This is a genomic window from Vibrio sp. RW (assembly GCF_027587105.1).
GTDB lineage: Bacteria > Pseudomonadota > Gammaproteobacteria > Enterobacterales > Vibrionaceae > Vibrio > Vibrio toranzoniae.
Genome location: NZ_JAPPTM010000022.1, coordinates 1 through 57,671, shown reverse-complemented (window position 1 = coordinate 57,671; position 57,671 = coordinate 1). Strand labels below are relative to the sequence as shown.

Sequence of the window (57,671 nt, the reverse complement as noted above, 5' to 3'; positions counted from 1 at the left end):
ATTATAATAGCGACGAATTTTCAACATCCCTTATAGGAAAAAATAATGATTACTAAGCTATACGTGAAAACAAGCATGTTTTTATCAAAATTCAAGAACGATGAGCGTGGTGTAACTGCGATTGAATATGGTCTTATCGGTGTTGCGATGGCTGTATTAGTCAGTGTGGCTGTGGGTAGTGGTGGCTTCATCACGGAATTAGGAAAAGCGTTTGATACGATTGCTAAAACGATAACGACCGCTGGTACAGCTAAGCCATAGTCTTCTATGTGAAAATATCGAAAGATATTTGTGCCAGACCTATGTTTTCCATTGGTCTGGCTCAGTTAATTAGGAACATCAATTAAGACATACTTTACGCTAATCCATATAAATCTAGGTGATATTTCTAATTGTGAGTTTTGACGTGTATTTACTGATTTTGGTATTCGTGTGTGTCTATGTATCGGCTACCGATTTTCTCTATCGAAAGATACAAAATCACACCTTGTTGATATTGCTCTTTTTACAATGTTTTTTGTCACCGTTAGACATTCAAATTATGAGCTTTCTGCTGGTGTTAGGGGGAGGGTTGATTGTTTACGCCCTGATTTGGATTGGAGCCGGTGATATTAAATATGCCGCAGTTCTATCACTTACTATACCTCTCAACGATTTGCTTTGGGCGTTTGTTATGACAGCTTTTGCTGGCGGTTTTTTAGCCGTTATTTATCTTGTAAAGAACAAGCTGATAAGTAAAAAGCTAACAAGAAAAACGTCGAACGACCAACAAGGTATTCCATATGGGATAGCAATTAGCGTTGGATTCTACTTGGTAATTTTAACTCAAAACACGCCACATATTTAACCCTCCAAGAATGAGAACATTATGAGATCTCGACTGGTATTACTTGTTGCCATTGCTGCCTTAATAGTGGGCGCGCTAGGCGTTGTCGATTTGTTGAAGAGTGAACCTCAACCGACAACGACCGCTGAAGTGGTGGAAGAAAAAAACGAAGAACATGTTGCCGTTTGGATGACCACGGAACCTTATGAAAAAGGACGTGCGATCGATGCGCAAGGTGTCGTAAAACAACAACTCCCTCTTAGTGAAGCATTAACGCTTGGTATCAGAGAAGACGCACAAATCAGCTTTTCACCCTCCACTTTACTCAATCGAAGCCTCAACGCTGGCGAGGTTGTACTGCCTGAATATCAAGTGACGCCCGGTCAGCCCGGATACATAGATCTTTTGGTCACAGAAGGCATGACGTTGTACCCACTTAAAGTCAGTGACAAAAACCTAATCAACGATTACATCCGTCCTGGAACGTCCATCGATATCCTCACTGTGAGTTCTCCAAACGATAACTTAGCCGGAATTATCGATAAGCCGAAGCGCTTTAGAGGGGTGAAGGCGTCAATGTTTCTTAAAAACGTCAAAGTACTCAACATTGGAAATGATGCAACTGGCGATAGTTCTATTACCGCTCGCGCTCCGAGTAAAGAGGACGGACTGACTACGGTGGTCATCGAAGTCAGCCCCGACGAGTTACCAAAACTTGCATTAGCGCAACGAACAATGCACATCGAAATTTACCGAAGCCAAACCTACACGCAACCTGAGTATGCAGAGGTGCGCAATATTATCGATAACTATACCGGGATTGCTGAGTTACGTGGTAACGAGAACAACCCGAGAGAGGCTTTGTGATGATGATTCACCATCGAATCAAACAAGTACTGTTTGCTTCCATTCTAGCGCCGCTGATTGGCTTACTTTCTATAACAAACGCTTTTGCCGCCGATCGCTCCATCACGCTCAACGATGGTCAGCACATCCAGTTAAAAAGTCCAATTGGCCAAGTGTTTATTAATAACCCTGACATCGTCGACTACAAAATAATCAACGATAACACGATAGTTGTGTTCGCCAATGCTATTGGGCAATCGCGACTGATCGTCTATGGCATAGATGGTGATGTTCTGCTTTCAGACCGCATTATTGTTGATTTGGATTTAACGGATATTAGAAGACAACTCAAATTTCATTTCCCTGATGCCAAAGTCAAGATTCAGTCTGTGGGAGAGCAAGTCGCCGTGAGTGGTCTTGTTGATTCCGAAGCGACTCGTGACGATATCTATCGTTTGGTTGCCACTCTGCTTGGACGAGAAAAAACAGAGAAATGGGACAAAACGGTGAAACTTGAGTTTAAGTCCGACAACTCAAATTATGAAGAGCCCGAAAGCATGGTGTTTGCTCGCAATATGACGTGGGAAGGGATCATCGAACGCATTGAAGTTGCAACGACCCAGCAAGTGAACGTCAAAATATCAGTGGCTCAAGTCACCGAATCGTTTGGACAAACTGTTGGTGTTGATTGGAGCTCAGTCGGTTCAAGCGTTGGTGAATTTGTATTCGATCAGTTCGATGCGGCAAACCTAAGTACGTTAATCACTGCATTAGGCAATGACCAGATTGCTGAAGTTCTGGCTGAGCCTAACTTAACCGTGCTGTCCGGTGAATCAGCAAGCTTCCTTGTCGGCGGCGAAGTGCCCGTTATCGTGTCGACGAACAGCAATGTAAACATCTCTTTCAAAGAGTTCGGTATCAAACTCGATCTCACCGCGAAAGTGCTTAGCCAAGACAGAATCCGTATGCAACTCGCGCCAGAAGTAAGCGAAGTCGAAGGTTATGTCGAAGCGGCAGGAATCAAAGTTCCGCAACTGGCTTCACGACGTGCGATGACAACCGTTGAACTAGCCGATGGCGACAGCTTCGTCCTTGGTGGCTTGATGAGCAGCGCTGATTTGGAAAAAATGCAAAAAATCCCTTTTGTTGGCGACATACCAGTCTTGGGTGCTGCCTTCCGTAAAGCAACCACAGAAAGAAAACGAACTGAATTAATCATCGTTGCCACTGTGAATCTTGTTGAACCGATGAAACCGAAAGACATTCAACTGCCTTACATCAAGAAGACTTCCACATTGGCGCGTTGGCTAAACATTAAGTGGGATGGCAAATCGGTGACATCTTCCGATGCAACGATCCGTCTGTTGTCGCAAGGAGGGTTTATCCAATGAAGAAATTACTATTAATGGTGTTATTTACCTCGACAATTTTAGGCTGTGCCTCGGAGCAATATTTTGTCGGACATGGCGCTGAAGCCTTGGTGTACAAAGAGCATCACAGCTTTGACTTTACGATGAAAAATCGCGCTGAAACGGGCAAGCAACTTAACGAGTTGATTCAAGATATTGAGTCAATGGATAAAGAAGCCACCTATATCGTGGATTACAAATCAAACCGCAGCAAACAGATGTTGCAGGCGATCTTCGATCAATATCCGTCACATGTCATCGCGCCACAAAGAGTCTTGTATCGAAGCGCTCAGCTGTTGCCGAGCGACTTAAAGATTCAGGTGACCTTAACGCGTTTGAAGACTCAAGAATGCACGCCAGCACAGATTCACGTTAGGTTGAGGCAGCCAGACTGCTTTGCTGAGTCGATGCGCTTGAAGCAAGTGGCTTACAAGTCTCGATTGGTAGGAGAACAATAATGTTTGACTTGACTAAAGCATTAACAACGAAGGCTAAGCCAGTTCAGACAGGAACGCCAGGTGTCGCCGGATGTACTTTGTTCTATCAATCTCAAGAGTGTTTAGACCTTGTTCAAGAAGTCTTTCGATTTGAAGGATGGAATGATCCGGCGTGCGTTAAAGCCAATGCCAGTTTGACTAGGCTGACAGAGCAACAAAGTAGCCACATTGTGATTCTAGAACTAAATGAATCGACCAATGTTGTTGAAGACGCTAAATCTTTTGTCAGCAAACTACCCACACACAAAGGGGTGGTCGTGATTGGTAAAGAGGATGCTATTTCTACGCTTCGAGCTCTGAAAGACATGGGGTTTTATTACGTTTTTTGGCCGGTAAATAAGCAGGAGTTTGCTGACTTTTTTACTCACGTTAGCAAAAATCTTAAGACTTTCTCCGGTGTGAGCCAGAAACGCAAGGCGAAGCGAGTCGCGATTGTGGGCTCAAAAGGTGGAGTAGGCGCATCATTTATCGCAACTGAGGTCAGCTCACTATTATCGACACAAGGTTCAGACACGATTCTTGTCGACCATCAATATGCTGATACTAATATTGATGTTTTGCTAGGGCTAAAGGACTTTAAGCCGCGAACCATTGATGAGTTCACCGCGCCATTGCATGAAATGGATGAGGAAGGGGCGCTGAGTTACCTATTCAAAGCTCGTAAAAATTTACGTCTGTTGGCGATTGATGGCGATATGAGCCAAAACGATGTTCTTAACTACAATCAAACTCTGTGTGAGTTACTCGCGAGAAACACCAATTTCATTATTGAAGATTTTTCCGGTGGTGTGGATTTCAAAGTTGAACCTCAACTCTTGGTAGAAAATTTCGATGTGGTTGTGTTGGTGTTAGATGCGTCGATATCGTCCGTAAGAAGCGCTAAACGACTGATTGAAAAAATCTCCAGCTTACAGATCTCGTTGTCGTCGCGGACTCGTGTTATTACGATGCTGAACTATCACCGTCCGGAAAATGCTTACGTGTTACAAAAGTCCGATCTCACCAAATATTTAGGATCAAATGTTGATCTCGAAGTCGACTATTGCAAATCGTTAGCACACATCCTTATCGATGGTAAGCGAGGGCATAAGCATGATCGTCATATTAGCCGTTCTATGGAACAACTAGTGAAACTGATCAACGGCCAACCTGTGGATCAAAAGGGCATGAGCTCTTGGTTGAACAAGGTGCGTGTTAAATGAGTTCTAACAAAGACTTATACCTCGCATTTCGTGGCCAGATCTTTGAAGCGCTAGATGCAGAAGCGGTTCAGAAAATGAGCCGTCGAGACCTTGAATCGCAGATACAAGCAGCGGTTGATCTGTTGGCTAATAGTTACCAAAGACCGATCACATCAATGATGAAGTCAGGGCTAGTGAAAAGCTTAATCGATGAACTGTTTGGCTTGGGTCCTTTGCAACCCTTAGTAGAAGACCAGTCTATCTCCGATATTATGGTTAATGGGCCAAACAATATCTTCTTCGAACGACACGGTAAGGTACAAAAATCCGAAGTCTCGTTTGTGAATGAAGAGCAGTTGTTAGCCATTGCCAAACGTATTGCGTCACGTGTGGGAAGACGGGTTGATGAACTTTCTCCGACGGTCGACGCCAGGTTGGAAGATGGTAGCCGTGTAAATATCGTTATTCCTCCGATTTCTTTAGATGGCACATCGATCTCCATTCGTAAGTTCAGAGAGCAGAACATCGGTTTTGAAGATTTGATTGGCTTCGGTTCGATGTCTCCAGACATGGCAAGAGTGCTGATGATCGCTTCTCGCTGTCGTATCAATGTACTGATCTCTGGCGGTACCGGATCAGGTAAAACCACGTTGCTCAACGCGCTGTCTCAATACATCGCCGAAGATGAACGTATCGTTACGATTGAAGATGCGGCCGAGTTGCGTCTCCAGCAACCCAATTTAGTTCGACTGGAAACACGTACTTCAAGTGTTGAACAGACAGGAGCAGTAACTCAGCGAGAGTTAGTGATCAATGCGCTACGTATGCGTCCAGACCGCATTATTCTTGGTGAATGTCGTGGCTCTGAAGCGTTTGAAATGCTGCAGGCCATGAATACTGGGCACGATGGGTCGATGTCTACGTTGCACGCTAACACCCCACGTGATGCGATTGCTCGTGTTGAGTCGATGGTGATGATGGCGAACTTAAACCAGCCTCTTGATGCGATTCGAAGAACGATCGTGAGTGCCGTTCAAATGATTGTTCAGGTCAACAGGCTACGCGATGGGTCTCGTAAAATCACAAGCATCTCAGAAATCGTCGGTCTAGAAGGCGATAGCGTAGTGATGGAGGAGATCTATCGCTTTCGTTATGACGATGCGCATTACGGAGAAATCGTCAAAGGCGAATTTGTCACCGACGGCATCATGCAGCGATCTGAGCTTGTGAAAAAAGCGCAATTCTTCGGGCTCTATGACGAGCTGAAAGCATCGTTTAAGGGGGCATAGTATGCTTTGGATTTCGTTAATCCTGTTTGCGTTTGTTCTGCTTTTGATCCGAGATTCAAAGGTAAAAAAGGTCCACCAGTTTTTCAATATTGAAGAAATAGAAGCTGAAAACTTCAATGCCATTAACATCAAGTCATTGGTACGTAAACAAAACTGGCAAAAGATCAAAGAGTCAATTTCACCCACGTTGATGGTGTTAGGCCCGCGATCTTCTCTGTACATCGCGCTCTATATTACGGGTAGTATAATCGCATCTTGGTACATCGTTGTTGAGTTGTTATCTACCACCAATACGTGGTTGGTGCTTGGTTCATCTGTGGTGTTTACCCTATGCGGTTATCGATTCCTGATCACAAGAAGACGTCGAGAATTTGAGAATACGTTCCCTGATGCGTTGAATATTCTAATGAGTGCGGTAACTGCGGGTGACAGCTTAATGCAAGCCATCAGTTATGTAGGCGATGTTATGCACAACCCGATTGGTCGTGAATTTAAGCTGATGGGAGAGCGATTGAAGTTGGGGGAGTCTCCAGAAGTGGTGCTTCAACGATCGTGCAAAAACTACCCTTACCCTGAGTTTCTGTTTTTTACAGTAACACTCAGAGCGAATATTGCGCGCGGTGGACAACTCAAGGGTGTGTTGGCGCGGCTGATTAGAGTGCTGGTGGACTCCCGAACGCTAGAGAAAAAGAAGATGGCAATGACCTCGGAGGCTCGAATTTCTGCCAAAATAGTTGCAGCCATTCCTTTGATTTTTATGATTATCCTCAACTACGTTAATCCCGCTAATGTGGATTTTGTTCTCTACGATCCAGAGGGAAGACTTGTCTTGTTTTACGTGTTGGGTAGTGAGCTTTTTGGTTTGTTCATTGTTTGGTTGTTAGTAAGAGGAGTACGCGCATGATGTTATTAGCTTCCCTTATTATTCTGTTCTTTTCGCTACTATTTCTAATAGTCGACTCGATTCGTAGAGACCAACGACACAAGAAGGTTGCGCTTTATATCGGAGATAATTCGGTCCGTCCGCCTTCACGCGTAAATCGCTTTTTTGTTCGTTTTGGTAAGGAGCATCGGCATGAACTCGAGCAAAAAATGATTGAGGCCGGCTATTACAACACCGAATGGGCGAAATTCTATTTCCCTGCCAAGTTATTGGTATTGGCGTTGGTTTCTGGGTTGGTGTTATTAGGGGATATGTCATCAACCAACAAAATGATAGTGGTTATTTTTTCGCTGATTGCTGTCATCGTCGTGCCAGATACCTTACTGCAAATGCGACGCAAGATGTTGATTAGCAGAACTTCAGCTCAACTTCCGTACTTGCTCGACATGATGTCGGTATGTGTGCAAACCGGTATGACGATTGAAGCGGCATTGGTCTATTTGGGCAAAGAGTTAGCTGAGTTTGATTCAGACCTTTGTTACCAGATTAAGCGCACATCCGACTCTGCGAAAATTCACGGCTTAGAAAAGGCGCTCAACGACCTGAGTGAGCGTATCCCGACGCCACCTGTTCGAAGCTTTGTACTGACCATCATTCAAAACTTGCAATACGGCACATCCGTGGCGCATGTGTTAAGTGATCTCGCAGAAGATATGCGAAAAGTCCAGATTCTTACGGTCGAGGAAAAGGTGGGTAAGCTCTCTGCGAAGATGAGTGTGCCATTGATCCTCTTCATCATGTTCCCAATCGTTATCCTGATTCTCGCGCCGAGCATCATGCAAATGACATTGAGCATCTAGGGAGAATTGCGAATGATTGGAAAACGTATCGGCTTCATTTTGCTCACGTTGAGTGTGTTGGCGGGCTGTCAATCGGCACCGTCACAACAAGGCTTACAGCTTGCCGACGTCGCTAGCATGGAAAAAGTGAAGAACTATGATGGCTTGATTAGTTATTACAAATCCCTGTTAGAGCAAGGCTCCGAAGATCCAGAGGTGAAAGAGAATCTAGCATGGGCATATTTCCATAAAGGGGATATCGAGTCGGCTGATTTTTATGTCCAACACTTGCAAAAAGCGGGGTTCGAAAATCCCAACTTGTACCAATTAGAAGGCCAAGTGTCTGATGCAAAAAATGACATCGAAAGTGCTATTTCTGCTTACTTAGCCTCTATCGATGCTGGAAACAGAACAGGTCAAATTCACGTTTTGCTCGGTGTGTCTTACACCAAAGTTGGGCAATACGATGAAGCACAGCAACAGCTCAACCAAGCACGTTTACGCGGTTATGACGACGTCGTTGTTAAGAACAACATCGCAATGATTCAAATGGCCAATGGTGAGTATCAACAAGCGATTCAAACATTGGCTCCGGTTTTAAAAGAAGACCCAGCGAATAAAACCGTTAAAGCGAATCTGGCTATTGCACTGATGAAAACCCAGCAAATCAACTCGGCAAAAAAATTGCTCAAAGGCGACTTCTCAACAGAAGAGATCCAGGACATCGCTGCTGAATTGACTCAATTGGGAGTTAATGATGAAGCATCTTAACAAACAGAAGGGCGTGACGGCGATTGAGTTTGTGCTCGGTGCGCTTGTTCTGTTTTTTGCCACCTTTGCGATCTTCGAATCGAGTTATCAAATCTACGTTGTGAACATGACCGAGTATTCGCTGAGAGAAACCATCAGGAATACCAAAATCTATGAAGGTAAAGGGATCAACGAACAGTACGAGAATAAGTTTCGGTCGTTAATTGAAGACGATGACAACCTATGGAGTTTCTTAATTGATAGCTCAAGGTTCTCTATCTCAGGTCAGTACTTCAAAACCTATGATGATTTTATCGCGAACAGGGGGCACTCAGATCAAGGCTTGAACTTCAATTACAACTTAGCCGAGGTCACCGTTACTTATCGTTATACGCCAGTCATTAAGTTGGCTGGAGCCGCGGATAGAGATATTTCACGCACTATGGTTTTGAACTTAGAACACGAGGGGTGGGAAGATGATGCTCCCTAATCAAGATGTGTTTTCAAAAAGTCGTCAACAAGGCTCTTACACCATTGAGTTAGTTTTTATCCTTGTGGCTTTGTGGGGCGTTTACCTGTTTGCTGCAGACCTGAGTTATCAGCTGCTCGTGCGCGCCAAGCTCGATCGATCCAGCTTTGCTTTGGTGAATGTCATTAAAGAGCGTACTCGTTACTTTGATGCCGACGTGCTGGCAGGAGAAAATCTACCCGTAACCAATGCAGAGTTAGAAGACATGGCGAAAGTGGCAAGTCGAATGCTCAATACACCAGTAGACAATGTGGCGATCAAGATAGAGTCATTGACCAATAAAACGACTATCGCTGAATTCTCAACCAGCAAGTATCGAAGCTTAAATTGCCAAGCCGATTCGATTCTAGATCATGCAGATTTGGCGCCCGTAGAGAAGGGAGTCGTGTATCCATTGTACCGAATCAGTCTTTGTGAAGAGGAAAGCTCTTGGTTCAAACCTTTCTTCAACGGTGGAACCAGTACCACGGTTAAGATTGGCTCATCTTCAATAATGCCTGGGAGATAATGAAATGAAAATGCAGCATGGGCGTCATATCAATCGCCAGCATCTCAGTCTCCAAAGACAACAAGGCGTTGCCGCGGTTTGGATGGGCTTATTGCTTGTTCCAATCATGGGCATGACCTTTTGGGCGGTTGAAGGCACACGTTATGTTCAAGAGACCAGTCGATTACGAGATTCAGCAGAGGCCGCAGCCATAGCGGTGACTATTGAAGACCAACCGGATCAGGCTCGTGGGCTCGCGACCAAATATGTCGAAAACTATGTGCGTGATATCAAATCTATCCACCTTTCTGCAGACCGATTTCATCAAGCGGAAGATGAGGGGGCTGGGGCTCTTGAGTACATCGAATATACAGTGAATGCCAAGACCACACACGATTCTTGGTTTGCGAGCAGTTTTATTCCTTCATTTAATAAGCAGCAAGATCTAGCGGGGCGTTCGTTAGCGAGAAAGTACCCTGTCTATCTGGGTGATAACAACATCGACATTGTGTTTGTGTCGGATTTTTCAGGTTCAATGAACGAAAGTTGGGGTTCAAATCGACACATAAAAATCGACGATCTGAAAACGGCCATCGATGAAATATCCAGCAAAATTCTTTGCACATCGATTAAGCAGGACTATGTCGATGGAGAGTGGAAAGACGTGTGTGACGAACCGGGAGAAGATACCACCGGAGATAAGTTACTTAACCGAGTGGGCTTTGTGCCGTTTAACGTTCGAACGAGGGAAATCGTCTCGGGAAATCAAGCTCGTGCGACAAGTCAGTTGAGCTACAAAGATAACTATAAAACGAACGTATCTCCTTACTCCTACAACGATGTCAACTGGGATTACTGGCGCCGATATTCGCAAAATGACGTGCTTAATTGTGCTAACTGGAAATCATATTGCCCCAATCCAAAATCGGACAATCGAAAGTACGCCAAACGTATTAAAGATGTGATTGATCAAGATTATTACCGAGTTGCCGACGTCTACAGCTATGTTGACTTTCAGAGTTCGGTCTCGGCGATGTTTACTGACAAGTCGGGATTAAAGCCCAATTTCTATAGTGTGAGTGGAACAAATCTATTCAACGCGCATGGTTCTTCAAGCTCATCGCAGTTTTCCAACATTCGACTATCGAACAAGCTCTCAGACTTGAATCCGATTAATTCGATGTGGGCAGACGGTGGTACTGCGGCCTTTCAAGGTATTTTAAGAGGCTCTCAGGTTCTGCATGACGGTGACCCGAACAGTTCCGATCAAGAAGAACAGCAAGTCTACAACAAGAAAATCAAGATGCTGCTGATTTTAAGTGATGGGCAGGAGAGTCCAAATAACGGCATCCTCAAAGGGTTAGTCGACAGAGGTATGTGTGACAAGGCAAGGAATGAAATACCAGGCTTATACATAGGTGTTATTGGTATTGATTTTCGAGCGTCCCAACAGAGTGGTTTTCAAGACTGTGTGGAAGAACCAAATGAAGACATCATCGATGTATCTAACCTAGATGAATTGATTGAAAAGATAGAAGAACTCATCCGTAAAGGCTCAAAAACAAGCGGAATCACTAAGTTATACTAGAGGAAAATATGAAAAAGTTAATGATCGGTTCAATCGTCCTATCGACACTGCAGTTTAGCCTTACAGCCAATGCGGAAGAAGTTATCAGCATTTATTGCGATACTGCGTTCAGTGAATATCAACATAGTGTCACGGTTGATGATGTCGTCGGTATCGCACAGCACAGGCAGGGCTTTATGCAAATAGAGCAGCAGTCCGACAGCAGCGAGTTAAAACAGGCCTTAGCCAGTCAATCCAATCTGGGTATGAACCAATCAGGATGCAAGACTTGGATCAATAATCAAGAGCGTCACGGGTTATTAGCACGTCTTCATTTTGGCTTTGACCAACACAACTTAACGCCAATGGGCAGTAAAGCATTGAGTCAGCTAGCTAGCGAGTTAAAGACTAGTGGCAGTGCGATTACGGTGGATGGCCACACTGACAGTACGGGCGCAGAAGGTTACAACCAAGCATTGGGGCTTCAAAGAGCGCTGACTACGTCGGATGGTTTAATCGCAGATGGTGTCGATAAAAACCGCCTTGTGATTCGTTCGTTTGGTGAAAGTAACCCTATTGCCTCTAATGCAACTTCAGGGGGGAGATCCAAGAATAGACGCTCAGAAATCTGGGCCTCTATGAATGATGCCTCTGAATTAGAAAATTAAGATTCGTTCACGAGTCTTCGCGTGCTAGTTAACGCGACATAGCAAATAGAGTCAGTGATGTGTGATTGGTTTTTTTCTTCGCAATAACCGCCCTAAATTATCGCTTTAAGAATTTTGTTATAACGTACTCTAATGAATGTTCAATAAAGTTTAACTGTCTGATACTAAAGATATATTAATGATTTTTGATAAAATCTCTTCTGAAGGGATGGAAAAACATATCGATATAGATACGTGGGTATCTATATTGGACAACATACGAGACATAATGGATGCATCTAATGCAGGCATCATTATGCTCTCTGATTTTAGTTGTTCTGGTTCTGAGAGTGTTTGGAGCTCTTCGAACATATCGTGCAACCAACATAAGGGCTTAATTAGCTGTTTTTGTGAGTATGTACATAACGAGAATCGAACTGTCTATTTGAGTGGTCACTCTGGTGGTGAGTCCGTTTCTGCAAAGGGAGCGGATGCCTACAAGTCTTTTTGCGGCGTCCCCGTAAGGGGGGGCGATGGTGAAGTATTTGCGGTTCTCTTAGTGTTCCATTTAAGCCCAACTTCGTATACGCAAAGCCAAGTAAACTTGATTGAAAATATCTCGACTTTATTACGTTCTGAAATTTTATTAAAAGAAGAAAGCCGGATTTTATACAAAAATAGTTATTTTGATATCATGACGACACTGCTTAATCGGAGAGGCTTTTTCCATGAATTCAATAAAGCAAACATCAGTGATGGCGAGATCGTTTGTTTGTATTTTGACTTGGATAATTTGAAGTACATCAATGATACGTATGGTCACTTTAAAGGTGATGATTACATATCAGGCTTTGCGTCATGCATTAAAAACAATTCAAAATACAATATTATATCGGCTAGGGTCGGTGGCGATGAGTTCATTGTCGTCATACATTCAGAAGAGTCTGGTTATGCTTCTGAGTTGCTCAATAAAATTCACGCTGAATTTACTGATTTTATTGAAAGCTTTCGTTGTGATGATGAGGTTTCACTCGGTTTTTCATATGGCTGTGGTACTGCGGATTCTCGAAGCTTCAATATCATCAATCTAATAAAGTCGTCTGATGAAAATATGTATCTCAACAAGAAAAACAAGATTTAGATGTTGATGACAGGCATGAAAAAGCCCAGCAAGTGGGCTTTTTTGCCTGTCGTATTTCAGCCAAAACAACCGTTTTAGCTGAATACTTGATAAGAGCTCTAACCTCGAATGATCATTTGCTCGCGTTCAGGGCCTACCGATACCATCACGATTGGCACGCCCATCAATTCTTCGATACGAGTCACGTAATCTTGTGCGGCTTGAGGAAGGCTTTCAAACGTGCGGCAGCCCGTGATGTCTTCGTCCCAGCCTGCCATATCTTCATAGACAGGTTTCAGTTCAGCCGTTTGTGGCCAAATTGGGTTCTCAGTGTGTTCACCTGAGTAAGCCGTACAGATCTTAAGTTCAGACAAACCAGAAAGGCAATCTATCTTAGTCAGTGCGATTTCAGTTGCAGCTTGCAGGTCAACGCCGTTGCGTGTGGCTACGGCATCGAAGTAACCCATATCACGTGGGCGACCCGTTGTTGCGCCATATTCGTTAGAGCTTTCACGGAAGCTGTCTTGCTCTTCCATTGCAGTTACTAGCGTACCAGTACCAACAGACGAGCTGAATGATTTAGCAACCGCAATAACACGTTCAGGGCGAAGGGCAGGTAGACCACTACCGATACCCGCGTAAGCGGCAGTTACATTAGAAGACGTCGTCCAAGGGTATTCACCGTAGACAAGGTCACGGCCTGCACCTAATTGAGCTTCAAAAAGTAGGTTTGCGTCTTGTGATTGCAGTGCTTTAAGTGGCTCAGTCACGTTGCAAATGAATGGGCGCCAAGCCTTAGTTACTTCAAGTAGCCATTCTGTCATTTCAGAAGCGGTTTGAGTGAAATCACATTGAGGGTATAGCGCTTTTAGTTGAGGCATTTTCCAATCAAGTAAGAATTGAATGCGCTGCTCTAAAATCTCAGGCTGATTCAACCAACCCACAAGAATGCCTTTCTTCATTACGCGGTCGCCGTAAGCAGGTGCAATACCTTGACGTGTTGAACCGTAAGCGCCATCGCCCAAACGTTCTTCTTCAAGTGTATCTTCAAGAGCATGCAAAGGTAGACACAGTGTCGCGCGGTCTGAAATCGCCATTTTAACTTTGATGCCAGCCGCTTGTACTTCTGCAATCTCTTCAGTTAGCGCAGCAGGGCTGATCACCATGCCAGGGCCAAGAACCGCTGTGCAATCAGGATTAAAAATACCACTAGGCAGTTGATGCAGTTTGAACGTACCAAAGTCGTTTACTACGGTATGGCCAGCATTGTTTCCGCCTTGAAAGCGAATGCTAGCAGAAGCTTCGTCTGCTAAAAAATCAACGATACGGCCTTTGCCTTCATCGCCCCAGTTAGCGCCTACAACAACAATAGATGGCATAATTTTTCTCCTGACTGATTGAGAAATCATGTTAGGCCTACAAAGTGGATAAGAGAAATTAATTATCTTTATTATCTTGATAAGGATTTCATATATAATGTGAAAAACACGGAGGGATATGATGCTTGATATTAATTTGTTGAAGACGTTTGTGACGCTAGCGGAATATAAGCATTTCGGGAAAGCGGCGAATGCACTGCACATGACACAACCCAATGTGAGCTTGCACTTAAAGCAATTAGAGCAACAAACGCGTATTAAGTTGATAGAGCGAAGCCCATTTCAACTGACTCAAGCGGGTGAGAGGTTATTGGAAACAAGCCAAAGAACGTTACTCGAACTACAGATTTGTCAGGCGGATCTCAACGCTATAAACGACCTCAAAATAGGGACGTTAACCATTGCTGTGAGCGACATCATTTCTCGATTCTTGTTGATTCGCCCGTTCCAGAAGTTCAAAGCGCAGTATCCGGGGATCGACCTTACGCTATTGAATACCACGTCATCTCAGGCATCGAGTTTGGTTAAGAATGCTCAAGCCGATCTTGGTTTTGTTATTTCCAAAGAGCAACACAATGAGTCACTGCATTTTGTTGAGCTTCAGGAGTTATCATGGTGTGCACTTGGCGATGGGTTTGAAGTCCAAATTGCGGATAATCATAAAAGAAATGATGCTAAGAAGGCTGAGTCTGATACAGAGTTAACTTTGATTCTGCTTGGCCACGATACAAGAACTCGTGATTTTATTGATGAAGGTCTGCCAAGCCTTAATTTATCTAATTACAGGGTGATGGAAGTAGGGAGCGTTGACGCCCAAATCGACTGGGCAGAAGCGGGGTTTGGTGTCGCTATCATTCCTGAATTTGCGATATCCACCAAACAGTATTTGAAATCGAAAATTACACCACTTACCGGATTTTCGAGCACTAGCCTAGGTTATGTCGTTAGACAAAACCAAGTCTTGTCTAAAGCGACCAAGCAACTATTAGGCTGGGTTGATGAGGAAATAAACTGCTCTGATGAGTCAAAATAAGAGCATAAAAAATCTTTAGGTAAATAAAGGGCGAAAGTCTTTTGATTCAAAGCGTTGTGTCGTCAATTGTTCAAGCCGTATTCAACCCATCAAATTCGACCTCCTAATTTTTAAAGCCTTACTAATGTATATGTAATTTATCTGTGTTATTGATGACTTTAATGTTAGTGGGTGAATTCAAATGCCATTGAGAACGGTGTTGTCGATGAGTTGAGTTGCATTCGTTTCATGCTCCTAGCTTAATGTTCGCTACAGATACAGATACAGATACAGATAAAAAGAATGAAACAGCACGAGTTACACCACGAGAGCTAGATAGTAAAATTCACATAAAAACTTAGATATCCATAGTTAGATTAGTCAAGACGAGTCACATACATGAACATAAAGGAAAAGCTCTATTCACTGGGAATGTTTTCCATCTTCGGCATGATTTCATTGCTGTTTACCACTTCACAATTTGCAGACACAACCGCTCAGATGAGCCAGGCTAAGCAGATAACCAAAGAACTCGAAGTTCGTTTGCTCAACCTGCGTCGTAACGAGAAAGACTTCTTGTTACGTAGCGATTTGAAATATCTCGACAAGTTCGACACCAACTACAACAAATTCTTAGCGTCTGAAGCGCAACTCAACGTGGTACTTAGCGATTTGGGCTTGGTCAACAGCACACGCTTACGACAAGACATTGAGACGTACTACACAAGTTTTGTTCAACTGGTAAAAGCGAATGAAGTTATTGGATTAGCACGTGATAAAGGTTTGCTCGGGCAGTTTTACGCGCAATTGGACAACATCAGCGCAACGGCCAATGCGGAACAAAAAGTCGAGCTCTACCGATTTAATGACCTGATTGAAAAGGGGGAATTTGATCCAAGCGTGCTTACCGTGAATTCGAGCGAATTGTTAGATGCTGCAAAGCAAGTCGTCGCACAGAAGCGAATTATTGGCTTAAAGCACAATGAAGGTCTGTTGGGGGAAACACGTTCTGCCTCTCACGCTATTGAAAATCAATTTGCAGAGTTCTCAGAAGTACTTGAGCGAGAAGCTCAACAAGAGATGGATCAACGCTCTTTGATAAACAACATCCTGTGCATCACACTACTGTTAACTATCATTGTGTTCAGTTGGTTAATCGTGCGTTCTATCATTGGTAAGATTGAATCTTTACTCGCGGTTATTAGAAATATTGTAGATTTTAACGACGTGTCAATTCGTTCGCACCTCGACGGCAAAGACGAACTCGGAAAACTAGGGCAATACTTCAACCAATTGCTTGACCAACTAGAGAGTTTGATCGCCGCATCTCAATCTAAGTCACTTCAACTGACACAAAGTACGTCTAACATGCATGATGAGTTGGTATCGGTCATTAAACAGTTTGAAGTGCAAGCAAACCACACCTCAACGATGACAGCATCAGTACAAGAAATGGTGCTAACTATCGGTGAAATTTCAGAGAGCACATCGGTCGCCGCAGAAGGTGTACATCAAGCTAAAGTAAATGCCGATAAAGGACGCGAAGTCGTGGTAGATACCATTGACAATATCACTCGTTTGTCTGAACGTCTTTCAAGCAGTCAAGACTCCATTAGTTCGTTGAACCATCATGTTGACCAAATTGGCGATGCGGTGAATATTATCCAAGGCATTGCAGAACAAACCAATTTACTGGCATTGAACGCAGCAATTGAAGCAGCGCGTGCAGGGGAACAAGGGCGAGGCTTTGCCGTTGTTGCCGATGAAGTACGAGCACTCGCAAGCAGAACGCATCAGTCAACAACGGAAATCACCAGTGTAGTAACCGCAATCCAAAGCCAGATGCATGCCTCGATGACCGAAATTGGCGAATGTAACCAACAAGGTCAACTGACGTTAAAAGACTCAGAAGAGTTAGACGGAAGCTTACAATTGATCTTGAGTGATATGGAAAGCATCCAAGGAAACTCCGAGCGTATTGCTTCTGCTATTGAAGAGCAGGGTGTCGTAATGGCACAAGTGAGCGATTCGATCACGGAATTGAATACTATCTCGAACGACAACAATGCATCAGCTCAACACTGTTTGGTTGAAGTTGATAAAGTAGCTGAACAAGCCAATGATATGGATAGAGCGGTCGCGCAGTTTAAGACGTCATAGATTGCTCTGATAGAGAAGCGATATTCAACAAACCGTTGTATCGCAAGCAAGAACTAAAAGGCGCAGTTTATCTGCGCTTTTTTATGCTTGAAACAAATATTAAAGGCCAATTTGACAAGATGAAAATGAAGTGACCTTATAGAATGAAAAACAGCACCATTTTGATCTTTAATGGTAGTAGCAGTAACAGAGGGGGATAGTGGGGAGCTGTTTAGTTTTCTAAATCAATAACGACTGTAAAAGAAGAATAAGGCATTCCAAAATGGCCTTAAGTATATGTGAAATCGACCTAAAATGATGACAAACTGTCTATAAAATAGCGTATCAACTTAATTAGTTCGAGGGCCACATTTTCAATTGGTGGTTAAGCCTCAGAAGGGAAAAGACAAATGCATTACGATGTATTCAATGGAGATGCAGATGGCATCATCGCCTTATTGCAGCTGCGTTTAAGCGAGCCAAAAGACAGTGTGTTGATCTCTGGTGTAAAGCGAGACATTAAATTGGTGTCTCAAGTTGTTACTCAAATGGTCGAGCAGGGAAATGTTTCGTCTGTCGCGGTATTGGACGTATCCATGGAGAAAAACCTATCAGCGTTACACTCCCTGTTAGATGCCAATATTGATGTATTCTATTGCGATCACCATCGCACGGGAGAAGTTCCGAAATCTCAGCACCTGAAGACTCTTGTTAATACAGCGCCGGAGTGCTGTACCAGTTTGTTGATAAATCAAAAACTAAACGGTGAGTATGTAGCATGGGCAATTGCTGCGGCTTTTGGTGATAACCTTAAAACGGTTGCAACACAGTTAGCGGTTGAAAATGGATTTGATCACCCCCAAATCGCTTTTTTGGAAGAACTAGGTACTTTGGTTAACTATAACGGCTACGGTATGTCATTGAGCGACTTACACTTCACGCCTATTACGCTTTACCAAACTCTTTATCAATATCCAAATCCATTTGACCTTTTGGATGACAAAGACTCCGTGTTTTATCGCTTGCGCGCGGCTTATCAAAATGATCATCAACAATTATCGAACTTAGTCCCAGTGTATGAGAGTGAAGTCGTTCGTGTGTTTGAACTGCCGGGAGAGGCTTGGGCGAGACGCATTAGTGGTGTATTTGGTAATGAGATCGTAAATCAAGACTCCCATCGTGCACAAGCGGTGTTAACGAAAAATCAAGATGGTAAATCTTACACGGTGAGTCTGCGGGCACCATTATCAAACAGAACCGGTGCCGATGAAATTTGCTCTAGCTTCGCAACGGGTGGCGGTAGAAAAGCAGCGGCAGGTATCAACCAGCTTAATGAAGTAGACAAAGTGAACTTTATCTCACTAGTTGAAGGCTATTATTGTCCTGAGAGTAGGGTATAGAAAGCAAATGGCGATCTCCCCACAAAGATTGTTTTAACATTCACCTTGTTATTTGGGTGAGCGTGAAAAAAGCATAGTGCATCACGTAGCAATAAGAGTGATTATCAATTGCATTATTAGGCGGAGGAATGCACTATGCGTACCCTGAATTTTCAATAAGTTAACCATTTAAAAAATGAATCTTGCCCAAGTCGATCTCAATTTATTAGTCATTTTAAAACACTTATTAGAAGAGAAGCATGTCTCTAATACTGCTCTTGCCCTAGACATGAGCCAGCCTACGGTGAGCCGTTCTCTACAGAAATTGCGCAGTGTCTTTAATGATGATTTGTTGGTAAGAGCCGCATATGGCTATGAATTAACGCCAAAAGCAGATGCGATTAAGCAAGACTTAAATTCGGTGCTGACACGCCTAGAAAAATTGGTACATGGTGACGTGTTTGAGCCTCATAACAGCGATAGTACGGTGCGATTTTTTGGCCTTGTTCCTCAAGTGTCCCACTTGCTTCCCAAGGTGGTTGCTGAGATACGAAAACAAGCCCCAAATATGGTAGTTGATATCGACTCAATTCCTAAAAGGCACTTCTCCTCCTTATTGTCTGGTGATGCTCACTTTGTATTGTCAACACATGAGCCGTTAAGCTCAGAACAGAACTTGTATCGAATGTTCGTGATCAGCCGCGATTATCGTTTATTAATGAACAAAGGCCACCCTTTGGCTGATAAAGAGATTACCGTTGATGATTTGCTTAACAGTCAACTAGGGCAGATCTCTCTGCAAGGGGATAAGAAGTTATCTATTGAAAGTCGATTTAAAGATCTCGGCTTGATTGGTAAGCATCGTCAGCTCTCAATCCCGATTCAACTTTCCAATTTTAACGTTGCACCAGATATGGCGGAAATGACCGACATTATCTTCCACTTGCCGACCCCTTTTGCTGAGCAAGCCGCTAAGCAGAGAAACCTTGTTTGTAAGCACGTTCCTAAAGCAGTGCGTTATCCTGCGGAAGATGTTTATTTATACTGGCATAAACGTTTCCATAATGATCCAATGTGTCGTTGGGTGAGGGAGTTGTTTAAAGAGGTTTACGCCTAATATTAGTCGGAGCTGTGCGTTTTCTACCTATCAGTGCGTTCAATGTGATTGGTTTGATTAAAATATATTGAATATATGTTGGTTTATTTATTTGAATTTTGAATAGCTAAAATCAATGTTTGGTATGAAACTTTCGTTGATACAAATGGTAACTAAATGTTTAATGCAAACCATTATCATTACTGTGTAAGTATTCATACCATGTTTGAGAGCTCTTTTTTTATTCGCAAACCTTTATCTGTCGCCGTCGCTGTTATTTGTACATCTCTTTCGGCTAACGTATTCGCAGAGGCCGAAGCCATTGACATCGATGAGCAGATGGTTGTCACGGCAACCCGTACCGAGATGGCTTTGAAAAAAGCACCGGCGTCGATGTCTGTTATTTCTGCTCAGGATATTGAAGACAGTCCGGGTATTACTTTGGCAGACATCGTTGCTGAATCGACCAGTGTGGAGTCTGACTTTGACAGCACTCGTGCAGGTCGTCAGATGATCTCAATTCGTGGTATGGATTCTGATTACACGCTTATCATGGTAAACGGCCGTCGTTTAAGTTCTGCGAGTGCGATTATTCGTGGTAACGATTTTGACTTATCAACCATTCCTGCAGACTCAATTGAGCGTGTTGAGATTATTCGTGGTCCAATGTCGGCGCTTTATGGCTCTGATGGTATGGGCGGTACGATTAATATCATTACTAAGGCACCTGAAAATGATTGGAGTTCTACCGTCAGTATGGATAACTCTTCACCGTTAGATGATAACGGTGGCCAAGAATATTCCATTGGCTTAACGACGTCTGGTGCGCTAATTGAAGATGAATTGTTCGCACGAGTTTCTGTTAACCAAACGAATCGTAACGCATGGCAGCCATATTCTGGTACGCATAGCTCTGGGTACAATCGTGAAGACATTACGGCCTTAGAGGGGCGTGACACGCTTAGCCTGTTAGCAAGCTTGACATGGCAGGCTACAGATAACCAAGCTATCGATTTTGATTTTGGCTACAGTGATGACGAGCGTGAATCAGTTGCTGAGAACTCTAGGTCTGTAATTGAATCAGATACTCGCGTGGTCCGCAGCAGTCAGGCCATTACTCATAGTGGTTACTGGAGCTGGGGGGATACCCAAGTTCGTTATTCTCGTGAGAACGTGACGGATAAAGATGCCGCCGATCTGGGCAATAATTTTAATAGTGATGTTGAAGAGCTAACTCAAATTGTCGAAGCTTCTGCAACGACCTATCTTGGAGAAAGCCACACGCTAACTTTTGGTATGGACTACCAGTTAAGTGAATTAACCAACAAAGAAAACCTATCGGGCGGAACATCAGAAGCGTATCAAGGCGCCTTGTTTGTTCAAGACCAATGGCTGATGATGGACAAACTAACCGCAACGATCGGCGGTCGTTTGGATAAACACGAACTGTACGGTGAAGAGTTTAGCCCGCGTGTATATCTAGTTCATCAAACGACAAATGACCTCATCATTAAAGGGGGTGTGGGTAAAGCGTTCAAAGCGCCAACGCTGACTCAAAACCAATCAGGTTATCAAGTAGCAAGTTGTAAAGGGAGCTGTGCGTTAGTCGGCAACGAGGATTTAAGCCCTGAAACAAGCTTGAACTACGAATTGGCGACGGTATACACACAGTCTCGTTGGAATGTAGAAGCGGCGTTGTTCCGTAATGAAATCAATGATCTGATTGAGAGAACAGACGGTTATTGTACGCTAGGCGGTGAATGGAACCAGAGTGCTCGTCAATGTGAAAACCCTGATGGTTCACCGACGGGTGAGCTAGGTAAGAAAACGTACCAAAACGTCTCAGAAGCTGTCATTCAAGGCGTTGAGCTTACGGGACAGTATCAAATATCAGACGAGTGGGGAGTATCGGGTAACTACACGTATTTAGATACAGAAGATAAGTCGACAGGTGAACAGCTTCTTGAGCGTTACAAGCATTCAGGGCTAGTGAAGTTGAACTGGAACCCGACGTACGATCTCAGTACCTTCGTGAGCGCCCGTTACCGCGGTGAGCGTCAAATCTCAAGTGATCTAACTCAAGAGGCTTACACAACTTTGAACATCGGAACGGTTTACAATGTGAATGATTCAGTACGTTTACGTGCGGGTATCTTGAATTTGACTGATGAGTCTGTGTCTGACGAGCTAGAATACTTAGGTTATGTTGAAAAGCCACGCACCTATTATGTCGGTATGACGGCTGATTTCTAATCTGGTTTTGAGTGAATCCATTCTTAGTCTGATTAGTCGTTAAAGAGAGAAAGCCCTCAATAATTGGTATCTAACTATTGGGGGCAATTCAATTTAGCTGTTGCATGGGGCTTTCGTTTTAGCTTTTTAAACTTACTATTATTTTAAACACGTAGAGTAAGCGCGTAGGCTTTACGTTGAATGCGTTGACTAGGCTTTGACGCACGTGATCAGTGCATTTCCTGAAATGTTATCCCAAGGCAATAGCTTATCGTAATCGTGTTCGAAGATATGAACATCAAAATAGGGCTCCAATATTTCGATCAACTGTTTGAACGAGAACGCCACCATCGGGTGTTCATCATTCCAAACTTGTGTTCTACCTGCGGTGGTTTTCTCAATCGTGAGTTTTAACGCCTGCTTGTCGCTTTCACCCGAGTAATACCAACCTGAACGGAAAGTAAAATTGTCTTGTTCTTGGTTCGTTGTGTGTCTAACAAACAGGTCGTTGTTGATCTTCTCTTTGTCTACGACATTGAAGCAGAATATACCGCCTTGCTTAAGCGCTCTGTGAACGCTCGCAATGCATTCTCTCAATTTGTCTATGCCATCGTTGTAATGGATTGAATATAAGAAGCAAGTAATCAGATCCAGTGGTTCAGATACTTCAAAGTTGCTCATGTTTTGCAAAGAGAATTTGGCTTCAGGGCAACGTAATCGAGCAATGTCGAGCATAGGTCTATTCAAATCAAGGCCGTTGCTTTGATAGCCATAATCAATGAAGTGACGAACATGTGGGCCAGTACCACATCCAAGGTCTAAGTGCGTTTTGCCTTCGTTTCCAAAAATCTGATGTAGCCTACGAACGCAGTTACTCTGAGTTTGGTAGTCAATATCGACACACATTAAATCGTAGTAACCAGATAGGTCGGTATAGAGTACATTGGCGGACATAGTTGCCTGCAGCATTTGCTGAAAAAATGGGGGTGGCGCATATTAAACTAGTACTCGAAAATAACAAGAAAATATTAGATTAACTTTTCGACTAAAATAGCGATTACGCTCATTTCTAAAACAATTCTCATTGCTCTTCATTCGTAGGTTATAGGCTTGCAGCTACGCTGTTATTCTATTTTCTATCGACTTGACTATTTTTTTATTGAAAACAGATACTTTGAGTAAAGAATCGTGCCGTGCTATCGCTTGTTTTATTGTTATGTGAGTGTTAAAACTGGGTCGGAAATGAATGCAGCGACACTATATAGTAAAGCCATGATATCCATGATTTATGAAGGTGGCGCCAGTTTACATTGTCGAAATGGTTTAAGAGTTTATTAAGGAAAATGAATCAGCTATGGAAATAAAAATCGACGACTTGTCGGGCGGGGAAGTGATTGAGTTACTAGAAGAACATTTAGCGGATATGTATGCGACTTCTCCACCAGAGAGTGTACACGCGCTGGATATTAAAGCCTTGAAATCACCAGAAATTACTTTTTTCAGCGCTTGGAAAGACAACCAATTACTTGGGTGCGTTGCTATTAAAGAGCTTGATCACAGCCACGCAGAGCTTAAATCGATGCGAACTTCTCAATTTGCGAGACAGTCCGGTGTAGCAAGCAAATTGCTACAACACGCTTTGGACACAGCCATTATTCGCCAGTATCAACGAATAAGTTTAGAAACGGGGTCGGAAGCATACTTTAAACCTGCTCGTCGTTTGTATGAGAAATTTGGCTTTGATTATTGTGAACCTTTTGCGGATTACCGATTAGATCCAAACAGCCATTTCATGAGCATTGAGGTGTGTTGAATTGAGCGATGGGGTTGTTAACATGGCCAAAGCCCTCAACATTTAGAAAATAAAAAGGTTGCTAAGAGCAACCTTTTTATTTGGTGATCAGTGATTCTTCTTCATCGTTAACGGGTTGCTATCTCTGCGAAAATGGCTTCAGCGTCGACAATTCCGCCTGAGATGGAAAGAGTATTAAAAGGAACCAAATCTTCAGGGCTTGATGGCTTCTGGACGAGCTGTTCCGGATAAGTCTTAGAGTGATCCATTAACATTGCTTTAAGCTCTTTTACGGATAAATCAGGGTAGCGTGACCAAACTAGCGCAGCAATACCAGAAACCACTGGAGCAGCCATGCTGGTACCACTTTTCGACCCGTAAGTGTTGTCAGGTGTGGTTGATAGAATGCGATATCCCGGCGCGAACACATCAACGGATTCCTGACCAAAGTTACTGAAGCTAGCGACGAGTGCTTCATCAATGTATTTTGCTGATGCGCCCACATCTAACCACGTTGAAATTGGCTTTGAACGGTAGTTTTTTGTATAACGGTTCGGAAAACTTGGTTTGATGTCGTTGTCACTACGGCTATTTCCTGCAGAGTGAACGATGAGAACCCCATGACGAGCAGCGTAACGGAATGCGTGATCGACGACGTATTTACGTGGCGAATAGCTTTTCCCGAAGCTCATATTAATGATTTTCGCACCATTATCCACGGCGTAACGCACGGCATTGGCGATATCTTTGTCTCGCTCATCACCATTAGGCACCATACGCAATGCCATGATCTGAGCATGATCTGCCACGCCATCGATACCCACGGAGTTGTTACGTTCAGCTGCGATGATTCCGGCAACGTGTGTTCCATGTGAGCCGACAGGGCCTTTCACATCATTATTACCGTAACCTTTTTCCCAAGGGTTAGTGATGTCATCTAAAACGATGTCTGCACGAGTGTCAAAATCAAGATTAAGGTGAAAATCTAAAGAGTCTTGATAACGGCTACGACGTGATTCTAAATATTCGAACGAGTACCACGAGTCAAATATATTCAGGAGCCCTTCAGCAGCAGAGACAACATCTGTATTGTCATGATTCAACAAAGCTTGTAGCCCTTCGACTGAAAAATCGCTGTGTTCAGTGAACTTAAGGATATCTGTTTTGTAGTGATCAGCTTGCTCAAACGCAATCGTCACACGACTCAACGAATCTTGACTATCTTTTAACGATGATAGGTAATCATTTTCAACCGCTTGATAGTATTTTTGCTTCTTTCGTGGAATCCAATGCCCATCCTCTTTTAAATCAAGGTATTTTTTGTACTCTCGGGTTACTTCCAATGTGTCGTGATCAACGTTAATACCAAGCGAGTTACCCAGATAGTTCCAGCCATATATATCATCGATATAACCATTGCCGTCATCATCGATACCATTATCTGGGATCTCATTTTCGTTGGTCCAAAGTTGATTCTTTAGATCTTCGTGTGTGATATCAACACCCGAATCAAGAACAGCAACGATAACTGGCTGCGGCTTAAGAGGTGGCATTAGGTAATCGTACACAACATCGGAACCTACGCCTTGCAACCTTGTGTAACTTGCCGATAGGTTAAACCAATCGCCACGTTGCTCATCAGCGGCACTCATCGTTCTCAGAGAGAAAAGTGAAGGTTTGATGATGTCTCGCGAGTAATCCTCAACAATCGTACCTTTTACGTTTTGAATAAAGGGGGAGTTAATGGCTTGCGGATCCGTATCGTTTTTTATCGTTGACGCGGAAACATGAGCTGAAGCCAAAATGGCGAAAGCAAGGGTGGTAAGTCTGTGTCCCTGATTCATCTGTGTTGCATCCTTATTGTTGTGTGGCTAAAACTGACGCCTTCGAAAAACTGTGCGAAAAAGCACGTGTTAAGTCAGTTACTTGATCGGGAAACGCCCGTTCAAAAATCACTCAAACGTTAATATGCAATTAGACTTGTATCATTCTTTCAATCAATGAAATTGCAGTAAGATCTCACTGTGGTCGTTTTTTAGGGTTCAAAATTTGAGCTGAATTCTATTAATAAATGTAACATTTATAAAATTGAAGGGGTTTAAGTTAAAATTCTTAAAAATCAATTGACTAGTTTGTCAATTGACCGATTGCATGGGGGAAATTGTTATTCTCAGTATTATATGGAACGGTCGTGGTATTCTAGGATCTTTACGGCACTAAATGGGATCTTCTTCAACTGAGCCGTCCTACTAGATAATCATGGCTCTGCCTATTTGATTGTCAAACCTATCTTACGGTGAGCGTTTTTTGTGCCTGCTTAGTCGTCTTTGGTATGCACTTGAATTGACTTCACATAAAGCTGCCAAATTAGTTGGTTTTCACAAGCTTATAAAAAGAATTGTGCGAACAATTTTGGTAGATTATGGGTATTACAGACATCCAGTGAGCCGCAATGAAAATTCTTCACACGTCCGATTGGCACCTTGGCCAAAACTTCTACAATAAAAGCCGAAAGAATGAACATGAACGGTTTTTGCAATGGTTGCTAGAGCAAGTGACTGAACATGATATCGACGCGATTATCGTCGCCGGTGATATTTTCGATACCAGCACTCCACCAAGCTATGCTCGTGAGATGTATAACAAGTTTGTTGTAGACTCGAATAAGATTGGCTGCCAACTGGTTTTATTGGGTGGTAACCATGATTCGGTTTCAGTACTTAAAGAAACACAGCAATTGTTGAAGTATATGGGTACAGATGTGATCCCGAACACTAATGAAGATCATGCGACTCAGGTTGTCGAGTTGAAAGGTAAGAGTGGTAAGGTTGAAGCTTTAGTCTGTGCGATTCCTTTTATCCGCCCTCGTGATGTTTTAACGAGCCAAGCAGGTGTCAAGGGGGTGGAACGTCAGAAACAACTGGGTGATGCAATCAAACAACATTATCAAAGTGTCTACGATGCAGCAGTCGCTAAGCGTAATACTTTCGAAAATCGCGACACAATGCCAATCATCGCAACAGGGCATTTGACCGCCATGGGTGTGAAGCAATCTGATTCGGTGCGTGATATTTATGTTGGTAACCTTGATGGTTTTGCTGCAGATGGTTTCCCAAATGCTGATTATATTGCTCTAGGCCATATTCATCGCCCTCAAGTGGTCGCTAAGCGAGAACACATTCGTTACTGTGGCTCGCCAATTCCTCTCAGTTTTGATGAACTGAAATCTAAAAAGCAAGTGTGTGTAGTTGAGTTTGTTCAAGGTGAGCGCACGATTTCTCAACTTGCAGTGCCGATATTCCAACCTCTGGCTGAAATCAAAGGCGATTTGAGCGAAATTGAAGCTCAACTGAATCAATATATCGATATGGAAGAGGAGCAAAGCGTGTGGTTGTCGATCGAAGTTCAAGCGCAAGATTACTTATCGGATTTGCAAGATCGAATGCGTGCGTTAACCGAAGGTTTAAACGTTGAAGTGCTTCAGTTAAGAAGAGCAAGAGAACGCCGCAACCAAGCGTTAGAACACGAATCAGCCGAAACCTTAGCGGAACTCACGCCAATGGATGTGTTTGAAAAACGTATTGCCCTTGAAGAGTTTGAAAGTGACACCGAGAAAAAACGCTTAGAAAGAATGACGGTCAAGTTCAAGCAAGTGATTGCCGAAGTTTCTCACGGAACTGACGGTTTAAACGGTTCAGAAGAGTAATCAAGAATGAAAATCTTAAGCTTAGAATTTGAAAACCTAAACTCTTTAAAAGGTCGTTGGAAACTCGACTTCACAAAGTCACCTTTTGCCGAAAATGGCTTGTTCGCAATTACTGGCCCAACTGGAGCCGGTAAAACCACGATTCTTGATGCGATGTGTTTGGCACTGTTCCACCGTACACCACGTTTGAAGAGTATTGCCAAGGGCACTAATGAGCTGATGACACGTGGTACTGGTGAGTGTTTTGCTGAGATCGAATTTGAAGTAAAAGGTAAAACCTACCGCTCTAACTTTCACCATAAGAGAGCGCGCGGCAAGCACGATGGGGCACTGCAAACACCGACCTGTGAACTTGCAGATGCAGGTAGCGATGAGGTTTTAGAAACGCAGCTGACTAAGAAAATTAAGAGGGTTGAAACCGTAACGGGTTTGGATTTTTCTCGATTTACTAAATCGATAATGTTATCGCAAGGTGAGTTCGCTGCTTTCTTAAACGCAAATGCGAACGACAGAGCTGAGTTACTTGAAGAACTGACAGGTACAGAAGTCTACAGCTTGATTTCAGAACGGGTTTACGATCACTTTAAATCGAGTGAAGAGTCACTTCATCACCTTAAAGCTAAGGCCGAGGGGGTGAGTCTGTTAACGGAAGAACAAATTCAAGAGTTGATAACAGATCACGATAGGTTAGAAGCAGAGCAAGCTGTGTTGGCTCAAGAATTGGTCGAATGGAATGCCCATTTAAGCTGGTGGAAAGACGTAACCAAAGCTGACTTAGCTATCGTCAATGGTGAGCAAGACTTAAAACAAGCACAAGACAACCTTTCTGAAAACCAATCCTCACTGGATCGCTTAGCTAAAAGCGAGCCTGCAGAAAAGTTACGCCCACTGTATAAAGATGTGCAACGCAGCGATCAAGACGTGAAAGTGACTCAAGCCAACCTTGAAAGCAGCACGAAAAGATTAGCTGAGCGAGATGCAGAGAAATCCGCTGCTAGTGACAAGCTTAAAACGCAAAGCGCGCTGGTTGAACAAATAAAACAAGAACAACAAGATCAAGAGAAGATCATTGAGCAAGTTCGACCGCTCGACAACCAAATCTCGGTGCTTAAAGACAAACAAGCCACGGCTGAGAAAAACGTTAAAGCTTTGAATCAACAAGAGGTTGAACAACGTCACAAGCATACAGTACTCAGCCAAGCCATAGCTTCTGTTCAGCACCAAGAAAAGATCAATGCACAGTATTTAGAGACTCATCAAGCCGATAAGCAACTTGAAAAATACCTAGGGCAATGGCAATTCAAGGTCGATCAAGTTCGAGCCCTTGAAACGCAGCACACTGAATTATTAAGTAGTGTTCAAGGTGCCAACAAAGCGTTAGAAACACAGCAAACGCTAGTACAGACATCTCGAGAGTTGAAACTTACACAAGACAAAACATTGGCTGAACGGGTTGCTGTCGAGAATGACGCCAAGCTTAAATGGGACACACTGCAGCAACAAAACAGTGAACGGGCACTGAATGAAAGCAAAGATCTGCTTGAATATTGGAGCCGTCATACCAACACGCTGGTCGATATCAATCGTGGTTACCTACAAGCCACTCAGCGTATTGCCGTTAAAGAAGCTGAGCTTTCTAACCACATTCATCAGTCGGATAAATTGACGCAAGAGCGTGAAGTTCTGGTGGAGCGTTACCAAAAAAACAAAACGTCACTTGAACGATTGATTCGTTTAATTGAGCAAGAAGGCGAACTCGCGAAGTATCGCGCGGCGTTGCAGCCGGGGATGGATTGTCCATTGTGTGGTTCAGCTAATCATGCGATTGAACAGTCACAAGATCTTACGGATTTGATTTCACAAAAAGAACGTGAAGAACAAGCTCTCGCGGTTATTGAAAAAGAAGGCACTGAACATCGCCAGCAGTTGGATTCGATTGTACCAATCATTAATGGGATTAAAGATGAGCTTAAACGTACGCAGGCTGATGTTGAACAAGCAAAGTTAAATTGGGCAAACACGTTAAGTAAACTTGAACAAGTGTATGTGAATTTTGTGTCTCAAGGTGGCTTGCTAGACGTCAAGCTACCGTCTATCGAGGCACTAGGTGATAGTGAAACGGTAAGCTTTTTTACTGAATCTTGTGAGCAACAGCTTAACGAAGTTATTCACCAGTTACGTGCCGTGATTGATGCGAAAAATGTTTACCTAGACGCTGAAAAACAACGTACAACCGCAAGCATCATGGCCAATAAAGCGCAGGCGAACTTAGAATTATCGGAACAACGTCTAACGGATCTAACCACGAAAACGCAGGCTCTGGTTGATCAAGCTGAAAAGTGCGCTCAATCCAAAACATTGCAGTGGACTGAACTTAAAGAAAGTATTGCTGAGACCTCGATTGAAGCGCCAGAACTTGAGCATATTGACGCTTGGTTTGCTCAAAAAAAGGAAGCTTCTGATTTATGGCAAGCGACGAAGCTGCAACACGATGATTTAGATAAACAGTTGATTAGTAAGCGTGCAGAGCTGACAGCACTCGATGACAAATTGGAATCGCTAGCCAACGAGACCGCCAACGCAAACCTTGAGGTTGAATCTTTAACTAAAGAGCTAGCGTCGATCACTGAATCAAGAAAACAATTGTTTGGTGATAACGATGTCCAGTCAACGATTCAAGCAATGAAGCAAAAAATGAGTGATGCCGTCACTAATCTTGAAGTATCTCAAACAGAATTCAACGGTTGTGAACGCGAACATCTAAAAGAACAAACTAAGCACGCCAGTTACACCGAAGAATTGGCGGCAAAACAACAGGCACAAGTTGAAATTAAGCAATTGTGGGACCAGGCGTTAGCGTCGAGTCCTTTCGCAACTGATGCCGACTTTGAGTCTTCACTGCTTGATGAAGCGTTAACCGCACAACTGCGAAGCTTGAAGAAGACACTTGATGAATCAATCGTGAGTGCTCAGGCGAGGTTGAACAGTGCCAAAGCTAATCGATCTGAGTTGCAAGATCATGAAAAAGCCGCAACGTGGAGCACCACACCGCAAAGTGAAGTCGAGCAGGCGACGGTTGAATATCAAAACAAACGACAGAGCCATGCTTCTCAAATTGGTGCAATTTCTGCGAATTTAGAAACGGACCGTCAAAACCGTAGTAACCAACAAGATCTGTTTAAGCTAATTGAAGCGCAGCAATTAGAGTTTGATGATATCTCACGTTTGAACTCTTTGATTGGTTCCAGAAATGGCGACAAATTCCGTAAGTTTGCTCAAGGCTTAACCCTTGAGAATTTGGTATATCTAGCTAATAAGCAGTTGCAACGTTTGCATGGCCGTTACGAGTTACAACGTAAAGCGGATGACGGGTTAGAACTGCAAGTGTTAGATACCTGGCAGGGCGACGTGATGCGAGATACCAAAACGCTCTCGGGTGGTGAAAGCTTCTTGGTGAGTTTGGCATTGGCATTGGCGCTATCTGACCTTGTGAGCCACAAGACCAGTATTGATTCACTGTTCCTCGACGAAGGCTTCGGCACGCTAGACAGCGATACCTTGGATATTGCCTTAAACGCATTAGATAACTTGAATGCTTCAGGCAAGATGATTGGTGTAATCAGCCACGTTGAAGCATTGAAAGAGCGTGTCCCGGTTCAGTTGAAAGTAACTAAGCACTCAGGCCTTGGAGTGAGTGAAATGGAATCTCAATACAAAGTGACTGCTTAATTAAAAGTTACCGATCAGTTAACCGTTATGGCTTAGTTATTAGATGCCCGACTTAGTGGTTATTCCTTCTTGAGAGTGACGAAGTTGGGCTTATTCATAATATCTTTGTCGGCATTGTTTAATTCGGGTTCGTTCATAAAAAGATGTGACTGTTTGTTGTTTTACTCTGTTTTTCGCTAATTTGAGCGAATGTAACAGTAGGATGGAATCCGCCCCTAATGTCATCCTCTAAAGCGAGGCTCGAGTGTCGTCGAAAGCTTCTCACTGAGAATCACATCTTTCATTTCTTCAGTTAATATTTCTATCTGCAGATAACTCATGTATAAAGGCGGCATGAAGATACCTAAAAGAATACAGCCCTTAGTTGACGATGGTTTAGTCGACGAGGTGACAAGCCAACTCATGAGTGGCAAAGAAGCGTCAGTGTACATAGTACGCTGCGGCGATACGATCCGTTGTGCCAAGGTTTATAAAGAAATAAGCCAACGTAGCTTTAAGAAAGCGACAGCCTATCGAGAAGGGCGAAAGGTTCGTAATAGCCGTCGCGCTCGAGCCATGGAAAAAGGGTCTGGTTTTGGTCGTGAGCAACAAGAAAAAGTATGGCAAAGTGCCGAAGTTGATGCCTTATATAAACTGGCAGAAGCGGGCGTAAGGGTACCGCAACCTTTTGGTTGTTTCGATGGCGTGTTGCTAATGGAGTTGGTTACCGATGACGATGGCTATGTCGCTCCTCGATTGAACGATGTCGTCATGCCCGCTGAACAAGCGATTGAAGATCACCAAGTGATGATGAGCTACGTGGTGAAAATGCTATGTGTTGGCCTGATTCATGGTGATTTGTCTGAGTTCAATGTTCTTGTCGATGAGTATGGTCCAGTGATCATCGATTTGCCGCAAGCCGTCGATGCTTCTGCAAATAATAATGCAGAGTGGATGTTGACTCGTGATGTTAATAATATCCGTGACTATTACGCTCAGTTTGCGCCAGAGTTATCAACTACAGAGTACGCTAAGGAAATGTGGGCATTATATGAAAAAGGTGATCTAAAGCCAGACAGTAAGCTTACTGGTGAGTTTAAGGAAAACGATGACTTGGCGGATATCGAAGCCATCATGCAAGAAATTGACTCAGCGAGAATCGAAGAGCAACACCGGAGAGATCGTGTTAAAGAGGCCAAAGACGGGGTTGATGAGAGTAAGTTTAATTGGTCCGAGTAATCGTACTCATTTAGACTTATACTGATCAGTGTTGGACGTTATTTGACCGCTGATATGCCTCTTTTTTGAAACGATAGCTTGAGTGTTAACGAGTCGCTTTAACCAAATTAACCCAGCAGAGTCACAACTCTGTTGGGTTTTCTGTTTTTACTCACTACCACGTCAATTGCTCACCATTGTAGGTGTAAAAATTGCCACTGCTCTTTGGCGTTGCACCGCTAATAATCTTAACCAGTTGATGAGCGACGTAATCCGATTCGAACAGCTTTCCTTCTGGAACATTCGCCTGAAAAGGCTTTGAAAGTGATGTGTCGGTTGTTCCTGGGTGCAGTGCTAAGACTGTTCCTTGCTTTATAGTCCGTCGCCATTCAATCGACATGGTTTTAATGAACATATTCAACGCCGCTTTCGATGAACGGTAGCTGTACCAACCGCCTAATCTGTTATCTGAAATACTGCCGACTTTAGCTGAGACGACGGCGAACTTTGGATTGTCGCTAGATTTGAGAATCGGAGTGAAATGCTTAGCCAATAACAGGCTTGGTAACGTATTGACCGAGATATTTTTCAGGAAAAATTCTGGTGCAATGGACGACAAGTTCTTTTCTGGCCCAAGGTCTGGTGTGTGAAGCATCCCTACGCAGTTGATTAACCAATCCAGTCGATTAAATTTTGCGCTCAGTTGTGCGACTTCCGTTTCGTTGGTTGCGTCGAGTTGATGCCAATGAAGTCGTTTGTCTTCAAGAGTGGGCCGTTGAGAGTGGTAAGTCGCGTCTACATGTACATCAAGAAAATCAAAATGAGACAGTTCAGACAAGAGGCGCTGAACGACAGCGGAACCAATACCGCCACTCCCACCAATAACCAATACTTGTAGTCTGAGTTGTTCAACCATTATAAGTTCTCCAGGTTCATCAGTCGTTGTTCTGCGGTGTCGAGAATGGCTTGTTGGTCTTGTTCGCCCATATTGTCCCAAGATCGATAAAGCATGCCCATTCTAGGGTTTCGGTTTAACTCATCACGATGTAGGTTCATAAAGCGCCAGTACAAGCTGTTGAACGGACAAGAGGCTTCACCACTGCGCGCTTTTATTTGGTAATGACAGCCTTTACAGTAATCACTCATACGATTGATGTATGAACCACTGGCAGCGTAGGGCTTAGTTCCTACGATACCTCCATCAGAAAATAGCGCCATCCCTCGTGTGTTTGGCATTTCGACCCATTCAATCGCATCTACGTAAATGCCAAGGTACCAACTGTCGACTTGGTCTGGTGCTATGCCAGCTATCAAACAGAAGTTGCCAGTGATCATCAGCCTCTGAATGTGATGTGCATAAGCAAACTCTAGAGATTGACCAATGGCGTGCTTCATGCAATTCATCTTGGTTTGACCATCCCAAAAGTAATGAGGTAATTGTCGGTTGGCTGAATAATGGTTTTTATTGGCATAAGCGGGCATGTTGGCCCAATACACGCCACGAATGTATTCACGCCAACCGAGTATCTGACGTACGAAACCTTCCACCTGCGCAATATCGATGCTTGCTTTATCTTGAGCTTTAGAGGCTTCATAAGCCGAGAGTGCCGCTTCAATTACTTCACGAGGGCTTAGCAGCTTGCTGTTCAATGAGAAAGAGAGGCGACTATGATACAAACTCCACTTTGAATCGTGTTCTGTTGTCATTGCATCTTGAAATTGACCGAACAATGGCAAGCAGACTTGACAAAAATGGGCGAGTAGAGACAAGCTTTGAGCACGGTTCACTGGCCATAAGAGTTGAGCGTCAACTTCGCCAATTGTTTTGACGTGATGCCGCTCGATACGCTTCAAAATGTCCGAGATATTGTTAGCGAACATCAAAGGCTGTGGTAAGTTGCCAATGTCTTGCTTCTTAAGCTTTTTACGGTTATTGGCATCGTAATTCCACTTACCACCAACCGGTTTTTCATCTTCCAACAGAATGTTGAAACGTTTTCTCATTCGACGATAGAAGTGTTCCATCATGATGTGTTTATCTTGCGGGAACTGTGTTTCTATCTCCTCAAACGGAAACAAGAAGTGCTCTGTATCGCAACACCCTTTGGTGACATTGACTAGTTTGAGTTTCGCCATTTGCTGAAGCAGACGATATTCATCTGGCCTCTGGTATTCGAACTTGTCAGCATCGAACTCGTGTACATAGTGTTGAAGTAGGCCATCTAGGTTTTCAAATTGCGCCGTGTCATCCAGTGTTAAATGCACTACCTGATGACCTTGCTGGGCGAGTTCTTTGGCGAAGTAAGACATGGCAGAGAAAAATGCCACGACTTTCTGAATGTGAGAATCGACGTAATCGGTTTCTTGTTTGAGCTCTGCGATTATGTAAATGACATCATCGTTAACTTGCTGAAACCAAGAGTGCTCAATGTTGAGCTGGTCACCTAAGATGAGGCGCACAGTATTGAATTTCATAACACGTCCTAGTTTATAAACGTATGGTGTGAATCGTACGTATCAGTCTGATAAACAAATCAAATTATTGTGATTTATTAGTTATTAGATGACTACGATCTGACAAGCCGCCAAGATCACAAATAATTTTTGAGAGACAGAGACAGAGACAGAGAGGATTTAGGCAAAAGCAAGGCATGAAGAGATCAGTATAAGCCAACCAATAATACCGATAGAGGTTGGCAGTGACGTCGGATTTAGAGCAAAACAGTTATTCCATAGGAACCACGAGAATGTCGACCGGAGAAGTGTCGATAAGCTGCTTTGAGTGGGAAATGATTTTGTGCCAAAAATCATGATGGTGTCCACACAGCAATAGGTCTACCCCGTGTGTTTCAATCGTGTTTTTGAGCTTATCGTTCAAATCCCCTGTACCCACAAAGATATGTTGAATTGGCTGATTGGCGTAAGTTTCGAATACTCTTAACTTTGTTATCGCATCTTCATTGAAAGGCAAATCAATATTATCTTCCTGAATATCAACGAGTTCTGGGTAAATTTCTCCGTGAGTCCCGTCGATATAGACAAATGAAATGCTTGCTTCTAGTTTGTCTGCGAAGAAGATCGCTTTATCAATGAGGATTTTTGTGTCGTCAGTTAGCTCAAGTGCGACCAGAATATGTCGGTATTCCATAATTAAAGCCTATTGTTGTGAGTGATGTACTAAGCATAGTTTTTGTTTGAGCAAATGATATCGAAGGGATCTCATATTGGCGAAAATCATCATGCAAAGATCTTCTAAACACTTTCACATTTATATCGCTTTGATTGATAAGAAATTTACAAAAGGTTGTTATAGTGATGCGAGTTCGATGCTCGACAAAGCCATGAGAAGGCATATTAAAGCGACATATCGTTACTTTACGTGATTCGACAGATCAATCGCCAATAACTAAGAGACATCCATGACCGTACTACTCACCATTCCCACTCGAACATTAGGCTTTGATTACGACATTGAGATTAGTGACTGGTCGCAAAAGCTCATGGGTTTTCATGTGCTTAAAGATGAGCGACGCCCGCTTGATGGTGGGATTGGCTTAAGTTTAAATCTCATTGAGCAGTTTGATGTCACTGGTCGTTGGTTAGATTCGTTGCCGGCTCGGTATCGTGAAATCACAGACGATTTTCCAGAGTACCAATATCAAATGTTGTGGTTAGCTGCGAATACGTATGAAGCGGCACAATTGTTGGAATTACGTCCGGTTATTTTGGCATTGATCTGTATGAAATACAGCGTCGATAACCAAAGTGCATTGGATCTGAGCCGTTTAGGGCAAAAGAAAATTCTCGCAAAACTGGGGTTAGATAGCAGTAAAGCAACGCTTAAGTTCATCGATAAGTTAGAGTTACACTACAATGTGGGTGATGAGCTTGACCATATTGTACGTATTCTTGAACCGCTGCAAAGGCGCGTCCTCAAGTTCAAGCATTACTCTAAAGTGGGTTACACTGCCTTGCGGTTGGATCAGGTTCATCCATTTTTAACTGGCAGCCGACTGGGTATCGCAATGGTTGAAGAGGGAAGGCTCAATACACCGTCGAAAATGGCCATGTTTCAAGATGCGATATTATTGGGGCAGGATTTAGACATCGATGATCCTCTGCGTTCAATCACTAGCCAGAACTCATTTGCAATGTTTGAACAGCTTCATGATCGTTGGACAGAGCAGCGTCAGTTGCACCGTTTAGAGGGAAATCGCCCTGTAGATATGGATATACCTTATCCGGTTCCGTTGTTAGGCAATGATAATATCCACCCTATTATCGATTACTATGATCTTGAGCAAGAGGGCGTGGAGCAAAAACATTGCATTGGCGTATATCATAACCGAATAATGAGCGATCGCTATGTCGCGTTTCGTATGTTTAAACCACAAAGGCTAACCATAGGTTTGCGCCGAGCCCCTAACAAGTCGTTTCCTTTTGAAATCGACCAAATCTGCGGGAAGCGTAATGCGCCACCTACAGAGGCAGCGCGACGAGTTATCCTCGATTGGCTAGAAGCCAGTAAAATACAGTTGAAACAGAAAATACAATCGCTTTAATCTAGCGAACTCAGTTGCTTATGGAGAAAGCGATCAGACAAAAAAGTGGTATTTAGACAATGCGAACAACGCTCGTCTACAGGAAATGCATCAACCTGTAAATTCTAGTGTAAATATACCCGATATCTTGCTGCTCAATCAGGCAACTAACGGTTATATAAGCTATCAATACGATTTATTACTGCAGTGGTTGAGCAACAAGCTTATATTGACTAGAATGACGCACTTTTTTTATTTACGCACATACAGGTAATGAACATGAGCGATACTAATTCAAAACCAGCTTTACCAGATCATCTTGCAGGCAACCCACGCAGCCCACATCACGTGGCTGAGTGTTTCGAATACCCAATCGGCATTCGTCTAAATGGTAAAGAGCGTACGGATGTTGAAGAATACTGCATCAGCGAAGGTTGGGTTAAGATCCCTTCTCCTAAAGCTCTAGATCGTCGTGGTCAACCTATGCTTATTACTCTTAAAGGTACTGTAGAAGCGTTCTACATCGAAGAGTAATTGTTGGAGTAACTCGCTAATCTTTGGTGTCATTATCAAATATAGAGTTACCAAGCGTTATCACTTTAAAGGGCTTAGAGAAATCTAGGTCCTTTTTGTTTTTCTGCATTTGCAATTGCTGCAAGACTACTGTCTGTTACTCCCTTACTGAGGGCTAACTGACTGAACCTTATATTCAAACTGGAAAGATCATGGAAGAAAGAAGCCAAGCTTATCTCGATAGCTACCTCAGCACATTGCCAGCCGAAGTGGCTTCGCAATACACCTCTTTTAGTGCCGACTATTACTGTGCCGATGAATACAACGCCAACTTGTGTGCACAGTTGATTCTTAAAGGTGAAAAACAAGCGTCTTGTAGCCTTGAATATTGGTATAGCCACGAAGGTGAGGCGAGACCGGTGGTTGGCCATCTACAAGTCGTCACCGATTGGGACGGCAAGCCAATTTGTATCGTAGAGATAACCTCAGTGTCATTGTGCAAATACAACGAAGTGACCGCTGAGTTTGCTGCCGCAGAAGGCGAGGGTGATAAAACTCTCGAATGCTGGAGAGAAGCGCACTGGAACTTCTTTTCTCGTGAATGTGAAGAGCTAAAAATCTCGCCAACTGAAGATATGATGCTGGTATTAGAGCGCTTCAAAGTGGTTCATCAATAAAGGGCATTTTTTTTGAATCATAATGCGTGGCACATACGTTGGTTTTGTTTGGTTGTGAGTAATGCGCGGCCAGATAAAATAAAAAACGAAAACTAAAAACAGAAGTAAGGTCTAACAACATGCATAAGGTAATAGATAAACTGGCTTGGATATTCATCAATGACGGCAAGTTGTTGATGGTGAGATCAAAAGGTAAGGAATTGTTCTACCTTCCAGGCGGAAAACGTGAAGCTGGAGAAAGTGACGAGCAAGCACTCGTTCGTGAAATCAAAGAAGAAATCTCTGTTGATTTAATACCTGATTCCATCAAATACGTTGAGACCTTTATAGGCCAAGCTGATGGCAAAGCGGAAGGCGTATCGGTGCAATTGACTTGTTATCTTGCTGATTATACAGGTGAACTGTCTCCAGATGCCGAAATCGAAGAGCTTAAGTTTGTTGATGGCAACGACAGAGCGGTATGCTCATTGGCAGCACTGGTTGCGCTTGATTGGTTAGACGCGAACCAGTATTTGGTTTAAGGTTTTAGCGACTATTAGCTAATGCTGAAGATTGGTCTTCAAAAGATCATCGCTTACGAATAGCTTGAAGGGCGACTGTCTTTCATCAATAGGTCGAGTTTCCTTTGAGCTTTCTTCGTGTCTTGTAAATCCACCACCTCAATCATTTCACACTCATCTCGTACCATCTCATTGATCAGGCTTGGATAGTGTCTGCAATCTTCTGGTCGGTCTAAGTAAATACTGCATGTGTACTTGGCTTGAGCCTTGGTGTCTTTCGTCGGAACCAGCTCCAGAAAAGGGCAGCGAGTTAAACGTTCGCCAGATTGCGGATCAAACCATATCTCGCTTCCTCGGACATATTCAAAAATGTCTGGGTTGAACAGCTCCCACAAATCGATCTCTTCTTGAGTCGCGGCAAGGTCGCCATCTCCGTATTTGATACAGCATTTTCCGCATTGATTACAATCTTTCATTATCGACTTCATTGGTTGGTGAGCTTTTATCATTTTATCACTGATAGGCGTGGCACGTTGACTTTGTTGTTCATGGTTAAGCTGTTACGGGAAGGGAACTTGGAATTGCAGTACCTAAAATCAATTTATCTATGTACCACCACTCCAATCAAAGCAGTAAACAATGATACAATTTGCGCCTCTCACGTTATTCAAGTAAAGGCATCAAAATGAGAACCGTGTACACCACCGAAGGCAACATCAACGCAAATAAACAGAAAGACGCTTACCCAAAGCTCGCTTTGTGTGAAAAGTGCGTTGGTGACTATGTGGTGATCGAGCAAGGTGAACGAACTTACAAGCCTTGTGCTAAATGTGGTGTAGACGATTAATGCGCCTTGATAAATACCTATGTAAAAGCACTGACCTAACCAAGCCTGAAGCGATTGAACGCATCCATAATGGCGAGGTGAACGTAAACAGTGAAACAGTCACCGATGAATCAACTCAGGTTCATGAAAGCAACGCCATCTTGTTGAATGACACGCCTCTTAATTTGCGTGAATTTCGATACCTCTTAATGCACAAGCCTGCGGGTACTGTTTGCTCTAATATCGACGAAGTTTATCCCTCGCTGTTCAACTACATCGAGATAGACAAAGCATCAGAACTGCATATAGCAGGGCGTTTAGATGTTGACACTACAGGCTTAGTCTTGATTACCGATGATGGGCGCTGGTCATTCAATATCACGCTGCCAACCAAGTCATGTAAGAAGATGTACCGCGTGACATTGTCACGAGATATAAAAGACGATGTCGCTGACAAGTTCAAAGCGGGCATTAAATTGCAAGGCGAGCAAAAACTGACGCGTCCGGCAGAACTCGAAGTGATTACTAGTAAAGAAGTGCTGTTGACCATTACAGAAGGTAAGTTTCATCAAGTAAAACGAATGTTTGCTGCGGTGGGGAATCGTGTTGTCGGCCTTCATCGTGAACAGATAGGTGGTGTGCGATTAGATGTTGAAGAAGGCCAGTGGCGTTATCTAACTAAAGCCGAAGTCGAATCATTTCAGCAAGGCTCTGAATAGACGTCGTAACCACTTAAAGCGTTAAGCGGGACAGCACAAGAATATCAACACTATAAGGATGTAGGATGGAAAACCTAAAAGTCTCAGAAATTAAGTCTTTCGTACCCGCGAAAGACTTCAATTTATCTAAGCGTTTTTACCAGTCAATCGGCTTCGAAGTGATGTCTGAATTTCACGACATCGCCTATCTGCGTTATGGCAGTTGTGCGTTCCTTCTGCAAAACTTTTATGAACCTGCTCACTGTGACAATTACATGATGCACTTACTGGTTGAAGACGTAAAAAGTTGGTATCAACACATCCAAAACTCTAATGTAGTGTCGGAATTTGAAGTTACCGTTTCCGAGGTTGTTGAACAGCCTTGGGGAATGCTTGAGTTTTGTATCACTGACCCAAGTGGTGTGCTGTGGCGTGTGGCTGAGAACATCAAGCGCTTAGCCTTATAGATTCGCGTTGGTGTTGCTTTCGCGCGCACCCTACCAATATCAAAACAATCCTTGGAGTATTTAGAAATGTTGTTTTCTAGCCTGTCTAAACCATTGGTTCATGGCTCCGAGTTATGTTCTGAACTGCTCAATTTCTTAACCGAGCATAAACGTGATTTCGAAGAAAAGTTAATCCCTGATCTGTCATACATCGATGATATGGCACATGTGGTGAACGGTATTAAAATTAAAGATGTTCTACACATCAATGCGAATCAATACCGACTTCAATATTCGTTTGATTGGGAGCTGTTTTTAGGTTGTTCGGATAGGAACGAAACCGGTGTAGAGAATGGAAGTGTTCTATTTACACTTGAGGATGATAACGTTCTTAATATCGACTTCCCAATCTACGGCTCTCGAGATACTAGCGATGAGCTTTAGTCGGTTTTTCGTGGGTGTTATACAAAAGGAAGAATAATGATAACTATCGAAAGGCTTGAAGAGTCTCATGTGGCGTTAGTTCAGGGCATCCAACTAGGCGATGAACAGGTTAAGTTTGCAGGTACAGCTGCAGAGTTTTTATTAGACGGCAGTGAAACGACGCACTTGCACGTGATTAAGTTTGATAACGATGTGGTGGGTTTCTTTAAGCTTGATATCGCTTACGCAGAGCACTACGAATTCTGCCCTGAAGGAAGCATTGGGTTAAGAGCCTTTGTTGTTGATAAAAACCAGCAAGGTAAAGGTTTGGGAACAGGCACGGTCAAAGCTTTGTTTCCATATTTAAAAGCCAATTACTCAGCGTATGAGTCGATTTACTTAACCGTGAATTGCAAAAACCTCGCAGCATTCAATTGCTATAAGAAAGGCGGCTTCGAAGATACTAATGAACAGTATCTAGGTGGCGCAGCAGGCCCACAATTTATTATGCGTGGGCGAATTGCTTAGTGACATGAAACCCGTTTCCACTGAGCTAAAACCCCAACAAGGTATGTTATGAAACAGAATATTGTCCACATTGCACTAGTGGTAAAAGACTACGATGAAGCGCTTGATTTTTATGTAAACAAGCTTAAGTTTGATCTCATCGAAGATACGTATCTACCCGAAGAAGATAAGCGCTGGGTTGTTGTTGCTCCACCAAATTCAACCGGTGTGAGCTTGTTACTTGCCAGAGCTTCCAAGCCAGAGCAACTTGATTTCATCGGTAACCAAGCTGGTGGACGCGTATTCCTATTCTTAAACACCGATGATTTCTGGCGTGATTACGAACGCATGACGTCTTTGGGTATTAACTTTGTCCGAGAGCCTAAAGAGCAAAGCTACGGTACGGTTGCTGTGTTTGAAGATCTTTACGGTAACTTGTGGGATCTACTTCAGTTAACCCCGGAACACCCTATGGCTAACAGGTAGATAAGCTTACCCATAACCTGAATTATAGACGCATGGATTTACAGGAGCGACATGGAAGTCAGAAGGTATCAACCCAAGTATTCAAACGCATTACAGGCTCCATGAGCTAACGATCGGAATGACTCTTAATAAACTGATAATAAGACGCATTGGAACAGTGATCGTCTCTGCAAACTGAGAAGAGAAACACGTCTATACTGACATGGGTTGCGCCGCTGATTTTAAAAGTGGCGCTATGAATGTAAGCTTGATTAGGTTAAATCTCAGAGGTGACGATGAAAAAATTACTACCACTATGCGCCATTTTACTCTTGACATCATTTTCAGCTGCGGCTTCTGATGGTTTGATTAAATACCAAAGTAATTACTCAGTGAAAGAGACGGCTGATCGCTTCGAAGAGATCGCCAAAAGCAAAGGTTTGACCTTGTTTGCGAGAATCAATCATCAGAAAAACGCGAGTAAGGTCGATCTTGAATTGAGACCAACGGAAGTGATCATCTTTGGTAACCCGAAAGTAGGGACACCATTAATGCAATGTGCTCAAGAAGTCGCGATAGATTTACCACAGAAGGTGTTAGTCACTGAAGATTCTAGTAAGAAAGTATGGTTATCTTACAACGATCCTAATTACTTGGTAGAGCGTCACGCGATAAATGGCTGTGACGAAGTGGTTAAGAAGATATCGGGTGTACTAAGTAAGCTTTCAGAAGCGACCGTGGCGAAAGCTGAATAGCCGAGACCAATAAGCACTCATTTAGATTATTGACGGGTGAGACATGACGATGATACAGCCGCCCGATCATTGTGTGGTGCATTGACAACTAAGCAATAATATATAAAAGTAGTGTTATGAAACTGAATTTAGCGCCATCTAACCAACGAATTATCATCATTCCATAGGAATGGTGGGGTTGTTGATGCGCTTTGTTTATCGAACCCACCTGTAAGGTGGGTTTTTTGTAGCTGTCTTATGGGTTTATCTAAATAGAGGAAGTCATATGAAAAAGATCGCGGTTTTTGGCAAGCCTGGGAGTGGAAAATCTACTATTAGCAAAGCGTTGGCAGTAGCCACAGGCATTGAGCTTCATCAGTTGGACTCTATTGTTTATAAGACCAACGGAGAGTTTGTTGAGCGTGAAGTGTTCGAGCAGGCTCATGAGAGCATACTTAGTTCAGAAAGTTGGATCATCGATGGATTTGGCCCATTAGGTTCATTCAACACACGTTTAGAAGCCGCTGATACCTTGGTTTATATCGACCTTCCTTATCCCATTAGCTACTGGTTCGTCACCAAGCGAATGCTCAAAGGGTTGTTCGTTAAACCTGAAGGCTGGCCTGATGGAAGTTCAGTTATAAAAGGTACGATACAAAGTTATAAGACACTAAAATTATGCCCGAAATTTTGGAATGACGACTTTAGAGCGCGGTTAGAATTGCGCGCAAAAGAAAAAGAGGTTCATATCATCAGCAGTGTGCGCGAATTGAATAACTTTGTTCGTCAACATGTGACTTAACATGTATTGTTTTACCTTGCTATAAACGTTTTTATTTATTCATAACTTCATGAAAATATTTAGATTTGATCCAATGTGTGGCATATTTTACATATGTTTGGTTTATACAAATAAAAACGGGAAGGCCTCAATGATCTTCCCGTTAGGTATTACTTAACTCAGCGTGCTATTGGCAGTTTGAATAAGAAGCCTTATGCACAACACTTCTTGTATTTCTTACCGCTACCGCAAGAACATGGGTCGTTACGGTTAGGCGTCTTTTCAAATGTCATTGTTTTTGGCTTGTTTAGCAGAATATCAAGTTCAAGCGTATTTTCTTCTTTCTCTGCGTCTACTGTTACGTTAACAAAGATAGTTTGTTCGGCTGCTAGCGCTTCAACTTCTGCTTTACGTGCTTCAGTTTGAACCGTTGCGACGATTGGAGATTCTTCAGTACCCGCTTTTACATCGCGGTTTACGTTGTAGCCAGCAAGAACGTGGTTCTGTCTTGTTTCAATACGGCCTTTGAAAAATAGTTTCGACATTGGGTACTCAGTAAAATGTTGAATGGCGCTATTTTTAATGATGATAGCGCAATGGAGCGGCGATTATACGCATATATTCAAATTGATAAAGCAGTGATGTGGCTAAAGCTTGTTTAGCTTAATCCAAAAGCAAACCGAATTTTTCCACCCCCGTTTTTAGTGACGGTATAGCGCTCGTAGTGGATTCAGATTGTGTTAAAACATAAATGTAAGGCGGTTATTTTGAAAAAAGTAGTTATTGTAACAGGCGGGAGCAGAGGTATTGGTGCAGCGACGTCTAAGTTGTTGGCCAGCAAGGGTTATGCCGTATGTGTTAACTTCATACATAATGAGTCGAGAGCCGAAGAATTGGTGACTGAGATTCGTGAACAGGGTGGAACGGCTATTAGCGTGCGTGCGGATGTATCTGTTGAATCAGACGTTAAATCGTTGTTCGAGATCGCTTGTAATAAATTAGGAGCAGTGACTCATTTGGTCAATAATGCTGGGATCTTATTTACCCAATCTGCGTTGGTTGATATTGAATTTGACCGCTTTGAGAAAGTGATGAAATCGAATGTGTCCAGCTGCTTCTTGTGTAGCAAAGCGTTCATCAAACAAGCACAAGATGGGGGAGCGATAGTCAATGTTTCTTCCGCGGCCTCTAGAACGGGCGCACCATTTGAATATGTGGATTATGCAGCGTCTAAAGGCGCTATGGATTCATTAACCAAAGGCTTGTCGCTTGAGTTAGCTTCACGAAATATTCGAGTGAATGGCGTTAGACCGGGGTGCATTTATACTGAAATGCACGCCGATGGTGGAGAGCCTGGGCGAGTGGATAGATTAGCATCACAGCTTCCACTTCAGCGTGGCGGTACACCAGAAGAAGTCGCTAATTCGATAGCATGGTTATTGTCTGATGAAGCTTCTTATGTAACAGGCTCGTTTGTAGATATTGCAGGTGGTCGATAGAGCTTTGAAAGCAGGTCGCTAGACTGAGAAATAACAACCTGAAAAAATTAGAATATGGTCAAGTAGTTGAAAGTTTTGTGGTTAACTTATTGTTTATAACAACATAGTGTAACGATGAGTCGCATAGGGGGTTTATGATTAGTTGTAATGATTACGATTATATTGAGATTGTGTGTCTGCATCGATACCCAATTAAATTAACGCTGAGGTCTGGCGAACAGATAGAATGTGTCGGATTAGATACACAGCGTAATGATAACCGCGAAGAGTGCATTAAAGTGAGTCAGCAAGAAACAGAACAACTGGTTGTGTTAACTGAAATTGCAACACTAGAAGTCTGTGTCGATAACCCTCACTTTCAGCAGATTTCATTCATAACGTCATGAGCTCTTAAATGAATAACACGACTGAACAATGCTATTGCACGGCATGTCGCTCAGACACAACACATGTTGTGGTTTTGGTTAGAAAAGAAAGTCAGTTTGCCGGCCGGCCGAATCAAAAGCGACATGAGTTCTGGTCGGGAGTGATCAAAGGTTGGTTCCTCGGTCCGTTTATCGCATCAATGGATGAGTTTTCTCGTCATCTTGTCTGTGAAAAGTGTGGTCATAAAGAGATACAAGATTAATAGTGTTACTCTGCGAAACTTTGGCTTTAATACAGTTACAGCATCAATTGGCTTAGGAAGAAAACGAATGAAAGTAGAAATGATTGAAGCCGTAAAAGCGTACGGCTTTTCAGTAAGAACCACCAATACCGATGAGATTGACCCAGCTAAAGCCAAGATAGGCCAATTGTGGCAGGGCTTTTTTGACCAAGTATTTCCCACATTAACGCCTGATTCAAAAGTATATGGTATCTACACCAATTACGAGTCTGACTTTACCGGTGAATTTGATGTTATCGCGTGTACTAATGTACTTACAGATCAGAGTTTAGATGCGCTTGTTGAAACCGAAATAAAAGCAGGGAAGTACTTAACGTTCTTTGCCGAAGGTGAATTACCACAAGCGGTTATCGATTTATGGGGAGAGGTGTGGGCTTATTTCAACGACCCAGATTGTCCACATACGCGAACTTATACAACTGATTTTGAGTTTTACAAAGGCGAAATGGCTGTCGAGATTTCGATAGCGATTCAGTGATCTGTTTGAAATGAACAAAAGGCTTAACCGAGACTGTGGTATCTAATTAAGGGATAGCGGCAACGGGTTGAGAGGTTAAGCCTTTGAATATCGGTTCATTACAAATAAGATACAGTGTCACGTAATTGCTTAATCCCCCTCGTTTTATCTATCCCTGAATTCCCTTAAGTCACCCAAAAACAGAATCTTGCTTGGTTTCATTCCACAGAGGGTATTGCTTCATTACTTGGGTATAGAGTTTGCTGTCTAGATGGGCTCTTAACCAACGTCCTACGTTTTGATATTCAGATTGCACAAACCACTTCTTTTCAACTCTTACAAACTGGCTGACAAACGGCATTACCGCAAAGTCGGCGAGGCTAGGTGTATTGCCAAAAAGGTACTCGTGTTGAGCGAGTTTACTTTCCAGTGCAGAAATAAACCCTTCGCATGCCTTTCTGCGTTGTTCAGTATCAACGTTTCGGTAGCGAACAGACGCGCGATACTTTTCTAGGTGACCAATAAACTCATTGTCGTTACGAGCAATCAACTCAAGAACCTCTTGATTTAGTGCAGGCTCGCTTGAACGCATCAGATCTTGAGGATCGTTTTGTTCCAATGCCCAAATCATCACTTCTATGCTTTGTTCTATAATCGTACCTTGTGGCAGCACAAGTACCGGTACAGTGCCTTTCGGCGAGCTAGCTAATAGTTCGCTAGGCTTGTCTTTAGTGACGATTTCTCGAAGTAACACTTTTTGTTGTGATAAAACGATGCCCATTCGGCCGCGCATTGCGTAAGGGCAACGGCGCAAAGAATAAAGGATAGGTAAATCGGATTCGTTTGGCATTATTGAGGTCATTTAGTTTGAAAAGTGTTGTTAGGTGGTAAAGAGATCGTGATGTGGGTAGAATACGCGGCTTAAAAATTATAAGTAAGTGAGCGACTTCAAAAATGAGCAGAAAAATTGAGTTATTAGCCCCAGGTGGTGATGTAGAAGCGATAAAAGCAGCCATCGTAGCGGGTGCTAATGCAGTTTATTGTGGTTTAGACACATTCAACGCTCGTAACAGAGCCTCTAACCTATCGTTAGACGAATTGAATGGTGTGATTCGCCTTGCTCATGAATACGGCTGTGAAGTGTTCCTGACTCTTAACGTTGTGCTACTGGAGCATGAGACTAAGAGCATCACCAAACTGCTGAACCAGCTTGTGAACACCAAAGTGGATGGCATTATTGTTCAAGACTTGGGTTTATTCAACCTGGTTAAGAAGTACTTCCCATCACTGGATGTTCACGCATCAACTCAGTTAACGACACACAACGAAGGCCAGATTAAATTCTTGTCTAAGATTGGCGCAACACGCGTTAACTTGTCACGTGAGTTAAACCTTCCAGAAATTAAAATGCTGACAGAAGTGGCGCACGATCACGATGTACTGACAGAAGTCTTCGTACACGGCGCGCTGTGTATCGCATTCTCTGGTCAATGTTACTCAAGCTCTGTAAGTGTCGGTAACTCTGGTAACCGTGGCCGTTGTAGCCAAGCGTGTCGTGATGAATACGAAATCACCAACGCGGGCAACAAGTTCCCACTGAACTTGAAAGATAACTCAGCTTACTACGACCTACCTGAATTGGTTGACGCGAAAGTTGACTCGTTGAAAGTAGAAGGTCGTATTAAAGGCGCACACTATGTTTACACAGTGGTAGACACGTGGCGTAAACAGATTGATAGCTTTGTAGAGAGTGGTTTGTTGATCGAAGACGATTCGAACCTGCACAAAGTATTCAACCGTGATTTCACCAACTCTTTCCTAAAGGGAAACCTAACGAAAGACATGTTCATTGATAACCCGCGCGACAACAGCATGAACTACGCTGTTGAGAAAGCGACGAAGCAGAACAACGAAATCTCAGTAGTACAGATTCAAGAAGTGACTAACGAACTTCACCAAGCGAAAGACATACTTGGTAGCGAAATGCGTGACAAGATCGAGTTTCTTGATATTCGTAAGACGCCAGTAGCACTATCGTTCAGTGCAAAAGTGGGTCAACCATTCACGGTGACAGTGAACACGCCTAAAGAGAACTTTACCCTTCAATCTAAATCGCTATTGAAAGCGGTAGAAGAGAAGGCGATCACTCAAGAGCTACTTGAGAAGCGATTCAAGAACGTGAAGAGTGCGGTTCATACGTTAGAAAGCCACGACTTCAGTGAATTAGATGCGGGCTTGCTGATTCCTCTAAAAGAGGTTTCAGACCTTAAAGACGAGATTGACTTCATTCTGAATGGCTCTGTGGAAGTGATTAAGCACGTTGAAGTGCCAGCACTGCCTCAACACCCTAAAGTGAATGAAAAGCCAACCATGTCGATGCTTATCGCCGATGTGGAAGACTTGCACCTGTGCGACGTAACTGATGCCGATGTGTACTTCAAACTGCCTGAAAGCTTCAAAAAGCGTTGTAACAAGTACATCGACATCTTGGCTGCAAACCCACGTTTGATTCCTTGGTTCCCAGCAGTATTGATTGGTAAAGATTACGACGAAGCAGTTCGTATCCTTGAAGAGATCAAGCCAGCTCGCATCGTAACCAACAACACGGGTATTGCGTACAAGGCTTACGAAATGGGTATCGAGTGGGTTGCAGGCCCGTTCATGAACACAACTAACTCTCACGCGTTAGTGACGCTTAAAGAAGAGCTTAACTGTGCAGGTGCATTCATTTCGAACGAGATCAACAAAGGTCAGATTCGTCATATTCGCCGCCCGGAAAACTTCAAACTGTTCTACAGCATCTACCACCCAATCTTGATGATGACCAGTCGTCAGTGTTTCTTCCAAAGAACCGTGGGTTGCAACAAACCAAGCATCGAAGCGGGTTGTATGTTGAAGTGTGAGAAAGCGACCACAATTACTAACGTGAAAGGCATCTCTTTCGCGGTTGATAAGCAGAAGGGTGGCTACCCAAGCATTTACAACCACGAGCAGTTCTTAAACCATGACGCTGTAACCGATTTCTCAGGCTTGTTTGACGAGTTCTTCATTGACCTAACCAACATTGGTGCAGGTTCGAAAGAAGTACAAGACAAAGTAGAGCTTATCAAGCACTTCGAAGCGCTACTGAACGGCGTAGAAGGTTCACAACAGAACCTAGAGCAGCTAGTTGAAGTTCGAACTAATGCTCAGTACGTTCAAGGTTTATAGGGTGCAAGGTTTATAGCTTTTAAGACAAAGAGCATTCAAGGTCTATGAGCCTTAACCGCTTATAAGCACTCCGAACCAATAAACAAAAAGCCACTCGATCGAGTGGCTTTTTAGTGTCTGAGACTTACTAAGTCGTTCTTAGCTTGAGAATACGTTATTCCGTCACAGCTTCCTGTTTGAAGCATGGGCTTTTCAACGTGTTCATCTTTTCGATTTCGTTTGTTAAGCGCAGCGAAAGAAGGGCTTTTTGGTTTGAAGCAAAATCAAACATCACGATGGTCGCAGTGCCAACCGTTGTGAGCTTTTGTTGTGCTTTACTGACGATCGCGTATTCCATAGTAAAGCGGTCGTCTTGAATATCGGTGACGCGTGATCCAATCATCAATGTGTCTGGGTAGGTGACTGGACGGAAGTACTTACAATAAGTGTCACCAAGTACAGGGCCAACTTTGGTGAGAGCCATTTCTTCCATCAGTTCGACGTGCTTAAAAAAATCTAAGCGAGCCGTTTCGAAATAACGAAAATACACCGCGTTGTTAACGTGATTAAGTGCATCCATTTCTCCCCAAGCGACAGGTATTTCTGTTACTACCGGGTAGTCAGACAATAATTCTTCCATGCGAACCCTCTTATTGTTATCTGTGTAATTAATGTTATCTGGGTAATTAACGTTATCTGCTTATCCTTCAACGGGATAAGTTGTTATTGGAATAAAAACCCTACCGCCAAATTAACAAAACTGCAACACGTGTGATTCAAGTTTTTGAAGCTCGAAATCACACAATGTCAGACACTTAATTACATATGCACGCAATGGTTAGGCATTAAGGTGTTTGAATTGCAGCTCAACCAAGCGTTGGTACAATTCGCAGCTAGTGATGAGCGACTGGTGGTCGCCGATGTCTATAAGCTGACCTTGATCGAGTACCGCAATTTGGTCGGCGTGTTTAATTGTTGATAAACGATGGGCAATAATGATCGTCGTTCTGCCACGCATTAACTCTTCTAATGCTTGCTGAACATGATGCTCACTTTCACTGTCTAGCGCACTGGTTGCTTCATCCAATAACAGAATATTGGGATCTTTCAAGATGGCACGAGCAATGGCAATACGCTGACGTTGGCCGCCAGACAATCTCACACCACGCTCACCAAGAAAGCTGTTGTAGCCATCAGGTAGGTTTTGAATAAACTCGTGCGCGTGTGCTTTCTTAGCTGCCTCGATAACTTGCTCGTCTGTTGCCTGCGGGTTGCCGTAGCGAATGTTATGGAACATATCGTTACTGAACAAAGCAGGTTGTTGCGGCACCAATGCCATCTGCTTTCTTAATTCGTTCGGGTCAAACTGATTCAGTTTAATGCCGCCTAGCGTTACCTTGCCCACTTGGGGGTCGTAGAAACGTTGCAGCAGTTCGAATAGGGTGGTTTTACCTGCGCCAGACGGGCCAACCAGTGCCAACACTTTACCTTCATGGGCAGTTAAAGAGAGGTTGCTTGTTGCTGGCTGGTCTGGTCTTGATGGGTAACAGAAGGTCACATCATCAAAAGCGACTTCTGGTGTTACGTTATCCAGTGATGTTGGGTTTTCGACAGGCGCGACAATGTGGCTTTCCACTTGTAGAATCTCGATCAATCGTTCTGTTGCACCTGCCGCACGTTGCAGTTCACCCATCACTTCAGAAATCGTTCCTAGCGATGAAGCGACCATAATCGCGTAGAACACAAACGCTGCCAGATCGCCCGCCGACATCGTGCCATTAATCACATCGCTACCGCCAACCCAAAGCATCCCTGATATTGCGCTGAACACGATAACAATCACGCCTGATATAAGTATCGCGCGCTGTTTTACACGTTGACGACCAATCTCATAAGCCTTCTCTACTTCAATCGCGAACGAGGCTTTCTCTTGTGCTTCTCGGCTGTAGCTTTGTACCGTTTTGATGTGCTCAATTGCTTCGCCGGCATAAGAGCCCACATCAGACATTGAATCTTGGCTTTGGCGAGAGAGGGCTCTCACACGTCGTCCGTATACCAAAATCGGAATCAAGATAAACGGCACAGAGGCCAACACAATCAGCGTTAGCTTAATGTTGGTCGCAAACAACATAATGATTGCGCCAATACACATTAATGCGCTGCGCATTGCCATAGAAAATGACGAACCAATGATGCTTTGAAGCAGAGTTGTGTCGGTTGTGATGCGCGACATGATGTCGCCACTGCCATTGGTTTCGAAGTAGCTTGGGTGCAGCGTCACAACGTGATTGAAAACCGATAAACGAATATCCGCGCTCACTCGCTCCCCAACAGAAGAGACTAAATAGAAGCGGAAGAAGGTGCCAATCGAGATCAACACGACCACGACCATGATGAATTGAATCGCGCTGCCTAAGTCTGATAGTGATTGTTGGCTGAAACCTTGGTCGATAAGAAGACGGATACCGTGACCAACCGAAAGGGTTAAACTCGCAGTGAAGATCAGCGCAATCAACGCTGCTATTACACGACCTTTATAGGGCTGAATAAATTTACTCAGCTCTAGCAAAATACTGAGGCTTTTCTTCTCAGGTTTGGGTTCTGGCGCTTGTTGAGTCGATCGCTGAGTGGAGTCGAGCGTAGAAGAGACATCGTTTTGCATATGACTGCCTTAATGTGTTGTCGCTTTAAAAATAGGTGGCTTGTTGCTTGTAGTGCGTTTTGTTCGCTGGGAAGCACTTGTTGAGAATAGAACCCATTAAAGCATTTATTATAGGTGGACGCTCCTACGGAAGCGCAATTTCCCAAATTTCATTAAGGCTAAGTGACTCATACAGATTGGCTAAAAGTAAAATTAGTCATTCTGATCTTCGTGATTTGAAAGACTATTGGATTATTTAACCCTTATTTTTATGCAAGTAAATCGGCTGAAATAGGGAAGTGTGTTTATAGTTATCTCTGTGCCTGTTGATTTATAAATCAATGGTGAAACGTTTGCCTTTTATCTAGAAGCTTGTTTTATCAATGACTTGTATTTTATAGATGTTAGACCAGTCATTGAGACTGTTTTTTGTGCAATGTTTGTTACAAAAATTCAACAAGTTAATTTTTTATACATTTTTCTTGCATAAAAGCCCAGTTAAAATAGAATAACCAACAAATGACAATTAATGCAGTAATCTGGCATGAGTATTCAAGTAAAGAGCATCAACAAATCATACGGTGATACCCAAGTTCTTCATGACATCAGTTTCGATTGTGAGAGTGGTGAAACCTTGGTATTGCTTGGCCCAAGCGGCGCGGGCAAGAGTTCACTACTGCGTGTTTTGAACCTGCTAGAAATCGCGGACAACGGCGAATTAGACATTGCTAACGAGCAATTCGATTTTTCAAGCCAAATCCAAGAGATGCAGGGGCTTAAACTTCGTCGTAAAGTCGGCATGGTGTTCCAGCAATACAACTTGTGGCCACACATGACGGTAATGGAAAACTTGATTGAAGCGCCAACCAAAGTAGCCGGTTTAGATAAAGAAGAAGCGATTAAGCAAGCACAAACGGTATTAACGACCTTACAGCTTGCAGACAAAGCAGACGCTTGGCCATTGCAACTGTCAGGTGGTCAGCAACAACGTGTTGCGATTGCTCGTGCTCTTATGATGAAACCAGATGTATTGCTGTTTGACGAACCAACGGCAGCACTCGACCCAGAGATCACCAACCAAGTCGTTAGCATCATTAAAGAACTAAGCGGCACTGGGATCACTCAGGTTGTTGTGACTCACGAAGTTGATTTCGCCAAGAAGATTGCAAGCCATGTTCTTTACCTTGAGAAGGGTTACATCGTTGAACACGGCACCAACGACGCATTTATTAATCCGCAGACTCCAGAGTTTGCCGAGTATCTTACTCATTAAGTAAGTCGCTCACTAAAAACAAGTTGACTCACTAGATTTAGCTAAACACAACATCGATTAAAACAATCAAATTATAAGAATGGCCACAGGCCACTATCACAATGTATTCGGAGTAACAAAATGAAAAAGATTCTACTAGCTTCACTTATCGGTCTTGCTTCTTTCAATGCAGCGGCTCAAGAAGAAATCAAATTCGCAATGGAAGCAACTTACGCACCGTTCGAATACATGGACGAGAACAACCAAATTCAAGGTTTTGACGTAGACCTAGCAAACGCACTTTGTGAAGAGATGAAAGCGACATGTACTTTCCACAACCAAGCGTTCGATAGCCTGATCCCAGCTCTTAAATTCAAACGTTACGATGCAGCTATCTCGGCAATGGACATCACTGAAGCGCGTCTTCAACAAGTAAACTTCTCTGATGCTTACTACGACAACTCTGCAGCATTCATTTCTATTGAAGGCAAAGTCGCAGACCAAGCGGCACTTGAAGGCAAGCGTATCGGTGTTCAAAACGGTTCGACTCACCAAAGCTACCTACTTGAGCAACTGCCAGGTGTAACTGCTGTTCCTTACTCAAGCTACCAAGATGCATTCATCGATATGAAAAACGGTCGTATCGATTCTGTATTTGGTGACACTGCCGTAGTCGCTGAATGGTTCAAAAAGCAAGACAACCTAACGTACGTTGGCGACCAAGTAACAAACCAAGAATACTTCGGTAACGGTTTCGGCATCGCAGTAAACAAAAGCAACCCAGAGCTAGTTGCACAGTTGAATACAGCACTTGCAGCAGTGAAAGCGAACGGTGAATACGACAAGATCTTCAACAAGTACTTCGGTAAGTAATATGCAGTTGCAGTTAACGGGTTACTCTTTAGGGCTCGTCGAAGCAAGCTGGATGACAATTCAGCTTGCATTCGTAAGTCTATTGGTTGGATTAGTTTTAGCGGTATTGTTTGCTGGCGGTGAAATGTCTCGTCGTATTGCAATCAAATGGCCGACAACCGCGTTCGTGACAATCGTACGTGGTCTGCCAGAAATCTTGGTAGTTTTGTTTATCTACTTTGGTTCAACACAAGTGCTCTTCATGATCACTGGTGACTTTATTGAAGTTAGCCCGTTCTTATCTGGTGTTGTTGCGTTGTCACTTATCTTCGCTTCTTACGCTTCACAAACCATTCGTGGTGCATTGAAGGCAGTAAGCAGAGGGCAGAGAGAAGCGGCGAGTGCATTGGGTATTCCTCAATCTCGCGCATTTTTCAGAATCGTATTGCCACAGGCAGTAAGACACGCACTGCCTGGTTTAACGAACCAATGGTTGGTTCTACTCAAAGACACCGCACTGGTTTCACTGATTGGCGTAACCGATCTATTGAAGCAAGCGCAGTTAACATCAGCAGCAACGCACGAAGCATTTACTTGGTATGCAACGGCGGCAGCTATTTATCTAATCATCACATTGATTACGCAAAGAGCAGTAAAAGTGATTGATGGTAAGTTCTCTATTCAAGGTTTGGGTAACAAAGGGGCAATGGCATGAATCAACAATACCTCTCTCAAATGCTTGAAGGCTTAGCCACGAGTCTTCAACTGACCGGCGCGTCACTGCTTGTTGGTTGTATCTTGTCGCTACTGATGACGGTAACACTGATCCTAAGATTACCTGCGATTCACTGGGTAACACGCAGCATCATCACCTTGTTCACTGGTACACCATTACTGGTTCAGATCTTCTTGGTGTACTACGGTCCGGGTCAGTTCGATTGGATTCGTGAAAGCTTTATGTGGACTTGGTTAAGCCAACCTTGGTTCTGCGCGATGTTGGCATTGGCATTGAACACCGCAGCGTACAGCACGCTACTGTTCAGAGGCGCATTCAACGCGATTCCAGCAGGGCAGTGGGAAGCATGTCGCGCACTCGGTATGGACAAAGTAGCAACGCTTAAAGTGTTACTGCCATACGCACTACGCCGCGCCGTTCCAGCTTACTCGAACGAAGTTATTCTAGTATTTAAGGGCACCTCATTGGCAAGCACCATCACCATCATGGATTTGATGGGCTACGCTCAGCGTATTAATGGCCAAACCTACGATACGCTCACCGTGTTCGGTATTGCTGGCGCATTCTACCTAGCAGTAAACGGTGTATTAACGCTTATTTTTCGTCAGGTAGAGAAGAAATCCCTCGCATTCGAAGCTGCGTAACCTAGCATTCTATAAGCTGATAAATTTAAAAAGCCTGCCATTTATGTTCGTATAGATGGCAGGCTTTTTGGGATTTGGGATTAGTACATCGAAGCGCTGTGATTATGTACAGTTTGATGATGTTACTGACACAACCACTATATGGAAAGTTTCTGCATTTTGTGACGTACTCAACTTTACCTAATTTTAAGCTACTGAAATTAATTGACTAATAGTGGTATGTTTTCGAGTATATAAAACTAGACCGAATCATTCTGTATTTAAATGCAGAATGATTCGGTCTAATAACTGTTATATGCCCGAGTGGAGATATATGGAACATTTAGTTAATCAGTTGCTTCTAAGCGGTAGAGAAGGTCTGTGGTGGGATTTTAAACAAAAATTTCATGAAAATATCGCTGCGTTAGTCCATGACATTTTATGTATGGCAAATGTCATACATGATGGTAATAGATATATTGTCTTTGGCATTTCAGACTCACTTGAGGTACTAGGTTTATCTCAGGAAGATAAGTCATACAGCCAAGCAGACATTATCAATCATTTACGAAAGTTGGCATTTAGTGAACATAACGTACCCAATATACAATTGAATGCTTTGGTATACAAAGGTGCTGAGATTGCTGTACTAACAATATTTAATGAACGGCTTAAGCCGTATTACCTCACACAGGAGTTTCGTTGTAAGAACAAGCTCATTCGTGCCGGGGTTGTTTACTCGCGTGTTGAGGACACTAATACGCCATTAGATTCATGTGCGAATCCATCTGACCTAAAGTCTATGTGGTCTGAAAGGTTTGGACTTGATTTATCCGCCCCTAAACGGTTTTCGATTATCTTAGAAGACTCCGAAAACTGGATTTATGACGGAGTAGATAAAGCTTATTATGCAGTTGATCCTGACTTTACAATCGAGATAGGTGAACTTGAATATGAAGGTGGTAACTATTGGTGGCAAAATGTTCTTGTCGAACAACCAAAACAGTATAACTACTATCTAAAATATAAAAATGCTGTAATCGAAGAACTTTTAGTCGTGCATTATTATAAAGAAAATTTGAAAATCCCGTTTCCCGATATTGAATTTATTACATACCCCGAAGCTAATGATGGCTTTGAAGCGGATTTTTACTGTGATTTTTATTATTTTCAAAAAGGTACATTAGTATATAGCTTGTTTAAGCATTTACGGGAAATTGAGACAGCAACGATTACTTCAAGAGCCTTAGCATCTCCAATTTCTTCACAGATTAAGCCACCAATTATTAGACTACCATTTTTTATCATTGGTAATGATAGTGAAAGGCTACAGTTACAAGCTGAGTTCAAAGAGAAATACAATGCATTCATGCTTAATCGAAATAAGTTACTTGAGTCAAGGTTTCCAGATGGTAACTACAACCGTTGGCACATTGAAAGGGTGTTCTCTGAATGGATCTTCGAGCAACTCGTGTAGGCATATAACAAAGCATTTAAGGTTCCAATAACGTTGCCTAATTAGATATAAATAAAACGCACATAACAAAACGTTTAAGAGCGATTCGTAAACGCGTGCCATTTTCGCTTCGCTCCAATTGTGGCACACATTCACTCACGCCTTAACGTGGCGTTAGTTTGCAAGGAGCAGAAAAGCGTTTATGGTCTAAAAGCCTTGTTCCGTGTTCTAGCTATTCACCTGTTATTTCACAAAGACTTTTCATCGAAATAGGCATCTCGCGTAGCCAGTCTTTCGACTAATTGGCTTCCGTGTTACTCATTTCTTTCGTGTTAGTAAGGTTCACTTCTCAACGTTCTTGCGCGCGGTTTCTTTGGCTTTGAAAGTTAAGCGGGAACATTGAAAGATGGTATTTGTGGTTGTCGGCATCTACGAAAGTCTTCTTAACCAAGTGCGTTTTGTTAGTTGGGTTTAAATTCTGAGCTGTCCGTTTTACTTTTGCATTCAAAGCCAGTAGTTTCATAGCTAATTCAGCACCTTGGCGCTAAACCTCTGGCTTCATCGCGGTGGCAAACTAACAAAGCGCTTAAGGCAGATTCGCAACGCGTGGCATTTCTACTATGCGTTGATTTATGTGTTTAAGGTGCTATGCAGTGA

The 57,671-nt window shown here is 43.2% G+C and carries 58 protein-coding genes and 1 pseudogene; 47 read left to right on the top strand and 12 right to left on the bottom strand.

What is annotated here, in order from left to right; genetic code table 11:
• Positions 1-45 precede the first annotated feature (45 nt).
• The 15 genes from OCT63_RS16735 to OCT63_RS16665 all read left to right on the top strand — a co-directional run bounded on the left by OCT63_RS16735 (position 46) and on the right by OCT63_RS16665 (position 12,891).
• Complete coding sequence (locus OCT63_RS16735) at positions 46-261, top strand: Flp family type IVb pilin (RefSeq protein WP_017108243.1); 216 nt, start codon at positions 46-48, stop codon at positions 259-261.
• Between the two features lie 145 nt (positions 262-406).
• Complete coding sequence (locus tag OCT63_RS16730) at positions 407-847, top strand: A24 family peptidase (RefSeq protein WP_161688225.1); 441 nt, start codon at positions 407-409, stop codon at positions 845-847.
• Positions 848-868: 21 nt separating this feature from the next.
• On the top strand, positions 869-1,693 hold the full coding sequence (gene cpaB, locus OCT63_RS16725) for a Flp pilus assembly protein CpaB (RefSeq protein WP_161688227.1): 825 nt from the start codon (positions 869-871) through the stop codon (positions 1,691-1,693).
• Complete coding sequence (locus OCT63_RS16720; protein ID WP_161688229.1) at positions 1,693-3,063, top strand: type II and III secretion system protein family protein; 1,371 nt, start codon at positions 1,693-1,695, stop codon at positions 3,061-3,063. The genes cpaB and OCT63_RS16720 overlap by 1 nt, the downstream gene beginning before the upstream one ends.
• On the top strand, positions 3,060-3,539 hold the full coding sequence (locus OCT63_RS16715; protein ID WP_060467772.1) for a hypothetical protein: 480 nt from the start codon (positions 3,060-3,062) through the stop codon (positions 3,537-3,539). The genes OCT63_RS16720 and OCT63_RS16715 overlap by 4 nt, the downstream gene beginning before the upstream one ends.
• The gene (locus OCT63_RS16710) at positions 3,539-4,780 is read left to right on the top strand and encodes an AAA family ATPase (protein ID WP_269984093.1); all 1,242 of its coding nucleotides are present in this window, start codon (positions 3,539-3,541) and stop codon (positions 4,778-4,780) included. The genes OCT63_RS16715 and OCT63_RS16710 overlap by 1 nt, the downstream gene beginning before the upstream one ends.
• Positions 4,777-6,048, top strand: coding sequence for a CpaF family protein (locus OCT63_RS16705; protein ID WP_017057393.1), 1,272 nt, complete (start codon positions 4,777-4,779; stop codon positions 6,046-6,048). Before OCT63_RS16710 ends, OCT63_RS16705 begins: the two co-directional genes overlap by 4 nt.
• Position 6,049: 1 nt before the next feature.
• Complete coding sequence (locus tag OCT63_RS16700; protein WP_269984092.1) at positions 6,050-6,952, top strand: type II secretion system F family protein; 903 nt, start codon at positions 6,050-6,052, stop codon at positions 6,950-6,952.
• Complete coding sequence (locus OCT63_RS16695) at positions 6,949-7,791, top strand: type II secretion system F family protein (RefSeq protein ID WP_060467768.1); 843 nt, start codon at positions 6,949-6,951, stop codon at positions 7,789-7,791. The genes OCT63_RS16700 and OCT63_RS16695 overlap by 4 nt, the downstream gene beginning before the upstream one ends.
• Positions 7,792-7,803: 12 nt before the next feature.
• On the top strand, positions 7,804-8,541 hold the full coding sequence (locus tag OCT63_RS16690; protein ID WP_161688235.1) for a tetratricopeptide repeat protein: 738 nt from the start codon (positions 7,804-7,806) through the stop codon (positions 8,539-8,541).
• Positions 8,528-9,010 carry a TadE/TadG family type IV pilus assembly protein gene (locus tag OCT63_RS16685; protein ID WP_161688290.1) on the top strand — a complete coding sequence of 161 codons (483 nt, stop codon included), beginning with the start codon at positions 8,528-8,530 and terminating at the stop codon, positions 9,008-9,010. Before OCT63_RS16690 ends, OCT63_RS16685 begins: the two co-directional genes overlap by 14 nt.
• Positions 9,000-9,557 (top strand): tight adherence pilus pseudopilin TadF, encoded by a 558-nt coding sequence (tadF, locus tag OCT63_RS16680; protein WP_269984098.1) that lies wholly within the window; start codon positions 9,000-9,002, stop codon positions 9,555-9,557. Before OCT63_RS16685 ends, tadF begins: the two co-directional genes overlap by 11 nt.
• Before the next feature lie 10 nt (positions 9,558-9,567).
• The gene (locus tag OCT63_RS16675; protein ID WP_269984097.1) at positions 9,568-11,124 is read left to right on the top strand and encodes a TadE/TadG family type IV pilus assembly protein; all 1,557 of its coding nucleotides are present in this window, start codon (positions 9,568-9,570) and stop codon (positions 11,122-11,124) included.
• 8 nt (positions 11,125-11,132) lie between these two features.
• On the top strand, positions 11,133-11,771 hold the full coding sequence (locus OCT63_RS16670; RefSeq protein WP_269984091.1) for an OmpA family protein: 639 nt from the start codon (positions 11,133-11,135) through the stop codon (positions 11,769-11,771).
• A gap of 178 nt (positions 11,772-11,949) precedes the next feature.
• Positions 11,950-12,891, top strand: coding sequence for a sensor domain-containing diguanylate cyclase (locus OCT63_RS16665; RefSeq protein WP_161688240.1), 942 nt, complete (start codon positions 11,950-11,952; stop codon positions 12,889-12,891).
• A 98-nt stretch (positions 12,892-12,989) separates the two neighbouring features.
• On the opposite strand, the gene OCT63_RS16660 is transcribed toward OCT63_RS16665, so the two are convergent.
• Positions 12,990-14,249 carry an adenylosuccinate synthase gene (locus OCT63_RS16660; protein ID WP_269984090.1) on the bottom strand — a complete coding sequence of 420 codons (1,260 nt, stop codon included), beginning with the start codon at positions 14,247-14,249 and terminating at the stop codon, positions 12,990-12,992.
• A gap of 118 nt (positions 14,250-14,367) precedes the next feature.
• On the opposite strand from OCT63_RS16660, the gene OCT63_RS16655 reads away from it, so the two are divergent.
• The 5 genes from OCT63_RS16655 (at position 14,368) to OCT63_RS16635 (ending at position 22,128) form a co-directional block, all read left to right on the top strand.
• Positions 14,368-15,282, top strand: coding sequence for a LysR family transcriptional regulator (locus OCT63_RS16655; protein WP_269984089.1), 915 nt, complete (start codon positions 14,368-14,370; stop codon positions 15,280-15,282).
• A 429-nt stretch (positions 15,283-15,711) separates the two neighbouring features.
• Positions 15,712-17,421: a methyl-accepting chemotaxis protein gene (locus tag OCT63_RS16650; protein WP_269984096.1), complete on the top strand. Its 1,710-nt coding sequence runs from the start codon at positions 15,712-15,714 to the stop codon at positions 17,419-17,421.
• A gap of 389 nt (positions 17,422-17,810) precedes the next feature.
• Complete coding sequence (locus tag OCT63_RS16645; RefSeq protein ID WP_161672543.1) at positions 17,811-18,800, top strand: DHH family phosphoesterase; 990 nt, start codon at positions 17,811-17,813, stop codon at positions 18,798-18,800.
• 175 nt (positions 18,801-18,975) lie between these two features.
• Complete coding sequence (locus tag OCT63_RS16640) at positions 18,976-19,896, top strand: LysR family transcriptional regulator (RefSeq protein WP_161688248.1); 921 nt, start codon at positions 18,976-18,978, stop codon at positions 19,894-19,896.
• A 201-nt stretch (positions 19,897-20,097) separates the two neighbouring features.
• On the top strand, positions 20,098-22,128 hold the full coding sequence (locus OCT63_RS16635; RefSeq protein ID WP_269984095.1) for a TonB-dependent receptor domain-containing protein: 2,031 nt from the start codon (positions 20,098-20,100) through the stop codon (positions 22,126-22,128).
• Positions 22,129-22,317: 189 nt separating this feature from the next.
• Here OCT63_RS16635 and OCT63_RS16630 read toward each other — a convergent pair whose 3' ends face one another.
• The gene (locus OCT63_RS16630; RefSeq protein WP_269984088.1) at positions 22,318-23,061 is read right to left on the bottom strand and encodes a class I SAM-dependent DNA methyltransferase; all 744 of its coding nucleotides are present in this window, start codon (positions 23,059-23,061) and stop codon (positions 22,318-22,320) included.
• A 400-nt stretch (positions 23,062-23,461) separates the two neighbouring features.
• Between OCT63_RS16630 and OCT63_RS16625 the strand changes: the two genes are divergently transcribed.
• Positions 23,462-23,920, top strand: coding sequence for a GNAT family N-acetyltransferase (locus OCT63_RS16625; RefSeq protein ID WP_161672539.1), 459 nt, complete (start codon positions 23,462-23,464; stop codon positions 23,918-23,920).
• A 107-nt stretch (positions 23,921-24,027) separates the two neighbouring features.
• Here OCT63_RS16625 and OCT63_RS16620 read toward each other — a convergent pair whose 3' ends face one another.
• On the bottom strand, positions 24,028-25,743 hold the full coding sequence (locus OCT63_RS16620; protein WP_269984087.1) for a S8 family peptidase: 1,716 nt from the start codon (positions 25,741-25,743) through the stop codon (positions 24,028-24,030).
• A gap of 335 nt (positions 25,744-26,078) precedes the next feature.
• Here OCT63_RS16620 and OCT63_RS21530 point away from each other — a divergent pair.
• The 4 genes and pseudogenes from OCT63_RS21530 to OCT63_RS16605 form a co-directional block, all read left to right on the top strand.
• Positions 26,079-26,156, top strand: a pseudogene (locus tag OCT63_RS21530) (VOC family protein); the annotation flags it as partial.
• Between the two features lie 195 nt (positions 26,157-26,351).
• Positions 26,352-27,605, top strand: coding sequence for an exonuclease subunit SbcD (sbcD, locus tag OCT63_RS16615; protein ID WP_060467754.1), 1,254 nt, complete (start codon positions 26,352-26,354; stop codon positions 27,603-27,605).
• 6 nt (positions 27,606-27,611) lie between these two features.
• Entirely contained in the window at positions 27,612-31,334 is a 3,723-nt protein-coding gene (locus tag OCT63_RS16610; protein ID WP_269984086.1) for an SbcC/MukB-like Walker B domain-containing protein, read from the top strand.
• 333 nt (positions 31,335-31,667) lie between these two features.
• Complete coding sequence (locus tag OCT63_RS16605; RefSeq protein ID WP_306345496.1) at positions 31,668-32,552, top strand: PA4780 family RIO1-like protein kinase; 885 nt, start codon at positions 31,668-31,670, stop codon at positions 32,550-32,552.
• Between the two features lie 154 nt (positions 32,553-32,706).
• Here OCT63_RS16605 and OCT63_RS16600 read toward each other — a convergent pair whose 3' ends face one another.
• The 3 genes from OCT63_RS16600 to OCT63_RS16590 form a co-directional block, all read right to left on the bottom strand.
• Positions 32,707-33,447: an SDR family oxidoreductase gene (locus tag OCT63_RS16600; protein ID WP_269984085.1), complete on the bottom strand. Its 741-nt coding sequence runs from the start codon at positions 33,445-33,447 to the stop codon at positions 32,707-32,709.
• Positions 33,447-35,006, bottom strand: coding sequence for a cryptochrome/photolyase family protein (locus OCT63_RS16595; protein ID WP_269984084.1), 1,560 nt, complete (start codon positions 35,004-35,006; stop codon positions 33,447-33,449). The genes OCT63_RS16600 and OCT63_RS16595 overlap by 1 nt, the downstream gene beginning before the upstream one ends.
• A 250-nt stretch (positions 35,007-35,256) precedes the next feature.
• On the bottom strand, positions 35,257-35,679 hold the full coding sequence (locus OCT63_RS16590) for a universal stress protein (RefSeq protein ID WP_060467750.1): 423 nt from the start codon (positions 35,677-35,679) through the stop codon (positions 35,257-35,259).
• 271 nt (positions 35,680-35,950) lie between these two features.
• Between OCT63_RS16590 and OCT63_RS16585 the strand changes: the two genes are divergently transcribed.
• From OCT63_RS16585 to OCT63_RS16570, 4 genes are all read left to right on the top strand, one after another.
• Positions 35,951-37,093 (top strand): PcfJ domain-containing protein, encoded by a 1,143-nt coding sequence (locus tag OCT63_RS16585; protein WP_060467749.1) that lies wholly within the window; start codon positions 35,951-35,953, stop codon positions 37,091-37,093.
• Positions 37,094-37,351: 258 nt separating this feature from the next.
• Positions 37,352-37,606 carry a DUF3297 family protein gene (locus OCT63_RS16580; RefSeq protein ID WP_017057369.1) on the top strand — a complete coding sequence of 85 codons (255 nt, stop codon included), beginning with the start codon at positions 37,352-37,354 and terminating at the stop codon, positions 37,604-37,606.
• A gap of 191 nt (positions 37,607-37,797) precedes the next feature.
• On the top strand, positions 37,798-38,262 hold the full coding sequence (locus tag OCT63_RS16575) for an ASCH domain-containing protein (RefSeq protein ID WP_269984083.1): 465 nt from the start codon (positions 37,798-37,800) through the stop codon (positions 38,260-38,262).
• A gap of 119 nt (positions 38,263-38,381) precedes the next feature.
• Positions 38,382-38,783 carry an NUDIX hydrolase gene (locus OCT63_RS16570; RefSeq protein WP_269984082.1) on the top strand — a complete coding sequence of 134 codons (402 nt, stop codon included), beginning with the start codon at positions 38,382-38,384 and terminating at the stop codon, positions 38,781-38,783.
• 53 nt (positions 38,784-38,836) lie between these two features.
• On the opposite strand, the gene OCT63_RS16565 is transcribed toward OCT63_RS16570, so the two are convergent.
• Positions 38,837-39,238 carry a YkgJ family cysteine cluster protein gene (locus OCT63_RS16565; protein ID WP_060467743.1) on the bottom strand — a complete coding sequence of 134 codons (402 nt, stop codon included), beginning with the start codon at positions 39,236-39,238 and terminating at the stop codon, positions 38,837-38,839.
• Between the two features lie 209 nt (positions 39,239-39,447).
• Here OCT63_RS16565 and OCT63_RS16560 point away from each other — a divergent pair, with 209 nt between their 5' ends.
• The 8 genes from OCT63_RS16560 to OCT63_RS16525 all read left to right on the top strand — a co-directional run bounded on the left by OCT63_RS16560 (position 39,448) and on the right by OCT63_RS16525 (position 43,663).
• On the top strand, positions 39,448-39,609 hold the full coding sequence (locus tag OCT63_RS16560; RefSeq protein ID WP_269984081.1) for a hypothetical protein: 162 nt from the start codon (positions 39,448-39,450) through the stop codon (positions 39,607-39,609).
• On the top strand, positions 39,609-40,307 hold the full coding sequence (locus OCT63_RS16555; RefSeq protein ID WP_269984080.1) for a pseudouridine synthase: 699 nt from the start codon (positions 39,609-39,611) through the stop codon (positions 40,305-40,307). The genes OCT63_RS16560 and OCT63_RS16555 overlap by 1 nt, the downstream gene beginning before the upstream one ends.
• A 65-nt stretch (positions 40,308-40,372) precedes the next feature.
• The gene (locus OCT63_RS16550) at positions 40,373-40,753 is read left to right on the top strand and encodes a VOC family protein (protein ID WP_060467740.1); all 381 of its coding nucleotides are present in this window, start codon (positions 40,373-40,375) and stop codon (positions 40,751-40,753) included.
• Between the two features lie 66 nt (positions 40,754-40,819).
• On the top strand, positions 40,820-41,176 hold the full coding sequence (locus OCT63_RS16545; protein WP_161680157.1) for a hypothetical protein: 357 nt from the start codon (positions 40,820-40,822) through the stop codon (positions 41,174-41,176).
• A 36-nt stretch (positions 41,177-41,212) separates the two neighbouring features.
• Positions 41,213-41,683, top strand: a complete 471-nt coding sequence (locus OCT63_RS16540) for a GNAT family N-acetyltransferase (protein WP_269984079.1) — start codon at positions 41,213-41,215, stop codon at positions 41,681-41,683.
• A gap of 48 nt (positions 41,684-41,731) precedes the next feature.
• Positions 41,732-42,148 carry a VOC family protein gene (locus OCT63_RS16535; RefSeq protein ID WP_060467737.1) on the top strand — a complete coding sequence of 139 codons (417 nt, stop codon included), beginning with the start codon at positions 41,732-41,734 and terminating at the stop codon, positions 42,146-42,148.
• Positions 42,149-42,423: 275 nt separating this feature from the next.
• A complete protein-coding gene (locus OCT63_RS16530) occupies positions 42,424-42,882 on the top strand; it encodes a DUF302 domain-containing protein (RefSeq protein ID WP_269984078.1) in 459 nt (152 codons plus the stop codon).
• A gap of 265 nt (positions 42,883-43,147) precedes the next feature.
• Positions 43,148-43,663, top strand: a complete 516-nt coding sequence (locus tag OCT63_RS16525; RefSeq protein WP_060467735.1) for an adenylate kinase — start codon at positions 43,148-43,150, stop codon at positions 43,661-43,663.
• Positions 43,664-43,854: 191 nt separating this feature from the next.
• Here the strand turns inward: OCT63_RS16525 and OCT63_RS16520 are convergent, their stop codons facing one another.
• Positions 43,855-44,187: a PBPRA1643 family SWIM/SEC-C metal-binding motif protein gene (locus tag OCT63_RS16520; RefSeq protein ID WP_060467734.1), complete on the bottom strand. Its 333-nt coding sequence runs from the start codon at positions 44,185-44,187 to the stop codon at positions 43,855-43,857.
• A 222-nt stretch (positions 44,188-44,409) separates the two neighbouring features.
• Here OCT63_RS16520 and OCT63_RS16515 point away from each other — a divergent pair, with 222 nt between their 5' ends.
• The 4 genes from OCT63_RS16515 to OCT63_RS16500 all read left to right on the top strand — a co-directional run bounded on the left by OCT63_RS16515 (position 44,410) and on the right by OCT63_RS16500 (position 46,286).
• On the top strand, positions 44,410-45,141 hold the full coding sequence (locus OCT63_RS16515; RefSeq protein WP_060467733.1) for a glucose 1-dehydrogenase: 732 nt from the start codon (positions 44,410-44,412) through the stop codon (positions 45,139-45,141).
• 134 nt (positions 45,142-45,275) lie between these two features.
• Positions 45,276-45,527 (top strand): Rho-binding antiterminator, encoded by a 252-nt coding sequence (locus OCT63_RS16510; RefSeq protein ID WP_161672524.1) that lies wholly within the window; start codon positions 45,276-45,278, stop codon positions 45,525-45,527.
• 8 nt (positions 45,528-45,535) lie between these two features.
• Entirely contained in the window at positions 45,536-45,769 is a 234-nt protein-coding gene (locus OCT63_RS16505) for a hypothetical protein (RefSeq protein WP_161672523.1), read from the top strand.
• Between the two features lie 67 nt (positions 45,770-45,836).
• On the top strand, positions 45,837-46,286 hold the full coding sequence (locus OCT63_RS16500; protein ID WP_269984077.1) for a GyrI-like domain-containing protein: 450 nt from the start codon (positions 45,837-45,839) through the stop codon (positions 46,284-46,286).
• Positions 46,287-46,455: 169 nt separating this feature from the next.
• On the opposite strand, the gene OCT63_RS16495 is transcribed toward OCT63_RS16500, so the two are convergent.
• Positions 46,456-47,115: a glutathione S-transferase gene (locus tag OCT63_RS16495; protein WP_269984076.1), complete on the bottom strand. Its 660-nt coding sequence runs from the start codon at positions 47,113-47,115 to the stop codon at positions 46,456-46,458.
• A gap of 104 nt (positions 47,116-47,219) precedes the next feature.
• Here OCT63_RS16495 and OCT63_RS16490 point away from each other — a divergent pair, with 104 nt between their 5' ends.
• On the top strand, positions 47,220-49,475 hold the full coding sequence (locus tag OCT63_RS16490) for a peptidase U32 family protein (RefSeq protein ID WP_269984075.1): 2,256 nt from the start codon (positions 47,220-47,222) through the stop codon (positions 49,473-49,475).
• Between the two features lie 154 nt (positions 49,476-49,629).
• Here OCT63_RS16490 and OCT63_RS16485 read toward each other — a convergent pair whose 3' ends face one another.
• The gene (locus OCT63_RS16485) at positions 49,630-50,094 is read right to left on the bottom strand and encodes an acyl-CoA thioesterase (RefSeq protein WP_060467727.1); all 465 of its coding nucleotides are present in this window, start codon (positions 50,092-50,094) and stop codon (positions 49,630-49,632) included.
• 198 nt (positions 50,095-50,292) lie between these two features.
• Positions 50,293-52,116, bottom strand: a complete 1,824-nt coding sequence (locus tag OCT63_RS16480) for an ABC transporter ATP-binding protein/permease (RefSeq protein ID WP_269984074.1) — start codon at positions 52,114-52,116, stop codon at positions 50,293-50,295.
• Between the two features lie 523 nt (positions 52,117-52,639).
• On the opposite strand from OCT63_RS16480, the gene artP reads away from it, so the two are divergent.
• The 5 genes from artP (at position 52,640) to OCT63_RS16455 (ending at position 57,035) form a co-directional block, all read left to right on the top strand.
• Complete coding sequence (gene artP, locus OCT63_RS16475) at positions 52,640-53,368, top strand: arginine ABC transporter ATP-binding protein ArtP (protein WP_161672518.1); 729 nt, start codon at positions 52,640-52,642, stop codon at positions 53,366-53,368.
• Positions 53,369-53,488: 120 nt separating this feature from the next.
• Positions 53,489-54,220, top strand: coding sequence for an arginine ABC transporter substrate-binding protein (locus OCT63_RS16470; protein WP_060467724.1), 732 nt, complete (start codon positions 53,489-53,491; stop codon positions 54,218-54,220).
• Positions 54,221-54,227: 7 nt separating this feature from the next.
• A complete protein-coding gene (artQ, locus tag OCT63_RS16465; RefSeq protein ID WP_060467723.1) occupies positions 54,228-54,914 on the top strand; it encodes an arginine ABC transporter permease ArtQ in 687 nt (228 codons plus the stop codon).
• The gene (gene artM / locus OCT63_RS16460; protein WP_269984073.1) at positions 54,911-55,579 is read left to right on the top strand and encodes an arginine ABC transporter permease ArtM; all 669 of its coding nucleotides are present in this window, start codon (positions 54,911-54,913) and stop codon (positions 55,577-55,579) included. The genes artQ and artM overlap by 4 nt, the downstream gene beginning before the upstream one ends.
• A gap of 313 nt (positions 55,580-55,892) precedes the next feature.
• Positions 55,893-57,035, top strand: a complete 1,143-nt coding sequence (locus OCT63_RS16455; protein WP_269984072.1) for an ATP-binding protein — start codon at positions 55,893-55,895, stop codon at positions 57,033-57,035.
• Positions 57,036-57,363: 328 nt separating this feature from the next.
• Here OCT63_RS16455 and OCT63_RS16450 read toward each other — a convergent pair whose 3' ends face one another.
• Complete coding sequence (locus OCT63_RS16450) at positions 57,364-57,537, bottom strand: hypothetical protein (protein ID WP_269984071.1); 174 nt, start codon at positions 57,535-57,537, stop codon at positions 57,364-57,366.
• Positions 57,538-57,671 lie beyond the last annotated feature (134 nt).

Coding starts and splice junctions, on each gene's coding strand:
- OCT63_RS16735 (WP_017108243.1), top strand. CDS start 46: ATGATTACTAAGCTATACGTGAAAACAAGCATGTTTTTATCAAAATTC.
- cpaB (WP_161688227.1), top strand. CDS start 869: ATGAGATCTCGACTGGTATTACTTGTTGCCATTGCTGCCTTAATAGTG.
- OCT63_RS16720 (WP_161688229.1), top strand. CDS start 1,693: ATGATGATTCACCATCGAATCAAACAAGTACTGTTTGCTTCCATTCTA.
- OCT63_RS16715 (WP_060467772.1), top strand. CDS start 3,060: ATGAAGAAATTACTATTAATGGTGTTATTTACCTCGACAATTTTAGGC.
- OCT63_RS16710 (WP_269984093.1), top strand. CDS start 3,539: ATGTTTGACTTGACTAAAGCATTAACAACGAAGGCTAAGCCAGTTCAG.
- OCT63_RS16705 (WP_017057393.1), top strand. CDS start 4,777: ATGAGTTCTAACAAAGACTTATACCTCGCATTTCGTGGCCAGATCTTT.
- OCT63_RS16700 (WP_269984092.1), top strand. CDS start 6,050: ATGCTTTGGATTTCGTTAATCCTGTTTGCGTTTGTTCTGCTTTTGATC.
- OCT63_RS16695 (WP_060467768.1), top strand. CDS start 6,949: ATGATGTTATTAGCTTCCCTTATTATTCTGTTCTTTTCGCTACTATTT.
- OCT63_RS16690 (WP_161688235.1), top strand. CDS start 7,804: ATGATTGGAAAACGTATCGGCTTCATTTTGCTCACGTTGAGTGTGTTG.
- OCT63_RS16685 (WP_161688290.1), top strand. CDS start 8,528: ATGAAGCATCTTAACAAACAGAAGGGCGTGACGGCGATTGAGTTTGTG.
- tadF (WP_269984098.1), top strand. CDS start 9,000: ATGCTCCCTAATCAAGATGTGTTTTCAAAAAGTCGTCAACAAGGCTCT.
- OCT63_RS16675 (WP_269984097.1), top strand. CDS start 9,568: ATGCAGCATGGGCGTCATATCAATCGCCAGCATCTCAGTCTCCAAAGA.
- OCT63_RS16670 (WP_269984091.1), top strand. CDS start 11,133: ATGAAAAAGTTAATGATCGGTTCAATCGTCCTATCGACACTGCAGTTT.
- OCT63_RS16665 (WP_161688240.1), top strand. CDS start 11,950: ATGATTTTTGATAAAATCTCTTCTGAAGGGATGGAAAAACATATCGAT.
- OCT63_RS16660 (WP_269984090.1), bottom strand. CDS start 14,249: ATGCCATCTATTGTTGTTGTAGGCGCTAACTGGGGCGATGAAGGCAAA.
- OCT63_RS16655 (WP_269984089.1), top strand. CDS start 14,368: ATGATGCTTGATATTAATTTGTTGAAGACGTTTGTGACGCTAGCGGAA.
- OCT63_RS16650 (WP_269984096.1), top strand. CDS start 15,712: ATGATTTCATTGCTGTTTACCACTTCACAATTTGCAGACACAACCGCT.
- OCT63_RS16645 (WP_161672543.1), top strand. CDS start 17,811: ATGCATTACGATGTATTCAATGGAGATGCAGATGGCATCATCGCCTTA.
- OCT63_RS16640 (WP_161688248.1), top strand. CDS start 18,976: ATGAATCTTGCCCAAGTCGATCTCAATTTATTAGTCATTTTAAAACAC.
- OCT63_RS16635 (WP_269984095.1), top strand. CDS start 20,098: ATGTTTGAGAGCTCTTTTTTTATTCGCAAACCTTTATCTGTCGCCGTC.
- OCT63_RS16630 (WP_269984088.1), bottom strand. CDS start 23,061: ATGTCCGCCAATGTACTCTATACCGACCTATCTGGTTACTACGATTTA.
- OCT63_RS16625 (WP_161672539.1), top strand. CDS start 23,462: ATGGAAATAAAAATCGACGACTTGTCGGGCGGGGAAGTGATTGAGTTA.
- OCT63_RS16620 (WP_269984087.1), bottom strand. CDS start 25,743: ATGAATCAGGGACACAGACTTACCACCCTTGCTTTCGCCATTTTGGCT.
- sbcD (WP_060467754.1), top strand. CDS start 26,352: ATGAAAATTCTTCACACGTCCGATTGGCACCTTGGCCAAAACTTCTAC.
- OCT63_RS16610 (WP_269984086.1), top strand. CDS start 27,612: ATGAAAATCTTAAGCTTAGAATTTGAAAACCTAAACTCTTTAAAAGGT.
- OCT63_RS16605 (WP_306345496.1), top strand. CDS start 31,668: ATGAAGATACCTAAAAGAATACAGCCCTTAGTTGACGATGGTTTAGTC.
- OCT63_RS16600 (WP_269984085.1), bottom strand. CDS start 33,447: ATGGTTGAACAACTCAGACTACAAGTATTGGTTATTGGTGGGAGTGGC.
- OCT63_RS16595 (WP_269984084.1), bottom strand. CDS start 35,006: ATGAAATTCAATACTGTGCGCCTCATCTTAGGTGACCAGCTCAACATT.
- OCT63_RS16590 (WP_060467750.1), bottom strand. CDS start 35,679: ATGGAATACCGACATATTCTGGTCGCACTTGAGCTAACTGACGACACA.
- OCT63_RS16585 (WP_060467749.1), top strand. CDS start 35,951: ATGACCGTACTACTCACCATTCCCACTCGAACATTAGGCTTTGATTAC.
- OCT63_RS16580 (WP_017057369.1), top strand. CDS start 37,352: ATGAGCGATACTAATTCAAAACCAGCTTTACCAGATCATCTTGCAGGC.
- OCT63_RS16575 (WP_269984083.1), top strand. CDS start 37,798: ATGGAAGAAAGAAGCCAAGCTTATCTCGATAGCTACCTCAGCACATTG.
- OCT63_RS16570 (WP_269984082.1), top strand. CDS start 38,382: ATGCATAAGGTAATAGATAAACTGGCTTGGATATTCATCAATGACGGC.
- OCT63_RS16565 (WP_060467743.1), bottom strand. CDS start 39,238: ATGAAAGATTGTAATCAATGCGGAAAATGCTGTATCAAATACGGAGAT.
- OCT63_RS16560 (WP_269984081.1), top strand. CDS start 39,448: ATGAGAACCGTGTACACCACCGAAGGCAACATCAACGCAAATAAACAG.
- OCT63_RS16555 (WP_269984080.1), top strand. CDS start 39,609: ATGCGCCTTGATAAATACCTATGTAAAAGCACTGACCTAACCAAGCCT.
- OCT63_RS16550 (WP_060467740.1), top strand. CDS start 40,373: ATGGAAAACCTAAAAGTCTCAGAAATTAAGTCTTTCGTACCCGCGAAA.
- OCT63_RS16545 (WP_161680157.1), top strand. CDS start 40,820: ATGTTGTTTTCTAGCCTGTCTAAACCATTGGTTCATGGCTCCGAGTTA.
- OCT63_RS16540 (WP_269984079.1), top strand. CDS start 41,213: ATGATAACTATCGAAAGGCTTGAAGAGTCTCATGTGGCGTTAGTTCAG.
- OCT63_RS16535 (WP_060467737.1), top strand. CDS start 41,732: ATGAAACAGAATATTGTCCACATTGCACTAGTGGTAAAAGACTACGAT.
- OCT63_RS16530 (WP_269984078.1), top strand. CDS start 42,424: ATGAAAAAATTACTACCACTATGCGCCATTTTACTCTTGACATCATTT.
- OCT63_RS16525 (WP_060467735.1), top strand. CDS start 43,148: ATGAAAAAGATCGCGGTTTTTGGCAAGCCTGGGAGTGGAAAATCTACT.
- OCT63_RS16520 (WP_060467734.1), bottom strand. CDS start 44,187: ATGTCGAAACTATTTTTCAAAGGCCGTATTGAAACAAGACAGAACCAC.
- OCT63_RS16510 (WP_161672524.1), top strand. CDS start 45,276: ATGATTAGTTGTAATGATTACGATTATATTGAGATTGTGTGTCTGCAT.
- OCT63_RS16505 (WP_161672523.1), top strand. CDS start 45,536: ATGAATAACACGACTGAACAATGCTATTGCACGGCATGTCGCTCAGAC.
- OCT63_RS16500 (WP_269984077.1), top strand. CDS start 45,837: ATGAAAGTAGAAATGATTGAAGCCGTAAAAGCGTACGGCTTTTCAGTA.
- OCT63_RS16495 (WP_269984076.1), bottom strand. CDS start 47,115: ATGCCAAACGAATCCGATTTACCTATCCTTTATTCTTTGCGCCGTTGC.
- OCT63_RS16490 (WP_269984075.1), top strand. CDS start 47,220: ATGAGCAGAAAAATTGAGTTATTAGCCCCAGGTGGTGATGTAGAAGCG.
- OCT63_RS16485 (WP_060467727.1), bottom strand. CDS start 50,094: ATGGAAGAATTATTGTCTGACTACCCGGTAGTAACAGAAATACCTGTC.
- OCT63_RS16480 (WP_269984074.1), bottom strand. CDS start 52,116: ATGCAAAACGATGTCTCTTCTACGCTCGACTCCACTCAGCGATCGACT.
- artP (WP_161672518.1), top strand. CDS start 52,640: ATGAGTATTCAAGTAAAGAGCATCAACAAATCATACGGTGATACCCAA.
- OCT63_RS16470 (WP_060467724.1), top strand. CDS start 53,489: ATGAAAAAGATTCTACTAGCTTCACTTATCGGTCTTGCTTCTTTCAAT.
- artM (WP_269984073.1), top strand. CDS start 54,911: ATGAATCAACAATACCTCTCTCAAATGCTTGAAGGCTTAGCCACGAGT.
- OCT63_RS16455 (WP_269984072.1), top strand. CDS start 55,893: ATGGAACATTTAGTTAATCAGTTGCTTCTAAGCGGTAGAGAAGGTCTG.
- OCT63_RS16450 (WP_269984071.1), bottom strand. CDS start 57,537: ATGAAACTACTGGCTTTGAATGCAAAAGTAAAACGGACAGCTCAGAAT.